The organism is Pseudomonas sp. FSL W5-0203, from assembly GCF_001896155.1.
Lineage (GTDB): Bacteria > Pseudomonadota > Gammaproteobacteria > Pseudomonadales > Pseudomonadaceae > Aquipseudomonas > Aquipseudomonas paracarnis.
Genome location: NZ_MPOR01000003.1, coordinates 288,358 through 336,752 on the forward strand (window position 1 = coordinate 288,358; position 48,395 = coordinate 336,752).

At 60.9% G+C, this 48,395-nt stretch carries 43 protein-coding genes (1 of these 43 running past the window's edge); 24 read left to right on the forward strand and 19 right to left on the reverse strand.

What is annotated here, in order from left to right:
* On the forward strand, nucleotides 1–598 hold the 3' portion of the coding sequence (locus tag BOP96_RS05085; RefSeq protein WP_020302422.1) for a phosphatase PAP2 family protein. Its footprint begins 206 nt before the window's first position; 598 of the gene's 804 nt are visible here — the last part of the coding sequence; the start codon falls outside the window, past its left edge; the stop codon is at nucleotides 596–598.
* 74 nt (nucleotides 599–672) lie between these two features.
* Here the strand turns inward: BOP96_RS05085 and BOP96_RS05090 are convergent, their stop codons facing one another.
* On the reverse strand, nucleotides 673–1,080 hold the full coding sequence (locus BOP96_RS05090; protein WP_003236026.1) for an RNA-binding S4 domain-containing protein: 408 nt from the start codon (nucleotides 1,078–1,080) through the stop codon (nucleotides 673–675).
* Between the two features lie 116 nt (nucleotides 1,081–1,196).
* Here BOP96_RS05090 and rimA point away from each other — a divergent pair, with 116 nt between their 5' ends.
* Genes rimA through rimK form a run of 3 tightly spaced genes read left to right on the forward strand, consistent with a single transcriptional unit; the run spans nucleotide 1,197 to nucleotide 3,374 of the window.
* On the forward strand, nucleotides 1,197–1,976 hold the full coding sequence (rimA, locus tag BOP96_RS05095) for a S6 modification regulatory phosphodiesterase RimA (RefSeq protein WP_020302423.1): 780 nt from the start codon (nucleotides 1,197–1,199) through the stop codon (nucleotides 1,974–1,976).
* A gap of 13 nt (nucleotides 1,977–1,989) precedes the next feature.
* Nucleotides 1,990–2,472: a retropepsin-like aspartic endopeptidase RimB gene (gene rimB / locus BOP96_RS05100; RefSeq protein ID WP_003187676.1), complete on the forward strand. Its 483-nt coding sequence runs from the start codon at nucleotides 1,990–1,992 to the stop codon at nucleotides 2,470–2,472.
* Nucleotides 2,469–3,374, forward strand: coding sequence for a 30S ribosomal protein S6--L-glutamate ligase (rimK, locus tag BOP96_RS05105; protein WP_003187674.1), 906 nt, complete (start codon nucleotides 2,469–2,471; stop codon nucleotides 3,372–3,374). Before rimB ends, rimK begins: the two co-directional genes overlap by 4 nt.
* Before the next feature lie 140 nt (nucleotides 3,375–3,514).
* Here the strand turns inward: rimK and BOP96_RS05110 are convergent, their stop codons facing one another.
* Both BOP96_RS05110 and ompR read right to left on the reverse strand, forming a co-directional pair.
* The gene (locus tag BOP96_RS05110) at nucleotides 3,515–4,828 is read right to left on the reverse strand and encodes an ATP-binding protein (protein ID WP_014716473.1); all 1,314 of its coding nucleotides are present in this window, start codon (nucleotides 4,826–4,828) and stop codon (nucleotides 3,515–3,517) included.
* Nucleotides 4,829–4,945: 117 nt separating this feature from the next.
* Entirely contained in the window at nucleotides 4,946–5,686 is a 741-nt protein-coding gene (gene ompR, locus BOP96_RS05115) for an osmolarity response regulator transcription factor OmpR (protein WP_003187669.1), read from the reverse strand.
* Between the two features lie 357 nt (nucleotides 5,687–6,043).
* Between ompR and BOP96_RS05120 the strand changes: the two genes are divergently transcribed.
* From BOP96_RS05120 to tauD, 7 genes are all read left to right on the forward strand, one after another.
* Nucleotides 6,044–8,368, forward strand: coding sequence for a Tex family protein (locus tag BOP96_RS05120; protein ID WP_014716472.1), 2,325 nt, complete (start codon nucleotides 6,044–6,046; stop codon nucleotides 8,366–8,368).
* A complete protein-coding gene (locus BOP96_RS05125; protein WP_014716471.1) occupies nucleotides 8,368–8,751 on the forward strand; it encodes a PaaI family thioesterase in 384 nt (127 codons plus the stop codon). Before BOP96_RS05120 ends, BOP96_RS05125 begins: the two co-directional genes overlap by 1 nt.
* A 214-nt stretch (nucleotides 8,752–8,965) precedes the next feature.
* Complete coding sequence (gshA, locus tag BOP96_RS05130; RefSeq protein WP_032901783.1) at nucleotides 8,966–10,549, forward strand: glutamate--cysteine ligase; 1,584 nt, start codon at nucleotides 8,966–8,968, stop codon at nucleotides 10,547–10,549.
* 260 nt (nucleotides 10,550–10,809) lie between these two features.
* On the forward strand, nucleotides 10,810–11,787 hold the full coding sequence (gene tauA / locus BOP96_RS05135) for a taurine ABC transporter substrate-binding protein (protein WP_014716469.1): 978 nt from the start codon (nucleotides 10,810–10,812) through the stop codon (nucleotides 11,785–11,787).
* A gap of 17 nt (nucleotides 11,788–11,804) precedes the next feature.
* Entirely contained in the window at nucleotides 11,805–12,584 is a 780-nt protein-coding gene (gene tauB / locus BOP96_RS05140; protein ID WP_014716468.1) for a taurine ABC transporter ATP-binding subunit, read from the forward strand.
* The gene (tauC, locus tag BOP96_RS05145) at nucleotides 12,581–13,417 is read left to right on the forward strand and encodes a taurine ABC transporter permease TauC (RefSeq protein WP_014716467.1); all 837 of its coding nucleotides are present in this window, start codon (nucleotides 12,581–12,583) and stop codon (nucleotides 13,415–13,417) included. The genes tauB and tauC overlap by 4 nt, the downstream gene beginning before the upstream one ends.
* 14 nt (nucleotides 13,418–13,431) lie before the next feature.
* Nucleotides 13,432–14,268 carry a taurine dioxygenase gene (tauD, locus tag BOP96_RS05150; RefSeq protein WP_073451988.1) on the forward strand — a complete coding sequence of 279 codons (837 nt, stop codon included), beginning with the start codon at nucleotides 13,432–13,434 and terminating at the stop codon, nucleotides 14,266–14,268.
* A 140-nt stretch (nucleotides 14,269–14,408) separates the two neighbouring features.
* Here the strand turns inward: tauD and mgrA are convergent, their stop codons facing one another.
* The 3 genes from mgrA to epsC all read right to left on the reverse strand — a co-directional run bounded on the left by mgrA (nucleotide 14,409) and on the right by epsC (nucleotide 18,861).
* A complete protein-coding gene (gene mgrA, locus BOP96_RS05155; protein WP_014716465.1) occupies nucleotides 14,409–15,446 on the reverse strand; it encodes an L-glyceraldehyde 3-phosphate reductase in 1,038 nt (345 codons plus the stop codon).
* Between the two features lie 127 nt (nucleotides 15,447–15,573).
* On the reverse strand, nucleotides 15,574–17,535 hold the full coding sequence (betT, locus tag BOP96_RS05160) for a choline transporter BetT (RefSeq protein WP_169856569.1): 1,962 nt from the start codon (nucleotides 17,533–17,535) through the stop codon (nucleotides 15,574–15,576).
* Between the two features lie 399 nt (nucleotides 17,536–17,934).
* Complete coding sequence (gene epsC, locus BOP96_RS05165) at nucleotides 17,935–18,861, reverse strand: serine O-acetyltransferase EpsC (protein WP_073451990.1); 927 nt, start codon at nucleotides 18,859–18,861, stop codon at nucleotides 17,935–17,937.
* A 166-nt stretch (nucleotides 18,862–19,027) separates the two neighbouring features.
* Here epsC and BOP96_RS05170 point away from each other — a divergent pair, with 166 nt between their 5' ends.
* The 11 genes from BOP96_RS05170 to BOP96_RS05220 all read left to right on the forward strand — a co-directional run bounded on the left by BOP96_RS05170 (nucleotide 19,028) and on the right by BOP96_RS05220 (nucleotide 30,368).
* Nucleotides 19,028–20,023, forward strand: a complete 996-nt coding sequence (locus BOP96_RS05170) for a D-cysteine desulfhydrase (RefSeq protein WP_014716463.1) — start codon at nucleotides 19,028–19,030, stop codon at nucleotides 20,021–20,023.
* Between the two features lie 272 nt (nucleotides 20,024–20,295).
* Complete coding sequence (gene tcyJ, locus BOP96_RS05175) at nucleotides 20,296–21,090, forward strand: cystine ABC transporter substrate-binding protein (RefSeq protein ID WP_014716462.1); 795 nt, start codon at nucleotides 20,296–20,298, stop codon at nucleotides 21,088–21,090.
* Nucleotides 21,090–21,755 carry a cystine ABC transporter permease gene (tcyL, locus tag BOP96_RS05180; RefSeq protein ID WP_056847221.1) on the forward strand — a complete coding sequence of 222 codons (666 nt, stop codon included), beginning with the start codon at nucleotides 21,090–21,092 and terminating at the stop codon, nucleotides 21,753–21,755. The genes tcyJ and tcyL overlap by 1 nt, the downstream gene beginning before the upstream one ends.
* A 3-nt stretch (nucleotides 21,756–21,758) precedes the next feature.
* Nucleotides 21,759–22,505: an L-cystine ABC transporter ATP-binding protein TcyN gene (gene tcyN / locus BOP96_RS05185; RefSeq protein WP_014716461.1), complete on the forward strand. Its 747-nt coding sequence runs from the start codon at nucleotides 21,759–21,761 to the stop codon at nucleotides 22,503–22,505.
* A gap of 355 nt (nucleotides 22,506–22,860) precedes the next feature.
* Nucleotides 22,861–23,649, forward strand: coding sequence for a hypothetical protein (locus tag BOP96_RS05190; protein ID WP_060767880.1), 789 nt, complete (start codon nucleotides 22,861–22,863; stop codon nucleotides 23,647–23,649).
* 185 nt (nucleotides 23,650–23,834) lie between these two features.
* Nucleotides 23,835–25,076, forward strand: a complete 1,242-nt coding sequence (locus tag BOP96_RS05195; protein ID WP_073451992.1) for an SfnB family sulfur acquisition oxidoreductase — start codon at nucleotides 23,835–23,837, stop codon at nucleotides 25,074–25,076.
* Nucleotides 25,077–25,116: 40 nt separating this feature from the next.
* The gene (locus BOP96_RS05200) at nucleotides 25,117–26,310 is read left to right on the forward strand and encodes an SfnB family sulfur acquisition oxidoreductase (protein WP_073451994.1); all 1,194 of its coding nucleotides are present in this window, start codon (nucleotides 25,117–25,119) and stop codon (nucleotides 26,308–26,310) included.
* Complete coding sequence (locus BOP96_RS05205) at nucleotides 26,310–27,668, forward strand: LLM class flavin-dependent oxidoreductase (protein ID WP_072434713.1); 1,359 nt, start codon at nucleotides 26,310–26,312, stop codon at nucleotides 27,666–27,668. Before BOP96_RS05200 ends, BOP96_RS05205 begins: the two co-directional genes overlap by 1 nt.
* A gap of 138 nt (nucleotides 27,669–27,806) precedes the next feature.
* Nucleotides 27,807–28,622: a MetQ/NlpA family ABC transporter substrate-binding protein gene (locus BOP96_RS05210; RefSeq protein ID WP_038448479.1), complete on the forward strand. Its 816-nt coding sequence runs from the start codon at nucleotides 27,807–27,809 to the stop codon at nucleotides 28,620–28,622.
* Complete coding sequence (locus BOP96_RS05215) at nucleotides 28,619–29,734, forward strand: methionine ABC transporter ATP-binding protein (RefSeq protein WP_073451996.1); 1,116 nt, start codon at nucleotides 28,619–28,621, stop codon at nucleotides 29,732–29,734. Before BOP96_RS05210 ends, BOP96_RS05215 begins: the two co-directional genes overlap by 4 nt.
* Entirely contained in the window at nucleotides 29,724–30,368 is a 645-nt protein-coding gene (locus BOP96_RS05220; protein ID WP_003187635.1) for a methionine ABC transporter permease, read from the forward strand. The genes BOP96_RS05215 and BOP96_RS05220 overlap by 11 nt, the downstream gene beginning before the upstream one ends.
* 2 nt (nucleotides 30,369–30,370) lie before the next feature.
* Here the strand turns inward: BOP96_RS05220 and BOP96_RS05225 are convergent, their stop codons facing one another.
* The gene (locus BOP96_RS05225; RefSeq protein ID WP_073451998.1) at nucleotides 30,371–31,474 is read right to left on the reverse strand and encodes a hypothetical protein; all 1,104 of its coding nucleotides are present in this window, start codon (nucleotides 31,472–31,474) and stop codon (nucleotides 30,371–30,373) included.
* 176 nt (nucleotides 31,475–31,650) lie between these two features.
* Between BOP96_RS05225 and BOP96_RS05230 the strand changes: the two genes are divergently transcribed.
* Complete coding sequence (locus BOP96_RS05230; RefSeq protein WP_073452001.1) at nucleotides 31,651–32,277, forward strand: class I SAM-dependent methyltransferase; 627 nt, start codon at nucleotides 31,651–31,653, stop codon at nucleotides 32,275–32,277.
* A gap of 202 nt (nucleotides 32,278–32,479) precedes the next feature.
* On the opposite strand, the gene BOP96_RS05235 is transcribed toward BOP96_RS05230, so the two are convergent.
* The 4 genes from BOP96_RS05235 to BOP96_RS05250 form a co-directional block, all read right to left on the reverse strand.
* Nucleotides 32,480–34,669, reverse strand: coding sequence for a glycoside hydrolase (locus BOP96_RS05235; RefSeq protein WP_032901771.1), 2,190 nt, complete (start codon nucleotides 34,667–34,669; stop codon nucleotides 32,480–32,482).
* Between the two features lie 244 nt (nucleotides 34,670–34,913).
* Entirely contained in the window at nucleotides 34,914–37,979 is a 3,066-nt protein-coding gene (locus BOP96_RS05240; protein ID WP_019819880.1) for an efflux RND transporter permease subunit, read from the reverse strand.
* Nucleotides 37,976–39,046: an efflux RND transporter periplasmic adaptor subunit gene (locus BOP96_RS05245; RefSeq protein WP_014716450.1), complete on the reverse strand. Its 1,071-nt coding sequence runs from the start codon at nucleotides 39,044–39,046 to the stop codon at nucleotides 37,976–37,978. The genes BOP96_RS05240 and BOP96_RS05245 overlap by 4 nt, the downstream gene beginning before the upstream one ends.
* On the reverse strand, nucleotides 39,043–40,125 hold the full coding sequence (locus tag BOP96_RS05250; RefSeq protein WP_014716449.1) for an efflux RND transporter periplasmic adaptor subunit: 1,083 nt from the start codon (nucleotides 40,123–40,125) through the stop codon (nucleotides 39,043–39,045). The genes BOP96_RS05245 and BOP96_RS05250 overlap by 4 nt, the downstream gene beginning before the upstream one ends.
* A gap of 121 nt (nucleotides 40,126–40,246) precedes the next feature.
* Here BOP96_RS05250 and BOP96_RS05255 point away from each other — a divergent pair, with 121 nt between their 5' ends.
* Complete coding sequence (locus tag BOP96_RS05255; RefSeq protein WP_073452003.1) at nucleotides 40,247–41,407, forward strand: AAA family ATPase; 1,161 nt, start codon at nucleotides 40,247–40,249, stop codon at nucleotides 41,405–41,407.
* Nucleotides 41,408–41,506: 99 nt separating this feature from the next.
* Here BOP96_RS05255 and BOP96_RS05260 read toward each other — a convergent pair whose 3' ends face one another.
* The 8 genes from BOP96_RS05260 to BOP96_RS05295 form a co-directional block, all read right to left on the reverse strand.
* Nucleotides 41,507–42,355, reverse strand: a complete 849-nt coding sequence (locus BOP96_RS05260) for a transporter substrate-binding domain-containing protein (protein WP_020302225.1) — start codon at nucleotides 42,353–42,355, stop codon at nucleotides 41,507–41,509.
* Nucleotides 42,352–43,128, reverse strand: a complete 777-nt coding sequence (locus BOP96_RS05265) for an amino acid ABC transporter ATP-binding protein (protein ID WP_014716446.1) — start codon at nucleotides 43,126–43,128, stop codon at nucleotides 42,352–42,354. Before BOP96_RS05265 ends, BOP96_RS05260 begins: the two co-directional genes overlap by 4 nt.
* Nucleotides 43,125–43,784, reverse strand: coding sequence for an amino acid ABC transporter permease (locus BOP96_RS05270; protein ID WP_020302224.1), 660 nt, complete (start codon nucleotides 43,782–43,784; stop codon nucleotides 43,125–43,127). Before BOP96_RS05270 ends, BOP96_RS05265 begins: the two co-directional genes overlap by 4 nt.
* On the reverse strand, nucleotides 43,765–44,430 hold the full coding sequence (locus BOP96_RS05275) for an amino acid ABC transporter permease (RefSeq protein WP_014716444.1): 666 nt from the start codon (nucleotides 44,428–44,430) through the stop codon (nucleotides 43,765–43,767). The genes BOP96_RS05270 and BOP96_RS05275 overlap by 20 nt, the downstream gene beginning before the upstream one ends.
* Before the next feature lie 368 nt (nucleotides 44,431–44,798).
* On the reverse strand, nucleotides 44,799–45,581 hold the full coding sequence (locus tag BOP96_RS05280; protein WP_003187613.1) for a MetQ/NlpA family ABC transporter substrate-binding protein: 783 nt from the start codon (nucleotides 45,579–45,581) through the stop codon (nucleotides 44,799–44,801).
* A 106-nt stretch (nucleotides 45,582–45,687) separates the two neighbouring features.
* Nucleotides 45,688–46,614 carry a sigma 54-interacting transcriptional regulator gene (locus BOP96_RS05285; protein ID WP_014716443.1) on the reverse strand — a complete coding sequence of 309 codons (927 nt, stop codon included), beginning with the start codon at nucleotides 46,612–46,614 and terminating at the stop codon, nucleotides 45,688–45,690.
* Between the two features lie 48 nt (nucleotides 46,615–46,662).
* Nucleotides 46,663–47,244 carry an alpha/beta hydrolase gene (locus tag BOP96_RS05290; RefSeq protein WP_014716442.1) on the reverse strand — a complete coding sequence of 194 codons (582 nt, stop codon included), beginning with the start codon at nucleotides 47,242–47,244 and terminating at the stop codon, nucleotides 46,663–46,665.
* 219 nt (nucleotides 47,245–47,463) lie between these two features.
* A complete protein-coding gene (locus BOP96_RS05295; protein ID WP_238346829.1) occupies nucleotides 47,464–48,327 on the reverse strand; it encodes a glycosyltransferase in 864 nt (287 codons plus the stop codon).
* Nucleotides 48,328–48,395 lie beyond the last annotated feature (68 nt).

Genomic DNA, 48,395 nt, shown 5'->3' on the forward strand with positions numbered 1-48,395 from the left:
GCGGCCGTTTGATGCAGTGGTCGGCGTGATTTTGCTGGCACTGCTGATTCGCGGCGACTGGGTGTTCAAGGCCGTGCAGGTGCGCCAGGCGTTTTTTGGCTTCCTCGGCATTCTGCTGCTGTTGCTGTTTGTCCGCATGCTGTTCTCCAAACTCGCGGCGCACATGGGCTGGCAGCACAGTAGCCCGTCGATGGTCATCAGCGGCGCGATTCAAATGAGCGACTTTTTCCCAGGGCTGGAGAAAACCTGGGAATTGAAGGACCGCTCGAGCCAGAGCTTCCCCGGCGACCATGCTTCGGTGCTATTGATCTGGGCGATGTTCATGAGCGTGTTCGCCCGGCGCATCGGCCAGGTGCTGGTGATCTGGGGCCTGGCGCTGCTGTTCATGATGCCGCGGCTGGTCGCGGGCGCGCACTGGGGACAGGACGACTACATCGGTGGCGTACTGCTGGCGCTGTTGGCGTTGGGCTGGGGGTATTACACGCCGTTCGCGGCGAAGGTGTCGGGCGCTTTGTTGCGGATGACGGCGCCGCTTTTCGGGCTACTGAGCAAGTTGCCCGTTATTGGGCGGTTGAGTGTCATGCGCACAACTCCGTAACCCCCAGGGCTAAAAGTGGGAGCGGGCAAGCCCGCTCCCACATTTGATCGAGTGTGCATGGGCGACTCGTGCAATCAATCGTCATTGCCGCTGCCGCGAAATTTGAATAGATCGCGGCGCTGCTTCTTGCTCGGCTTGCCGTCAGTGGTCAGGCCTGAAGCACCTGCTTTGCGCATGGCTGCAGCGTTTTCGCGCTTGGCGATGCTGGCTTCGGTCTCGGCATACAGTGCCTGCGCTTCAGGCGCGCCGCGGCGTACGATGGAAAGTGCCTGCACCACGATGGTTTTTTCATCAAACCCTGTACGAATCTGAAACTCGTCGCCGACGCGCGGCTCCTTGCCCGGTTTGCAGCGCTCGCCGCGATGATGCACCTTGCCGCTCTCGATAGCGGCCTTGGCCAGAGCGCGGGTCTTATAGAACCGCGCTGCCCACAACCACTTGTCCAGCCGGACCTTCTCTTCCTCTTCCTGCTTTTGAGCCACTTGAATTCCTCGCTCTGAAAAATGTCGCAACTTTACCGTTGAAACCCTTCGACGCATAAACCCCAAGGCTCACCTAAGATACGCCAGGTAGCACCCTGTTTTCGCGAGGATACGCCGTGACCGACTTTCCCCTTTCCCTCACCTCGCCCAACCAGGGGTGCGTGGGTTGCCAGCAAAGCGAGCCTCTGGGGTTCGATTTTGCGTTCGCCTACCAGCCTATCGTAGACCTGCGTGACCATTCGATCTTCGCCAACGAAGCCTTGGTGCGCGGCCCCCTGGGAGAAGGCGCGCTGTCGGTGCTGGCTCAGGTCAACGCAACCAATCGCTACCGCTTCGACCAGCGTTGCCGGACCAAGGCCATCGCCGGTGCCGCGGCCCTGGGCATGCAGACTCACCTTTCCATCAACTTCATGCCCAATGCGGTATATCGCCCGGAACTGTGTATCCGCAGCACTCTGGAGGCCGCCCGAGCGCACAATTTCCCGCTGGACCGGCTGATTTTCGAGACTCTGGAAAGCGAGCACGTAGATAACTATCGCCATTTGACGAATATTCTGCGTGAATACCGCGAATTCGGCTTCAAGACCGCCATCGACGATTTCGGCGCGGGCTATTCGGGGCTGAACCTGCTGGCCGATTTCCAACCTGACTTGATCAAGCTCGACATGGCGCTGATTCGCGATGTCGACCAGGATCGTGTCCGCCAGGTCATCGTCCGAGGGATTGTCACAATCTGTGAGCAGTTGGGGGTTACTGTCATCGCCGAAGGCATCGAAAGTGCCGGCGAGCGCGACTTCCTGTCCGACTGCGGAATATTTCTGATGCAGGGCTTCTGGTTCGCCAAGCCTGCATTCAAAGCGTTGGCTGAGGTATCTCCTCAAGCCTGGGCGAATTGACCGGTTAACCATATTGAAGACATTTGACCATTTGACCGTTGTGGGTCTGCGTGAGTGGGTGGCACTTCCCGACTTGGGAGTCGCAGGCCTGCGCGCGAAGATCGACACCGGTGCCAGTACCTCAAGCCTGCACGCCACCGATATCGAGCCCTTTGAGCGCGACGGTGAAAAGTGGGTGCGTTTTACCGCGCACCTGGGCAGCGTGGTGCAACTGCGTCACCGGCGCTGTGAAGCGCCCCTGGTGACGATGAAAACCATCAAGAGCTCCAACGGCCATGCGCAGGTGCGCTACGTGATCAGCACCACCCTGGCCCTGGGTGATCGGGTATGGCGGGTGGAGTTCACCCTCGCCTGTCGCAAAGCCATGCGTTACCGCCTGCTGCTGGGCTCCAAGGCGCTGATTGACGGCCAGCTGGTGGTCAATCCGGGCCTCAAGTACGTTCAAGACAAGCCGGTGTTCCCGGTCTCCACTATTTCTGCCCCAGGTGCTGCATGAAGATTGCTGTGCTGTCGCGAAACCCGCGTCTGTATTCTACCCGCCGCCTGGTCGAGGCCGGCACTGAACGTGGCCATGAAATGGTGGTGATCGACACGTTGCGTGCCTACATGAACATTGCCAGCCACAAGCCGCAGATCCACTACCGGGGCAAGCCCCTGGAAGGCTTTGATGCGGTGATCCCGCGTATCGGCGCTTCTGTGACGTTCTATGGCTGCGCGGTATTGCGCCAGTTTGAAATGATGGGGGTGTTTCCGCTGAATGAATCCGTGGCCATTGCACGCTCGCGGGACAAGCTGCGCTCCCTGCAACTGCTGTCGCGCCGGGGCATCGGCCTGCCGGTCACCGGTTTTGCCCACTCCCCGGATGACATTCCCGACCTGATCGAGATGGTCAATGGCGCACCGCTGGTGATCAAGGTGCTGGAAGGCACCCAGGGCATCGGCGTGGTGCTGTGTGAAACAGCAACGGCAGCGGAGTCGGTGATTGAGGCGTTCATGGGCCTCAAGCAGAACATCATGGTGCAGGAATACATCAAGGAAGCTGGCGGCGCGGACATTCGCTGCTTCGTGGTAGGCGACAAGGTGATTGCGGCGATGAAGCGCCAGGCCAAGCCCGGTGAGTTCCGCTCCAACCTTCACCGTGGTGGCAGCGCCAGCCTGATCAAGATCACCCCGGAAGAACGCATGACCGCGCTACGGGCAGCCAAGGTGATGGGGCTGAGCGTGGCGGGTGTGGACATCCTGCGCTCCAACCATGGCCCCTTGGTGATGGAAGTAAACTCATCGCCGGGCCTGGAAGGAATCGAAACTACCACCGGTAAGGATGTGGCGGGGATCATCATTCAGCATCTGGAAAAGAATGGCGGGCCGAATATGACTCGGACCAAGGGAAAGGGCTGAATACCCACATCTGCCACACGCCGCAAACCACTGTGGGAGCTGGCTTGCCTGCGATGACGCCGGTACATTCAACATCGTCGTTGAATGAACTACCGCTATCGCAGGCAAGCCAGCTCCCACATTTGCATTCATATTGCTTGTTAGACGGCGTCTCTAGGCAGCATCAACCCCAACGGCAGCCGCACCCGCGCCTCCAACCCGCCGCCTTCCCGGTTGCGCAACTCAACATTGCCGCCATGCATCGACGCAATCCGCCGCACAATCGCCAACCCCAACCCGGTGCCCTTGCCTCCTCGGGCTCGGTCGCCACGGGTGAAGGGGTTGAAGATACCTTCCAGTTCCGCCGGGTCGATTCCTGTGCCACGGTCCATCACGCTCAGCACCACGTAAGGTGCGGCACTGTCGCCAGAAACGTACGCCGCCACTTCCACATCGGAACCAGCATGGTGCAAGGCGTTGCCAATCAAGTTGTTCAGCAGGCGCTTCATCGACACCCGGCGTAATGCGAACGGCTGGATCGGCTCCAGGCGCGTGCGCACCTGCTCACCGTTCTGGTTATAGGGCGCAACCACCTCACGCACGAGCTCCGTGAGGTCGACCTCCTCGACCACCTCATCCCGCCCGTCGCGGATGAACGCCAGGAACTGGTCCAGGATGGCGTCCATGTCTTCGATGTCGCGCACCATGTCATCGGTGAGGTCGGTATGGTCACCCATCAATTCCAGGGACAAACGCAATCGCGTCAGCGGCGTGCGCAAGTCATGGGACACCCCCGCCAGCATCAACTCGCGTTCGCGCCCGGCCTGTTCGACATCTTCTGCCATCTGGTTGAAGGCGCCGTACACCTCGGTCATCTCACTGGGCGTGTCGCTGACCGGCAAGCGCACACTACGCCCCTGGCCCAGTTGGCGAGCGGCAAACACCAGGCGCTTGAGGGGTTGGTTGAGCTGGCGGACGAAGATCCACGCCGACGCCGTTGAGAGCAAGCCAATGGCCAGGAACCAACCCAACACGTTCCAGATTTTTTGCCCACGCAGCGGGTGCGGATAAAGCGGAACCTTGATCCACGCATCCCCCAGGCTTGGCGCTCGCACCCACAACGCAGGCGAAACATGCATACGAAGCCGCACCTCGGTATCGGCGCCCAATTCGGCCTGCATCTGGCGCTGGTAAATCTCGCTGTAGGGCCAATGTTGCTCGCCTTCAGGCACACCGGCGCCGTCAACTCGAGTGAGGGTCGATGCCTTGGCTACCTTTTCGCGGTTCTCAGGGTCTACCGCCCAATAACCACGCAATGTCAGGGCGACGCCATGGCTGTACTGCCGATCCACCAGCACGTCTTCGTTCATCAGCAGATAAACCAACGTGAGTGCCTTGGAAAACAGAACGACAATAAGCACCAGCCAGAGGGTGCGGGAGAAGAAACTTTGCGGGAACCACAGCGGGGTTTTCATAGATGAAAGCTGCACACCTTGCAGGAACGAGCGGTGCTCGCAGAATTGCAGACGCCGGGCATCCCGTCGACCCTCATGGGGTCAAACGCCAGGATACCCGCCCCTGCAAATCATCGGTCACTTGGTTGCGGTGCCATCCGGCACAAACACATAACCCACACCCCACACCGTCTGGATATACCGCGGCTTGGACGGGTCCGGCTCGATCATCCGGCGCAGTCGGGAAATCTGCACGTCGATGGAGCGCTCCAGTGCGTCCCATTCCCGGCCACGGGCCAGGTTCATCAGTTTGTCACGGGTCAGCGGCTGGCGAGCGTTCATGACCAAGGCCTTGAGCACTGCGAATTCACCCGTGGTGAGCATGTGCACTTCTTCACCGCGCTTGAGCTCACGGGTGGCCAGCGACAGTTCGTAGTCGCCAAAGGTGACGCTTTCGTCTTCGCTGCCCGGTGCGCCCGGTACCGCCGGTGCCTGGCGACGCAATACGGCCTTGACCCGCGCCATCAGCTCATCGGGGTTGAAAGGCTTGGCCAGGTAGTCATCAGCCCCCAGTTCCAGGCCCTTGATACGGCTCAGTTCATCGCCCTTGGCGGTGAGCATGATGATCGGGATCTGGTTGTTAGCACCGCGCAGGCGTTTACAGGCAGTAAGGCCGTCTTCGCCGGGCAGCATCAGGTCGAGGACGACCAGGTTGAAGACTTCACGCCCTAACAGACGATCCATCTGCTCGGTGTTCGGCACCGCCCGGGCACGATAGCCCTTGGAGTTGAAAAAACGCTCCAGCAGGCTGCTCAGCCCCGGATCGTCATCAACGATGAGAATTTTTTCGCCTTCAGCAGTTTGTGCGGTGCTGCTCATTGGATGCTCCTCTTATCTCGGCGCGCATTATGGCGTAGCTGCCGTTATACGCACCGTGTGCATTGTTAGCAGATTTTTCATCTACTGCCAGCGAACCCGCGCCCTACAAGCTGCGGCGCAGTAGCCCCCAAGGGCGGAACGCTGGTTATAATGCGGCGCCTCCGTGCAGGGCAACGTCAGATCGTTACCGTTTGCTGCCGGGCTTTTTTTACCCGCTTGTCGTGACTTTTTCGATTTCGAGGGTCAATAGCCAGCCTCTTGACCCAGGCAGCGGCGCCAGTCGGGCCGCTCAACCAGCCTCGCCGAGCCTTGTTTTTACGGGCCGGCGCGCTGATTTTAAGAATTTCAGGTGGTTTTATGGACAGCATCAACAGCCGCATCGCCGAGGAACTCGGTGTACGCCCACAACAGGTCGAAGCGGCCGTCGCTCTACTGGATGAAGGCTCCACCGTGCCCTTCATCGCCCGTTACCGAAAAGAAGTAACCGGCAGCCTCGACGACACCCAACTGCGTCACCTGGAAGAGCGCCTGCGCTACCTGCGAGAACTCGACGAACGGCGTATCAGCATCCTCGCCAGCATCGAGGAACAGGGCAAGTTGACTCCTCAACTGGAACGCGACATCAAACTCGCGGATACCAAGACCCGCCTCGAAGACCTTTACCTGCCATACAAACAGAAACGTCGTACAAAGGGCCAGATCGCCCTGGAAGCCGGCCTGGGTGATTTGGCCGACGGCCTGTTCAACGACCCATCGCTGACCCCGGAAACCGAAGCCGCGCGCTTCATCGACGCGGAAAAAGGCGTCGCCGACGTCAAGGCCGCCCTCGAGGGCGCCAAGTACATCCTGATGGAGCGCTTTGCCGAAAACGCCAGCCTCCTGGAAAAACTGCGTACCTACCTCAAGCAAGAAGCCATCCTCAGCGCCCGCGTTATCGCCGGCAAAGAGGAAGAAGGCGCCAAGTTCCGCGACTATTTCGAACATGACGAGCCGCTCAAAAGCATGCCGTCCCACCGCGCCCTGGCGATTTTCCGCGGCCGCAACGAAGGCATTCTCAGCTCCGCGTTGAAAGTCGGTGACGAGTTGCCGGGCACCATGCACCCGTGCGAAGGCATGATTGGTCAACAATTCGGCATCCAGAACCAGAACCGCCCGGCGGACAAGTGGCTCGGCGAAGTGGTGCGCTGGACCTGGAAGGTCAAGCTTTACACCCATCTGGAAACCGACCTGCTGGGCGAGCTGCGCGACGGCGCCGAAACCGAGGCGATCAACGTGTTCGCCCACAACCTGCACGATCTGCTGTTGGCCGCACCGGCCGGCCCGCGTGCCACCCTGGGCCTCGACCCGGGCCTGCGCACTGGTTGCAAGGTCGCGGTGGTCGACGCCACCGGCAAGCTGCTGGACCACGCCACCGTGTACCCACACGTACCGCACAACAAGTGGGACCAGACCCTCGCGATCCTGGCCGCCCTGTGCGCCAAGCATGCGGTGGACCTGATCGCCATCGGCAACGGCACCGCCAGCCGCGAAACCGACAAGCTGGCCGCCGAGCTGATCAAAAAATACCCAGCCATGAAGATGACCAAGGTCATGGTCTCCGAAGCAGGCGCTTCGGTGTACTCGGCGTCGGAGCTGGCCTCCAAGGAATTCCCGGACCTCGATGTGTCGATCCGTGGCGCGGTGTCCATCGCCCGTCGCCTGCAAGACCCGCTGGCCGAACTGGTGAAGATCGACCCTAAATCCATCGGCGTCGGCCAGTACCAGCACGACGTGTCGCAGCTGAAACTGGCACGCGGCCTGGATGCGGTGGTGGAAGACTGCGTAAACGCCGTGGGCGTGGATGTGAACACCGCGTCCGTCGCCCTGCTGGCGCGAATCTCCGGCCTCAACGCGACCCTGGCGCAGAACATCGTCAGCCATCGCGACGAAAATGGCGCGTTCAAAACCCGTGCTGCACTGAAAAAAGTCGCACGCCTGGGTGAAAAAACTTTTGAACAGGCTGCTGGTTTCTTACGCGTAATGAACGGTGACAACCCGCTGGACGCCTCTGCGGTTCACCCGGAAGCTTACCCATTGGTGCAACGCATTGCCGCCGAGACCGACCGCGATATCCGTTCGTTGATCGGTGATGCCGCGTTCCTCAAGCGCCTGGACCCCAAGAAGTACACCGACGAGACCTTCGGTGTGCCGACCATCACCGATATCCTGCAAGAACTGGAGAAACCGGGTCGCGACCCGCGCCCGGAGTTCAAGACCGCCGAGTTCCAGGACGGCGTCGAAGACCTCAAGGACCTGCAACCGGGCATGATCCTCGAAGGCGTGGTGACTAACGTGACCAACTTCGGCGCATTCGTGGACATCGGCGTGCATCAGGACGGTTTGGTACACATCTCCGCGCTTTCGGAGAAGTTCATCAAGGACCCACGTGAGGCGGTCAAAGCCGGTGACGTGGTCAAGGTCAAGGTCATGGAAGTCGACATCCCGCGCAAACGCGTCGGCCTGTCGATGCGCATGAGCGACACCCCCGGCGAAAAAATCGACGGTGCACGTGGTGCTCGCCCCGGTTCGGCGCCGCGCCAGTCGCAGAACAACGCGCCGCGCAAGGAAACCGCGACTGCCGCGCCAAGCAACAACGCCATGGCGTCGCTGTTTGCCAACGCTAAACAGCTGAAGAAGCGTTGATGGAGATTCCGGCCGGTTTGACCCAGAGCGCATTCAGCGAACTGATCGGCTGCCGCCTGCAACGCCTGGAAGAGGGCGTTGCCGAGGTGGCCCTGACCCTGGAGCCGCACCTGCGCAACCGCGCGGGCAAGCTCCATGGCGGGGCGATTTTCAGCCTAGTGGATATAACCATGGGCCTGGCGTGTTCCAGCGCCCACGGTTTCGACCAGCAGAGCGCCACCATCGAATGCAAGATCAACTATATTCGCGCCGTGGAAGACGGTGATGTGCTGTGCACCAGCCGGGTGATCCACACCGGTCGCCGCACCCTGGTGGTCGAGGCCGACGTGTACCAAGGCGAAAGACTTGTCGCAAAAGCACAGGGCACGTTCGCTGTCCTATAGCTCCCCACCCCCGATTTGAGTTAATTTCGGCGCTGCGATAACAGCGTCGGAATTTTCTCGCTGCGCTGTAGCCCAATTCATGGAGTGAAGTCGGCAAATTCAGAGCGGGTCAAATCGACTCAAAACCAGGCGATCACGCCAGTTTCCACTTCACCCTTGTAGACCGTCCTGCCCACCCCCATATTGGGGCGACTGACGCGTGAAGGAATCCAACTTGAGCGAACTTCTCAACCGCCGCCTGGCCCTGCTCGGCAAGCGCGAACACCTCTCCCTGCTAGAGCAATGCTTGCACGGCATCGAGCGCGAATGCCTGCGCGTCACCAGTGAGGGTCGCCTGGCGCAAACGCCACACCCCGAAGCCCTGGGCGCCGCGTTGACCAACGAACAGATCACCACCGACTACTCGGAATCGCTGCTGGAGTTCATCACCCCAGCCCTGCCGAACCCGGCCGATACCCTGAGCAGCCTGGACAAGATCCATCGCTTTGCCTACACCAAGCTGGGCAGCGAATACCTGTGGAGCCCCTCGATGCCGTGCCCGTTGCCGGCCGAGGAAGATATTCCGATTGCCTACTACGGCACCTCCAATATCGGCCAGCTCAAGTACGTGTACCGCAAGGGCCTGGCCCTGCGTTACGGCAAGACCATGCAGTGCATCGCGGGCATCCACTACAACTTTTCCCTGCCGGAACAGTTGTGGCCATTGCTCAAGGAAACAGAAGGATTTGTCGGCACCGACCGTGACTATCAGTCCACGGCCTACATCGCGCTGATCCGTAATTTCCGTCGCTACAGCTGGCTGTTGATGTACCTGTTCGGCGCCTCGCCAGCCCTGGACGCCGGCTTCCTGCGGGGGCGCTCGCATCAGCTTGAAGTCCTGGATGCCGACACCCTGTACCTGCCCTACGCCACCAGCCTGCGCATGAGCGACCTGGGTTACCAGAGCAACGCCCAGGCCGGTCTGACGCCGTGCTACAACGACTTGGCCAGCTACACCGACAGCCTGCGCGAAGCGGTGGCAACACCCTACGCGCCGTACGTTGAAGTCGGCACGCACAAGGATGGCGAGTGGGTGCAGCTCAATACCAACATCCTGCAGATCGAAAACGAGTACTACTCCAACATCCGTCCCAAGCGCGTGACCTACACCGGGGAGCGGCCGATCCAGGCGTTGATGGCCCGCGGCATCCAGTACATCGAAGTACGCTGCCTGGACATCAACCCGTTCTTGCCGATGGGTATCGATCTGCCGGAATCACGGTTCCTCGACGCATTCCTGCTGTACTGCGCACTGAACGACAGCCCACTGTTCGCCAACAACGAGTGCGGCAACGCCACCTCCAACTTCCTCAGCGTGGTCAAGGAAGGTCGCCGTCCTGGCCTGCAATTGCAGCGTGACGGCCAGCCGGTGGACATGAAGGAGTGGGCGGCCGAGTTGCTGGAGAAGATTGCCCCGCTGGCCGCCCTGCTCGATCAGAGCCACGGCATCACCGAACACAGCGAGGCACTGGACGCCCAGTTGGCCAAGGTCAAGGACCCGTCCCTGACACCGTCGGCTCAGGTGTTGGCAGCCATGGCTGAGCGCAAGGAAAGCTTTGCGCAGTTCTCTCTGCATCAAAGCGAAGTGCATGCCGAGTACTTCCGCAAGGAGCCTTTGGCGCCTGAGGAACAAGCGCACTTTGAAGAACTGGCCCGTGCCTCGCTGGCGCAGCAGGCGGAGCTGGAACAGAACGAAGTGGGCGATTTCGATGTGTTTGTCGGCTCGTACCAGGCAAGCATCCTGGCCATCAGCAACTAACCTCAGGCTCGCTCCCCTGTGGGAGCTGGCTTGTGTGGGAGCTGGCTTGCCTGGGATATCGGTGGGTCAGCAACCCACCTGTTGACAGATACACCGCTATCGCAGGCAAGCCAGCGCCCACATTATTTTTGCCAGCCTGAAAACAGGCTTCGCCATTTCCCCTCATAAGCTAATTCGAAAAAGTTATTTATTTTCGAATTCTTAGATCATTTAGTCTCCTCTCACGCCGACCCTCGGCCGCCTGATTGAGGAGCTTCCCCTTGAAACTGTTGACCCCTCTGCGCCTGTTGGCCGCATTGTCCCTGGCCGGTGCCAGCCTGTTTGCCCAGGCGGCGGATGTGACCATTGCGTACCAGACCACCGTGGACCCGGCCAAAGTCGCCCAAGCCGACGGCGCCTATGAAAAAGCCACCAACGCCAAGATCGACTGGCGCAAATTCGACAATGGCGCCGACATCATCGCCGCCATCGCTTCGGGCGACGTGCAAATCGGCTACCTCGGTTCCAGCCCGCTGACCGCCGCAATAACCCGCAAAGTCCCGGTGCAAACCTTCCTCGTCGCCACCCAGATCGGCGGCGCCGAAGCCTTGGTGGCGCGTAACGGCTCGGGGATCAACAGCCCGCAGGACCTGGTCGGCAAAAAAATCGCTGTGCCCTTCGTTTCCACCGGCCACTACAGCCTGCTCGCTGCCCTGAAGCACTGGAACATCGACCCGGCCAAAGTCACCATCCTCAACCTGGCCCCGCCCGCCATCATCGCCGCCTGGAAGCGCGGTGATATCGACGCCACCTACGTGTGGGACCCGGCCCTGGGCGTGGCCAAAGAAACCGGCAAGGTGCTGATCACCTCCGGCGAACTGGCCAAGTTCGGCGCGCCGACGTTCGATGCCTGGATCGTGCGCAAGGATTTTGCCGAGAAGCACCCAGAGATCGTCACCGCCTTTGCCAAGGTCACTCTGGATGCCTACGCCGCCTACCGCAAAGACCCACAAGCCTGGCTTGCCGATACCGGCAACGTCGACAAACTGGTGAAACTCTCCGGCGCCAAGGCCAGCGATATCCCGTTGCTGCTGCAAGGCAACGTCTACCCGTTGGCCGCCGACCAGGTAACCCTGTTGGGAGCGCCAACCACCAAGGCCGTCACCGACACCGCTGCGTTCCTCAAGGAACAAGGCAAGGTCGAGGCCGTGCTGCCCGACTACGCCCCTTACGTCAGCGCCAAGTTCATTACCAACTGACCCAGGAGTTCACTGCGATGGCCTTGCTACAACTGGAGCGCATCAGCGCACAGTACCCAGGCGCCCCGGAACCGGTACTGTCCGATATTTCACTGGAGCTTGGGCCCCAGCAACTGCTGGTTGCCCTGGGCCCGTCCGGCAGTGGCAAGACGTCGTTGTTGAACCTGATTGCCGGCTTTGTCGAACCGTCTGCCGGGCGTATCACCCTCGATGGCGTGCCGGTCAAGGGTCCCAGCGCCGAGCGCGGCGTGGTCTTCCAGGACGACGCCCTGCTGCCCTGGCAGGACGTGCTGGCCAACGTCGCCTTTGGCCTGGAACTTGCCGGCGTGCCCAAGGCTCAGCGCGAAGTGCGCGCCCGCGAAATGCTCGCGCTGGTGGACCTGGCCGGTTTCGACAGCCGGCGCATCTGGCAGCTCTCGGGCGGCCAGAAACAGCGCGTCGGCCTGGCCCGCGCCTTGGCGGCCGACCCTCGCGTATTGCTGATGGACGAACCCTTCGGCGCGCTGGATGCCTTTACCCGCGAACAAATGCAGGAGTTGCTGCTGCAAGTGTGGCGGCGCACGGCCAAGCCGGTATTCCTGATTACCCATGACATTGAAGAGGCGGTGTTTCTGGCCACGGACCTGATCCTGCTGGCGCCCAACCCCGGCCAGATCGTCGAACGCCTGCAGCTGGATTTCGGCCAACGTTACGCCGCCGGTGAATCAGCCCGCGCAATCAAGTCCGACCCGCGCTTTATCGAAACCCGTGAACATGTGCTGGGCAAAGTGTTCTCCCAACGGCAGGTGTACGCATGAGCAGCTACGAACTTCCCGCCACGGCCAGCAAGGCGGTGGCACCTGTCGTTATTCCGGTACGCCGCAGCCTGAGCACGCGCTGGATCAGCGTGCTGACCCTGGTGGCCTTGCTCGCCCTCTGGTGGGCCGTCACCGCCACCGGTTTGATCGAACCTCTGTTCCTGCCGCCACCATCGGCAGTGTTGCAAAAAGGCTGGCTGCTGGCGACCACCGGCTACATGGATTCCACCTTGTGGCAGCACCTGGGCGCGAGCTTGAGCCGCATCGGCCTGGGCCTGGGCTTTGCGGTGCTGACCGCCGTGCCGGTGGGGATTGCCATCGGAGCCAACCGCATTGCCCGAGGCATTTTCGATCCGTTGATCGAGTTCTACCGGCCAATTCCGCCGCTGGCCTACCTGCCGCTGATCGTAATCTGGTGCGGCATTGGCGAGCTGTCCAAGGTGCTGCTGATTTACCTGGCGATTTTCGCCCCGATTGCCATCGCGACCGCAACCGGGGTGCGCACCGTCGACCCTGCCAAGCTGAGGGCCGCGCAGTCGCTGGGCGCAACCCGCGCACAACTGATTCGCCATGTGATCCTGCCCAGCGCCCTGCCCGACATCCTCACCGGTGTGCGTATCGGCCTGGGTGTGGGCTGGTCGACCCTGGTCGCCGCCGAGCTGATTGCCGCCACCAGCGGCCTGGGCTTCATGGTGCAGTCGGCGGCGCAGTTTCTGGTCACCGATGTGGTGGTTCTGGGCATCCTGGTCATCGCCCTGATCGCCTTCGCCATGGAAATGGGCCTGCGCGCCCTGCAGCGTAAATTAGTGCCCTGGCATGGCCAGGCACACTGAGTGAAGAATCCACAATGAGCAGCCTGACCGTTACCCCATTAAGCACCGCCCTGGGCGCCCAGATCAGTGGCGTCGACATCACCCAGCCGCTGAACCCTGAACAGCGCGACGCCATTGAACAGGCGTTGCTCGACTATTCGGTGCTGTTCTTCCGTGACCAGCCGATCATCCCTGCGCAACAGGCACGGTTCGCGGCAAACTTTGGCGACCTGCACATCCATCCGATCTACCCCAACGTGCCGGAACAGCCCGAAGTGCTGATCCTCGACACCGCCGTCACGGATGTGCGTGATAACGCAGTGTGGCATACCGACGTGACCTTCCTGCCCACGCCGGCCCTGGGCGCTGTGCTCAGCGCCAAGCTGCTGCCAGCCTTCGGCGGCGATACCTTGTGGGCCAGTGGGATTGCGGCGTATGAGGCATTGTCCGAGCCGTTAAAGCGCATGCTCGATGGCCTCACCGCCACACACGATTTCACCAAGTCGTTCCCGCTGGAGCGCTTTAGCAACACCGCCGAAGACCTTGCGCGCTGGGAAGCAACCCGCAAGAAAAACCCGCCGCTATCGCACCCAGTCGTGCGCACACATCCGGTGAGTGGGCGTAAATCGCTGTTCGTCAGCGACGGATTCACCACCCGAATCAATGAACTGGAACCGGCCGAAAGCGAGGCCATTCTCAAGCTGCTGTTCGCCCACGCCACCCGCCCGGAATTCACCATTCGCTGGCGCTGGCAGGAGAATGACGTGGCGTTCTGGGATAACCGCGTCACCCAGCATTACGCCGTGGATGACTACCGGCCGCAGCGGCGGGTGATGCACCGGGCGACGATTCTTGGGGATGTGCCGTTCTAACGCTTGGCGACAGATCGTTCCCACGCTCTGCGTGGGAACGCCTCCTGTGACGCTCTGCGTCACGACTTTAAAGCGGACGCCGAGCGTCCGGGGCTGCATTCCCACGCAGAGCGTGGGAACGATCAACCAGTGGTGTAAGGTTATTCAGCAGTGGACGGTTTTTCCCACAGGTTGATCCCACCTTCCTGCGCAAACCGATCAATCTCCGCCAGTTCTTGCGCACTGAAGCTCAAGTTCTTCAACGCCCCGACGTTCTCGATAATCTGCTCCGGCCGGCTTGCGCCGATCAGCGCACTGGTTACCCGTGGATCACGTAATGTCCACGCCAACGCCAACTGGGCCAGGCTCTGGCCACGGCGCTTGGCGATTTCATTCAGGCCGCGTACATGGGCGATGTTGGCTTCGGACAGGTGTTGGGCCTGCAACGAGCCACCACCCGGACGATTGACCCGCGCATCGGCTGGCACCCCGTTAAGGTATTTATCGGTCAACAAACCCTGGGCCAGCGGCGTGAAAGCGATCACCCCGGCGCCGAGTTCTTCAGTGGTCTCCAGCAGGTCTTTTTCCACCCAACGGTTGAGCAGGTTATAGGCCGGCTGGTGGATCAACAGCGGCACTTTCCACTCTTTGAGCAGCGCCGCCATTTCGCGGGTTTTTACTCCGGAGTAAGACGAGATACCGATGTACAACGCCTTGCCTTGCTGCACGGCGGTGGCAAGGGCGCTGGCGGTCTCTTCCAGAGGCGTGTCGGGGTCGAAACGGTGCGAATAGAAGATATCCACATAATCGACGCCAAGGCGTTGCAGGCTCTGGTCCAGGCTCGCCAATACGTATTTACGCGAACCGCCACCCTGGCCGTAAGGGCCGGGCCACATGTCCCAACCGGCTTTGCTGGAAATGATTAATTCGTCGCGGTAGTGCTTGAAGTCTTCGCGCAGCAAACGGCCGAAGTTGATCTCGGCGCTGCCATAGGGCGGGCCGTAGTTGTTAGCCAGGTCGAAGTGGTTGATGCCCAGGTCGAACGCCGTGCGCAGCAACGCGCGCTGGGTGTCGATCGGGGTGCTGTCGCCAAAGTTGTGCCACAACCCCAGGGACAGGGCTGGTAGCACCAATCCACTGCGGCCTACGCGGCGATAGGGAATAGATTCATAGCGGTTTTCGGCAGCAATGTACGTCATCGAATCCTCTCTTGATCTAGGGCAAATAAGGCCCGGGAATAAGCATATTCCCGGGCCTTTTAAGCAGCTGAATCGCTTAAGTCTGCCTCTTCCTTTTACAGCAAAGACCTACTTGAGAGGAACGCTATCAGCGCACCATGTGCAAGAACTGCAGATGGCGCTCGTACTGGTCGAGGATGTCATTGATGATCTGCTCCTTGGTGTAGCCCACCAGGTCATAGTCCTGGCTGCCCTCACTCAAGTGCACTTCGGCCCGATAGTAGCGGCGGTTGTTGATCTCTTTCTTGCCGATGCCGCCCAAGGCGAACGACGGCGTGAAGTAGCCACGCATCTGCACCTGGTAGATGAACGGACGTTCTTCGCCATGGCCGATTTCGAGGCTGACACTGTCGTTGGACGGGTCGGGCTGGGTCACCACCGTAAGGCCCTTCTCGACAAACACGGCGGTCACTTCTTCAATCGCGGGGCGCACCGTGGTGTCGAGGAAACGGTACACCTCGTCACGCGACGGAAAATGCACGGCCTGGCTCAAGCGCTGGCGCCAGCCGCCTCGACCTTTGCGTGAAGCCGATATCGGCGCCAGGGAATGCAACTGCGCAATCTGCTTTTGCGACTCCAGGTAGAACGCCTTGTGCAGCCCCCACATCATCAGCAGCAGGATCAGCGAGAACGGCAGCGAGGTCAGTACCACCGCAGACTTGAGCGAGTCGATACTGCCAGCGAACAGCAACGCACTGGTGACCAGGGCGGTCATCGCGCCCCAGAACACACGCAGCCACTTCGGCCCGTCTTCATCCGCGTTGCCGCCTTTGGACGAGAGGGTGGAGAGCACCACAGTGCCGGAGTCAGCCGAGGTCACGAAGAATACAAAGCTGATGAACACCGTGACCGCGATCACGGTCTTGCTCCACGGGTAGGTTTCCAGCAGCAGGTAGAGGCTCATCGATGGGTCATCGATAGCCGACTGGCCCAGTGCAGCCATGCCATGGTTGAGCACCTGGTCGATGGCGCTATTACCGAAGATCGACATCCACGCCAGGGTGAAGCCCAGTGGAATCAGCAGCACGCCAAACACGAATTCGCGGATGGTACGACCACGGGAAATGCGCGCGATAAACAGGCCCACGAACGGCGACCATGCGATCCACCAGGCCCAGTAGAACACCGTCCAGCCGCCCAGCCAGTCGCTCGGCTCGTTGTAGGCATACACATCAAAACTCTTGGTGGGCAACGCGCCCAAATAGTCACCGATGTTCTGGATCAGGGTGTTGAGCAGGTGCTGGGTAGGCCCGGCGAACAACACGAACAGCAGCAGCGCACAGGCCAGCAGCATGTTGATGTCGGACATCACCCGCACGCCTTTGTCGACGCCGGCCACGGCCACGATGATCGCCGCGCCCATCATCAGGGTGATCAGGCCCACCTGGATCCACTGGGTATGGGCAATGCCAAACAGGTAGTCCAGGCCAGAGTTGAGGTGCAGTACGCCAAAGCCCATGTCGGCGCCCAGGCCGAACACCGTGGCAATGATGCCAAAGCCATCCACCGCATAACCGATAGGGCCATTGATGCGCTTGCCGATCAGCGGGTACAGCGCCGAGCGCAATGCCAGCGGCAGGTTATGCCGGTAGGCGAAATAGGCCAGGGCCATGCCGACAAACGCGAACACGCCCCAGCCATGCAGGCCCCAGTGCAGGAACAACACCTGCATGGCCTGGCGCGCCGCATCGGCGTTCATTGCTTCGCCCTGGGGCGGCTGCACCAGGTGCGTCAGCGGCTCCGAGACACAGAAGAAAAACAGCGTGATGCTGATCCCGGCGGCGAACAACATGCCGGCCCAGGACAGGTAACTGAATTCGGGCTCGTCGTGGTCGGCACCGAGTTTTATCTTGCCGTAGCCCGATAGCGCGGTGACCACCACGAAGACCAGATACAGGGTCATCGCCAGCATGTAGTACCAGCCGACCGTGTTGGCCGCCCAGTTTTGCGCCGCCAGCAGCCAGGCACCGGCCTGTTGCGGGATAGCGATGACCGTGATGCCAAACAGCAGGATGACGGTAGCGGCAAAATAGAAAACGGGCGCATTCATGCGCACCATGCCGCTGGAAGGGGTGGACGATGCACTCATGAACGATGCACCTCAAGGTTGCGGGATATGGCTGTAAAAAACGGACTCAGCAAAGGTAAGCCTCCTGTTGTGAGCGGGCAGCGAACCACCGGTTTAACTTGAACGAACGTTCAAGTTAAACATGAATAGGCGGTCTGGGACTAATCGCAAGGCTGAATGGTAGGTGTTTCCTACACTAGCTCAGGGATTGGTATGACGGATGAAGAAGGCAAATCGTTCAGCGACCCCACGTTGAAATACATTCGAAATGTGGGAGCTGGCTTGCCTGCGATAGCGCTGAGTCAGCCACCCATCTGTTGACTGATACACCGCTATCGCAGGCAAGCCAGCTCCCACACTGACCGGCGTTTGGCTCAGGTATTACTTCTGCGCCCCATCATCATGCTGCAAATTCGCCTGGGTGATATTCGCCCCGGCCGGCACGCTGCGGGTCAGCCACACATTGCCGCCAATGGTCGAACCCTGGCCAATGGTGATCCGCCCCAGGATCGTCGCCCCGGCGTAAATCACCACATCATCTTCAACAATAGGGTGACGCGGGTGGCCTTTCTGCAATTGCCCATCTTCATCCGCCGGAAAGCGTTTGGCGCCCAGTGTCACGGCCTGGTAGATGCGCACGCGCTCGCCGATGATCGCCGTCTCGCCAATCACCACGCCTGTGCCGTGATCGATAAAGAAACTCGGGCCGATCTGTGCGCCGGGGTGGATATCAATGCCGGTGGCCGAGTGGGCGATTTCTGCACTGATCCGCGCCAACAGCGGCAGGCCGGCACGGTACAGGTGATGGGCCAGGCGATGGTGGATCACCGCCAGGATGCCCGGGTAGCACAACAGCACCTCATCCACACTGCGTGCGGCCGGGTCGCCGTGGTAGGCGGCCAGTACGTCGGTGTCCAGCAGGCTGCGCAAGGATGGCAACGCCAGGGCGAAATCTTGGATCAGGCGAATGGCGTGGGCGTTGACTTCGCTGTCGTCCTCACCGCTCTGGCGCGCGGCATAGCGTAACTCCAGGCGCGCCTGGGCGAGCAAGGCGTTGAGCGCGACGTCGAGGGTGTGGCCCACGTAGAAGTCTTCGCTTTCTTCGCGCAGGTCCGCCGGGCCCAGGCGCATCGGAAACATGGCGCCGCACAAGGCCTCAAGAATCTGCGCCACCGCCTCGCGGGACGGCAACTCGCGGCCACCATGCTCGCCACTCAAACGCCCATTGCGCGTTCGCCACTGGTCGCGGGCGCCGCGCAGCTGGCTGACGATGGTCTGCAATTGCCAATGACTGGAACGCTCACTCACGGTATTCACTCCTGACGAAATGGCCATCACTTTACGGTATGCACCCAGGCAGCTCTTAAGAACCAATGGTGTGAACATAAGAACCTTTCGTCATAAGCGATTGACGGTTGCCCGATGAAAAGTGCCTGCCTATAGTCCCCCCATCACTCAGCCACCGTGCGTACCCATGATCAAACAACAGCTCGACCGTTTTAACCGTCTGGAACTACTGGGCAGTGCCACGGCCCTGGAAAAACTCGAGCGGCTGTCGGCTTGGCTGGGCAGGGACATCTACGTCAAACGCGATGACACCACGCCGCTGGCCATGGGCGGCAACAAGCTGCGCAAACTCGAATACTTGGCCGCCGACGCCATCGCCCAGGGCGCCGATACCTTGGTCACCGCCGGCGCGATCCAGTCCAACCATGTGCGCCAGACCGCCGCGCTGGCTGCCAAGCTCGGCCTCGGCTGTGTTGCCCTGCTGGAGAATCCTACCGGCACCGACGACCCCAACTACCTGGGCAACGGCAATCGCCTGCTGCTGGAGTTGTTCGACGCCAAAGTGGAGTTGGTGGAAAACCTCGACAACGCCGACGACCAACTCAACGCCCTCGCCGACCGCCTGCGCAGTAACGGCAAGAAGCCGTACCTGGTGCCTATCGGCGGTTCCAATGCACTCGGCGCGCTGGGCTACGTGCGCGCCGGGCTGGAGTTGGCCGCGCAGATTGAAGACAGCGGCATTGAATTTGCCGCCGTGGTGCTTGCCTCTGGCAGTGCCGGCACCCACAGCGGCCTGGCCCTGGCCTTGAGCGAAGCACTGCCGCAATTGCCGGTGATCGGCATCACGGTGTCGCGTACCGAGCAAGCGCAATTGCCCAAGGTGCAGGGCTTGGCCGAGCGCACTGCCGAGTTGCTCGGCGTGGCTATTCCGCAAGCCTTCAAGGTCACCCTGTGGGACGAGTATTTCGGGCCGCGTTATGGCGAGCCAAACGCTGGCACCCTCTCGGCGATCAAACTTTTGGCCAGCCAGGAAGGTCTGTTGCTGGACCCGGTGTATACCGGCAAGGCCATGGCCGGTTTGCTGGACGGCATCGGGCGCCAGCGCTTTGAAGAGGGGCCGATCATTTTCCTGCATACCGGTGGCGCGCCGGCATTGTTTGCTTATGACTCAGTTTTCAACTGATTGAATACGGTCGATGTGGGAGCTGGCTTGCCTGCGATTGCGGTGGGTCAGCCAGAAACTTGGCACTGACACACTGCAATCGCAGGCAAGCCAGCTCCCACACAAGCCGCACATATTTCCAAAAAGAATATGAAATTGTATTTTTATTATTTTCAAGACTTAAAAACCCGCTTTATCATCGCGCCGAAGGCGAAGACGCGCTTCGCACTTTAGGGCAGGATACGACTACCGCGTCACCTGCTTCGCTCACCATAAAAACACAGGGGCTCTCCATGACTATTTCCGCATTTCGTCGCACGCTGTTGGTTGGCACTTTGGGCCTGGCGCTTGGCGCTGGCTGGCTGGGCCAGGCGGTTGCCGGCGAGCAGTTGAACACCATCAAAAAGGCCGGCGAGATCAAGATCGGCCTGGAAGGCACCTACCCACCGTTCAGCTTTGTCGATGAAAGCGGCAAGCTCAGCGGTTTCGAAGTGGAATTGTCCGAGGCACTGGCCAAGGAGCTGGGCGTCAAGGTCAAGCTGCAAGCCACGCCATGGGACGGCATCCTTGCCGCGCTGGAATCCAAGCGCCTGGACGCCGTGGTCAACCAGGTGACCATCTCCGAAGAGCGTAAGAAAAAATACGATTTCTCCAAGCCTTACACCGTGTCCGGCATCCAGGCGCTGGTGCTGAAAAAGAACGTCGACTCGATCAAGAAAGCCGACGACCTGGCCGGCAAGAAAGTGGGTGTGGGCCTGGGCACCAACTACGAACAATGGCTCAAGGACAACCAGCCTAAAGCTATTATCAAGACCTACAACGACGACCCGACCAAGTTCCAGGACCTGCGCATCGGCCGCATCGACGCCATCCTGATCGACCGCCTCGCCGCCCTGGAATACGCCAAGAAAGCCCCCGACACCGCCGCTGCCGGCGACGCCTTCTCCCGCCAGGAATCCGGTATCGCCCTGCGCAAAGGTGAGCCCGAGCTGCTCGATGCGGTGAACAAGGCTCTGGACAAGCTGCGCGCCGACGGCACCTTGAAGACGCTGTCCGAGAAGTACTTCAACGCTGACGTCACTCAATAATGGAAGCAGGTTTCCAACTCGCGCTGGACTCCGCGCCCTTTCTGCTCAAGGGCGCGTACTACACGGTAATCCTCAGCCTCGGCGGGATGTTTTTCGGCCTGATGCTGGGCTTCGGCCTGGCCTTGATGCGCCTCTCGCGCTTCAAGTTGCTGAGTTGGACGGCTCGGGTCTACGTGTCGTTCTTTCGTGGCACGCCGTTGCTGGTGCAGCTGTTCCTGATCTACTACGGCTTGCCGCAAGTGGGCATCGAGCTGGACCCTATCCCTGCTGCCATGATCGGCTTTTCGCTGAACATGGCTGCCTATGCGTGTGAAATCCTGCGGGCCGCCATCGCTTCCATCGAGCGTGGCCAGTGGGAAGCTGCTGCCAGTATCGGCATGACCCGTGCGCAGACGTTGCGCCGGGCCATCCTGCCCCAGGCGATGCGCACGGCGTTGCCGCCTTTGGGCAACAGCTTTATTTCACTGGTCAAGGACACGGCGCTGGCCGCCACCATCCAGGTGCCCGAGCTGTTCCGCCAGGCCCAACTGGTGTCGGCGCGTACCTTCGAAATTTTCACCATGTATCTGTCCGCGGCCCTGATCTACTGGATCCTGGCGAGCATCCTGGCGCATCTGCAAAATCGTCTGGAAGACCGGGTCAACCGGCATGACCTGGAGTCTTGAAGCATGATCGTGGTTGAAAAACTGACCAAACAATTCAATGGTCAGGTGGTGCTCAACGGCATCGACCTGGAGGTCAAGGAAGGCGAAGTGGTCGCCATCATCGGCCCCAGTGGTTCCGGCAAGACCACCTTCCTGCGCTGCCTGAACTTCCTCGAAGAACCCACCAGCGGCCGTATCAAGGTGGGTGACATCGAGATCGACAGCAGCAGGCCGCTCAACCAGCAACAGGGCCTGGTGCGACGCCTGCGCCAGCATGTGGGCTTTGTGTTCCAGAACTTCAACCTGTTCCCCCACCGCACCGCACTGGAAAACGTCATCGAAGGCCCCATCGTGGTCAAGAAGATGCCACGGGAAGCGGCGGCTGAACTGGGGCGCAAGCTGTTGGCCAGGGTCGGCCTGGCAGGCAAAGAAGCGTCCTACCCAAGGCGGCTGTCCGGCGGCCAGCAACAGCGTGTGGCGATTGCCCGCGCATTGGCCATGGAGCCGGAGGTGATCCTGTTCGACGAACCCACCTCGGCCCTCGACCCGGAACTGGTGGGTGAAGTATTGGCGACCATTCGCAGCCTGGCCGAAGAAAACCGCACCATGGTCATCGTCACGCACGAGATGAGCTTTGCCCGTGATGTGGCCAACCGGGTGATCTTTTTCGACAAGGGCGTGATCGTCGAACAGGGCGAAGCCAAGGCGCTGTTTGCCAACCCCAGGGAAGAACGTACCAAGCAGTTCCTGAGCAAATTCCTCGCCCACTGATGTTCTGTGTGGGAGCTGGCTTGCCTGCGATGCAAGCGCCTCGGTGTAGCAGTCCAACCGGGGTGATCCTATCGCAGGCACGCCAGCTCCCACATAAGCGAGGCCCTACAGGGAGTCGCCATTCCAACCCGTAAAAGACCCCGCCGCCTGCCTCTTGAAATCCCCCTCCCCGTCAGACCCGTCTGAATCTCGCCAAACCCACCGTTTAGCCCTTTGCCTCCATTGACGCTCCCTGGCCAACCCTCTTATCTAGCGCCTTGAGGATTGGATCCTATCCCGGCTACTTCGACCCCCCTTGCGCCTGTTCGTCGAGGTTTCGGAACGATTGCTGCTGGCTGCACCAAGGAGATTACTTATGACACACGCTCAAACCTCGGCCACGCTCCGTGCCCCAAGGCTGCCCCAGGCTATTGGAAACGGCATCAGCGCCCTGGCCTCCGCCCACTTGCAAGTCGACATTTCACCCTACCCGAGCATGGAAGAAGGCGACCTGATCGAACTGTTCTGGAACAACTGCTTCGCCGCCTCGCGCAAGGTGACGGCGTGCAAGATCGGCACGTGCACCCACCTGTGCGTACCGCAGAGTTTTGTGCAGGACGGACCGGCACGCGTCCACTACCAGGTCTTGCAGATCGGCCATGGCCCGATGCGCTCGGCGGTGACCCTGGTGCGGGTCAAGACCAACTACCCCGGCGGTCAGCCTTCGCCGCGCCTGAACCCTGAAGGCGGCGATGAAAACCAGAACCTGGCGCCCGTGAACCTGCCCGAGACGATCCGCCGCCATGGCGTCAACAGCAGCCAGGTAAGGCGCGGTATTCCGCTGACCATCGAGCCTTACCTGAACATGAGCACGGGCGATGCCATCACCTTGCGCTGGGGCGATGTACGCCTGGACCTGCCCCGCATTCAGGCTCAAAGCGTCGGCCTGGCGGTGCAGGTGTGGGTGCCGCCCCACGTGATTGTCGAAGCCGGCGACGACTGCCGGTTGGAGGTCACCTACTGCATTCTCGATCGCGTGGGTAACAACTCCCGCTGGGCGCCCGCCCGCACGCTGCGCATCGCCGCCTGCACACCGCCCCGCCCAGCCTCGCCCGCGCCAGGCTATCAACCGCGTCGCTTCGGTTCACCCTGTGAACCGGGGTGACAGCCCTTCTATGCATATTCCTAAAAGTTAGTTTATTTAAATAATTAACACGCTTAGGGTATATGCACCGGACCACCGGACATTCCTGATTTTTCTGTTTATTTCATTGAATGCGAGGTCGGTATGGTCAGAATTACCCCGGTGCGCAACGCCAGGGCATTGCGTGCAGCCAAGGAGCGGCGCTGATGTCTAACTTGGCTCTAACATCCCCCCAGAGTGATGTGGACGTAGCTCCCCTGCTGTTGCCCGCCACGGTGCTGCGCAACGACGCCCAGGCGCTGAGCGCCGCCCACGAGCTGGCCCAGGCTGCGCGTGCGCAGGCCGCCCAGCGCGACCAGCAACGCAAACTGCCCTGGGCGCAGCTCGAACAGTTCACCCGCAGCGGCTTGGGCAGTATTTCCATTCCCCGCGAATACGGCGGCCCCCAGGTGTCGTTTGTGACCCTGGCCGAAGTCTTCGCGATCATCAGCGCGGCCGACCCGGCACTCGGGCAGATCCCGCAGAACCATTTCGGCATCTTGCACGTATTGCAGGGCACCGCCACCGAGCGTCAGAAAAAGCAGCTGTTCCAGAGCGTGCTCGACGGCTGGCGCATCGGCAACGGCGGCCCGGAACGCGGCACCAAAAATACTCTGGAGCTCAAGGCGCGCCTCACGGCCGAAGGCGACGGTTACGTGCTCAGCGGCCAGAAGTTCTACTCCACAGGCGCCCTGTTCGCTCACTGGGTGGCAATCAAGGCCCTGAACGATGACGGCAAGCAGGTCATGGCTTTTGTACGTCGCGGCAGCGAAGGGCTGCGCATCGTTGATGACTGGTCCGGCTTTGGCCAACGTACCACCGCCAGCGGCACCGTGCTGCTTGATCGCGTAGCGGTGGACCCGGACCTGGTCATCGACAACTGGCGCCTGGGCGAAAGCCCGAATATCCAAGGGGCCGTGTCGCAACTGATCCAGGCCGCCATCGACGCCGGCATCGCCCGGGGCGCCCTCGACGATGCCATCGCCTTCGTGCGTGAGCGTTCGCGCCCGTGGATCGACGCCAAGGTCGAGCGAGCCAGCGACGACCTGTATGTGATCGCCGATATCGGCAAGCTGAAGATCGAACTGCACGCCGCCGAAGCCCTGCTGCGCAAGGCAGGCCAGGTGCTTGACCAGGTCAGCGCCGCGCCGGTCACCGCGCAATCCGCCGCCCACGCCTCGATTGCCGTGGCCGAAGCCAAGGTGCTGACCACCGAAGTGGCGTTACAAGTCACCGAGAAGCTCTTTGAGCTGGCGGGCAGCCGCGCCACCCTGGCCGAATTCAACCTTGACCGTCACTGGCGCAACGCCCGGGTTCACACCCTGCACGACCCGGTGCGCTGGAAGTACCACGCCATCGGCGCCTATCGGCTCAACGGCACCTTGCCGGCTCGTCATTCGTGGATTTAACCAACCAGAACACTTTTTCCACGAGCTTCTGGAGAAACTCATGACCCTTTCTCACCCCGTCGCGGTCATTACCAGCGACGAACAAGCGCTTATTGTCGCCAGCGATCTTGCTGAAGACTTGCGCCGCGACAGCGCCCAACGCGACCGCGAACGCCGCCTGCCGCTGCCCGAGCTGGACGGGTTTTCCCGCTCTGGCCTGTGGGGCATCAGCGTGCCCAAGGCCTACGGTGGCGCGGGCGTGTCCAACGTCACCCTGGCCAAGGTCATCGCACTGATCGCCCAGGCCGATGGCTCGTTGGGCCAGATTCCGCAAAACCATTTCTATGCCCTCGAAGTACTGCGGGTGAACGGCAGCCCCGAACAGCAGCAACGCCTGTACGCCGAGGTATTGGCTGGCCAACGCTTTGGCAACGCCTTGGCGGAGCTGGGCACCAAGACCGCACACGACCGCATTACCAGCCTCACCCGCGACGGCGATGGTTTTCGCATCAACGGGCGCAAGTTCTACGCCACCGGCGCGATCTACGCCCAGCGCATCCCCACCTCGGTGGTGGATGAAAACGGCGTCCAGCACCTGGCCTTCGTACCGCGTGACAGCGAGGGGCTGACGGTGATCGATGACTGGAGCGGCTTCGGCCAGCGCACCACCGGCAGCGGCTCGGTAGTGTTCGACAACGTGTGGGTCGCGGCGCAAGACGTGGTGCCGTTCCAGAGCGCCTTCGAACGCCCGACCACTGTCGGCCCGCTGGCGCAGATCCTTCACGCAGCCATCGACACCGGCATCGCCCGCGCAGCCTTTGAGGATGCCTTGCATTTTGTGCGCACCAAGACCCGCCCGTGGATCGACGCCGGCAACGACAAGGCCACCGAAGACCCGCTGACACTCAAGAGCTTCGGCCACCTGAGCAGCCGCCTGCACGCCGCCGAAGCCTTGCTGGAACGCTCGGGTGAATTCCTCGACCGCGCCCAGGCCGACAGCAATGCCCAGACCGTCGCCGCAGCCTCCATCGCCGTCGCCGAAGTGCGCGCCCTGAGCACCGAGATCTCACTGGCGGCCGGCAGCACCCTGTTCGAACTGGCCGGCAGCCAGGCGACCCTGGCCGAACACGGCCTGGACCGCCACTGGCGCAACGCCCGGGTGCACACCCTGCACGACCCGGTGCGCTGGAAATACCATGCGGTTGGCAACTACTACCTCAACGATGAAAACCCGCCGCTGCGGGGGACCATCTGATGAGCAAAAAAAAGATCCTGCTCAATGCTTTCAACATGAACTGCATCGGGCACATCAATCACGGTTTGTGGACTCATCCACGGGACAACTCGACCGAGTACAAGACCCTCGAATACTGGACTGAACTGGCGAAGATCCTGGAGCGCGGGTTGTTCGACGGTTTGTTCATCGCTGATATCGTCGGCGTGTATGACGTGTATCAGGACTCCATCGACGTGCCGCTCCAGGAGTCGATCCAGTTACCGGTCAACGACCCGTTGCTGCTGGTGTCGGCCATGGCCGCCGTCACCCAGCACCTTGGCTTCGGCCTTACCGCCAACCTCACCTATGAGCCGCCGTACCTGTTCGCCCGGCGCATGTCGACGCTGGATCACCTGAGCCGTGGCCGGGTGGGTTGGAACATTGTCACCGGCTACCTCGACAGCGCCGCCAAGGCCATGGGCCTTACCGAACAGGTCGAGCATGACCGGCGCTACGACCAGGCCGATGAATACCTGCAGGTGTTGTACAAGCTCTGGGAAGGCAGCTGGGAAGACGACGCGGTGCACAACGATCGCCAAGCGCGGGTGTATGCGCAACCGGGCAAGGTGCACAAGGTAGAGCACCACGGCGAGTTCTATCAGGTGGAGGGTTACCACCTGTGCGAGCCCTCGCCGCAGCGCACGCCGGTGCTGTTCCAGGCCGGAAGTTCCGAGCGCGGCTTGCTGTTCGCCGGGCGGCATGCCGAGTGCGTGTTTATCAGCGGGCAGAACAAGGCCGCGACCAAGCGCCAGGTGGACAAGGTGCGCGCCAGCGCAGTGGAGGCTGGGCGCAACCCGGACGACATCAAGGTGTTCATGGGCCTGAACGTCATTGTGGGCGCCACTGAAGCGTTGGCCTGGAACAAGCACGCCGAGTACCTCAGCTACGCCAGCGCGGAAGCTGGCGTGGCGCACTTCTCGGCCTCGACCGGGATTGATTTTGCCCAGTACGCGTTGGACGAACCGATCCAGTACGTCAAGAGCAACGCGATCCAGTCGGCCACCCAGAACCTGCAGAACAACGACTGGACCCGGCGCAAATTGCTCGACCAGCACGCCTTGGGCGGGCGCTATATCACCCTGGTGGGCTCGCCTGAACAGGTGGCCGATGAGCTGGAATCCTGGATCAGCGAAACCGGGCTGGATGGTTTCAACCTGACGCGCATTGTGACGCCGGAGAGCTATGTGGATTTCATTGAGCTGGTGATACCGGAACTACAACGACGGGGCTCGTACAAGACGGAATATGCGCAGGGAACGCTGCGGGAAAAAGTCTTCCACGACACGGCTCGCTTACCCAAACAACACACCGGCTCTACCTACCGCCACGTTGTTTGATCGTTCCCACGCTCCGCGTGGGAATGCCTCTTGGACGCTCTGCGTTCGCTTTTGGGACGCGGAGCGTCCCTGGCTGCATTACCACGCGGAGCGTGGGAACGATCTCGCTACCTAAGACCTTATGACTGGAAAACCACTATGAAAAAGACATTCTTAAACAACCCAGTCAAAGCACTGGCCCTGGCCTTCGGCTTATTCAGCTCGGCGGTATTCGCCGCCGACGCCCCGCTGAAAATCGGCACCACCGCCGCCTTCGCCATTCCGCTGGAAGCCGCCGTAGAAGAGGCCGGCAAGCAGGGCCTGAAGGTCGAACTGGTGGAGTTCACCGACTGGATCGCGCCCAACGTCAGCCTCGCCGCCGGCGATATCGACGTGAACTACTTTCAGCACATCCCCTTCCTGGAAAACGCCAAGGCCGCCGCCGGGTTTGACCTGGTGCCGTACGCGCCGGGCATCATCAACAACGTCGGGCTGTATTCGAAAAAATACAAAAGCTTCAACGAGCTGCCCGCAGGCGCCAGCGTGGCGATTGCCAACGACCCGATCAACAGCGGGCGCGGCCTGCAACTGCTGGCCAAGGCCGGGCTGATCACCCTCAAACCGGGTGTGGGCTACAAGGCCACCGAAGAAGACATCGTCGCCAACCCGAAAAACATCAAGATCCTGCAAGTGGAAGCGGTGCAACTGGTGCGCGCCTATGACGACGCCGATCTGGTGCAGGGCTACCCGGCGTACATCCGCCTGTCCAAGACCTTCGATGCCGAGTCGGCACTGCTGTTCGACGGCCTCGATCATCCGGAATACGTGATTCAGTTCGTCATCCAGCCCAAGAGCAAAACCGACCCACGGGTGATCAAGTTCGTCGATATCTACCAGCACTCGCCGGTGGTGCGTGCGGCCTTGGACAAGTCCCTCGGCAAGCTCTATCAGGTTGGCTGGGAAGCTAAACCATGAGTGCCGCCAACGCCCGATTGCACGATCTGGCCCCTGCGCCCAGCCACGCCGAGCAGACTGAACTGCACCCGGACTTGAACCACGCCCATGTGCGGTTCATCAACCTGGGCAAAACCTATGACGGCACGGTGCATGCGCTGCAAGGCATTGACCTGGCGATCCAGCGGGGCGAAGTGTTCGGCATCATCGGCCGCAGCGGCGCCGGCAAGTCATCGCTGATCCGCACCATCAATCGCCTGGAACAACCCAGCAGCGGACGGGTGCTGATCGACCAGGTGGACATCGGCAGCTTCGATGAAGACCATCTGGTGGCGCTGCGGCGACGCATCGGCATGATCTTCCAGCACTTCAACCTGATGTCGGCCAAGACCGTGTGGCAGAACGTCGAGTTGCCGCTCAAGGTCGCCGGTGTGCCCCAGGCACAACGCGCGCGAAAGGTGCATGAACTGCTGGAGCTGGTAGGCCTGCAAGACAAACACAAGGCGTACCCGGCGCAGCTGTCCGGCGGGCAGAAGCAGCGCGTCGGCATCGCCCGCGCGCTGGTGCACGACCCCGAGATTCTGCTGTGCGACGAAGCCACCTCGGCCCTCGACCCGGAAACCACCCAGTCGATCCTCGGCCTGCTGCGCGAGATCAACCAGCGCCTGGGCCTGACCATCGTGCTGATCACCCATGAGATGGCGGTGATCCGCGACATCTGCCACCGCGTAGTGGTGCTGGAGCACGGGCGTATCGTCGAGCAAGGCCCGGTGTGGCAGGTGTTTGGCGATCCGCAACATGAGGTCAGCAAGACCCTGCTCGCACCGCTGCAACACGGCTTGCCGCCAGAGTTGCAACGCCGCCTGCAACCCACGCCAGCCTCGGCCGACGCCGCACTGGTGCTGCGCCTGCAGTTCACCGGCAGCGACACCCTGGAGCCAGACCTCGCGGCGCTGTTCAGTGCCCTCGGCGGCCGTGTGCGTTTACTACAAGGGGGCGTGGAACGCATCCAGGGGCATGCCTTGGGGCAACTGCTGCTGGCGGTGAATGGATCGCCGCACAACGCCGAAGAACTGCGCAAACGCGCGGCCAACTGGGCACAACAGGTGGAGGTGCTGGGCTATGTGGTTTGATCGTTTAGTGCAGGGCGCCATCGACACCTTGTTGATGGTGGGGGTGTCATCGCTGATCGCGCTGCTGGTGGGCATTCCGCTGGCAGTATTCCTAGTCACCAGTGACAAGGGCGGCATCTACCAGGCACCGGCGCTTAACCGCGTGCTGGGAGCGTTCGTGAATCTGTTCCGCTCCATTCCGTTTCTGATCCTGATGGTGGCGCTCATCCCGTTCACGCGCCTGATCGTCGGCACCACCTATGGCGTCTGGGCGGCAGTGGTACCGCTGACCATCGCCGCCACGCCGTTCTTTGCACGCATCGCTGAAGTGAGCCTGCGCGAGGTCGACCATGGCCTGATCGAAGCCGCGCAGGCCATGGGTTGCCGCCGTTGGCACATCATCTGGCATGTGCTGTTGCCAGAGGCGTTGCCCGGCATCGTCGGCGGCTTCACGATCACCCTGGTGACCATGATCAATTCATCGGCCATGGCCGGAGCAATCGGCGCCGGTGGCCTGGGCGATATTGCCTACCGCTATGGCTACCAGCGCTTCGATACGCAGATCATGCTCACCGTGATTGTGTTGCTGGTGGTGCTGGTGGCGGTGATCCAACTGAGTGGGGATAGGTTGGCGCGGGTATTGAACAAGCGCTGACGTCACGGGCACTCATCCAGTTGGGCAACGCTGGCACGGGGCACGAAGGTGATGGTTTTTTCCTTGGCCTGCCAGGGCCGCACGATATAGCTGCCATCCGAGTCGGCCATCACTCGCAGTTTTACGCTGCGCTTGGGGTTGTCGGCGTCTACCAGCGCGCCGGGAACCTGGGCCTGCGCCGTCCAGGTCATCAACGTACAAACGCGCCCTCCCGAGGCGGATCCTTGCAGCGGCAGGCCGCCCAACTTGGCCCCACTCGCCGGGATCAGCCCGAGTAAAACGATGAGCGCAAAGGCCACCAATGAGGCGAACGCCACCGGGTTTTTCTGGACGCGCATACGCACCACCAGGCAGGCGGCGCTTCCCTGGATCAGGAACAACACGGCCATTTCGGCAGCCATGAACGGCGCAAAGAACACGGCGCTGTCGGAGTACTCGCTGAAGGCGCGGGAGACCGGCACCGTCACCATCAGAATGACCACCATTTGAACCACCCCGGCGCCAGCACTGGCCAGCCAGAACTCGCCGGACAACTCACGCAGGGCAACATGGGCGGGGCGCGAACGAATGATGATGCCGACATAGGCCACTACCGCCGCCATGATCGCCACGATCCAACTGAGCGTCAGCAAAAACCCACTTTCGGCGTTCACGGACAGGTATACGGCGGACATCCAGAACACAAACATCACCAACAGGCTGGCCGCCCAATGTCCCAGTAACCTCCTGTGCTGGGCCGTCTCTTGCGGCGACTGCGGGCTGAGATTGAGTTGATCACTCAGACGCACACCTGTGCCGTTCAGGCGTGTGAACAAGATGAACGTGGGCACCAGGATCGATGCGCCCATCATGCCGATCACAAATACCAACATGGCGAACATCGCTGGCAATGCGGTGAACGCCGACGCCGACAAGATACTCAGCGGCACCTTTTCCATCTGGATGTACTGGTACAGGTACAAGCCTGCCACCGAGAGAACCCCCACCGTCAGCGGCCAGGCACGCTCATTGAGCCAGAACAGCCCATTACTCAATCTAGTGGCGTATTGGTCGACCTTGTTCGGCGCGGTGTCGTTGCCAACGGTGGGACGTTTTTCCTCTTCCATGGATGTATAACCCTCTGCAAATGAGGGCCGAATCTTACCCATAATTTCCCATGGCGGTCTGTCGGATGCGCACACTGCGACCGCCGCGAAGTGCCCTACAGCGGATACACGGTTTTCAACTCATGAATGGGCCGGGGTATAGTCCCTCTACCTCAGCCGCAGCCGTGCGCCATGCCATGAAACTTGCTCCCGACGACCTCAACCAGATCACCTCCACCACCCTGGGCCATTACAACAAGGTGGCCGAAGACTTCCGTGAAGGCACCCGCGATCACGATGTGAGCCAGAACATCGACGCGCTGCTGCGGCATATCCAGGGCACGCCGCCGTTCACTGTGCTGGATTTCGGCTGTGGGCCAGGGCGGGATTTGCAGACGTTTACGCGCATGGGGCATATCGCCGTGGGCCTGGATGGCTCCGAACGTTTTGCGCAGATGGCCCGCGAAGACAGCGGCCGTGAGGTGCTGCAGCAGGACTTTCTCAAGCTGGACCTGCCCGCCGACCGCTTCGATGGCGTGTTTGCCAATGCTGTGCTGTTTCATATTCCCAAGCAGGAGTTGCCCCGAGTGCTCAAAGAGCTGCACGGCGCGTTGAAGCCTGGGGGCGTGCTGTTCAGCTCGAACCCTCGGGGCGAGAACCAGGAGGGCTGGAATGGGCCGAGGTATGGCTCTTATCACGATCTGCAGGCCTGGCGGGCCTTGCTGACCGCAGCCGGGTTTGAAGAGTTGGAGCACTACTACCGGCCGGCCGGCTTGCCGCGGGAACAGCAGCCTTGGTTGGCGAGTGTGTGGCGTAAGATTTAGTGCTGCATCGCCTGTACCTGCCTCATCGCAGGCAAGCCAGCTCCCACCTTTGGAATGCATTCCCTTGTGGGAGCCGGGCTTGCCCGCGATGACGCCGTAACGGGCAGCGTTATTTCACCTGATACACCACCGGCTCCCACCTTTGGAATGCATTCCCTTGTGGGAGCCGGGCTTGCCCGCGATGGCGCCGTAACGGGCAGCGTTATTTCACCTGATACACCACCGGCTCCTCCCCCTCCACAAGCACCGTCACACTGCGCCCGGCATACCCCTGTTTATCCACCGCCGAGAAATTCGCCACCAACCGCGTCCCGTCTGCGAAGGTGGTTTGCTGCAGCTGCTTGTCCACCGTCAGCCAGCGGAAATCCGTCATTTCCTGGGTTGCCAGGCGCTGGTGCAACGGCCGGAAAAAGCGGTCCTGGCGCTGAATAATCGGCAGCCGCGCCTTGAGCGTCGCCGCACTGAGGTGGTACAGCGGCGGCACGTTGTAGAGCAGTTGGGTCAGCTCATTGTCGCCCTGCACATTGCTCAGTTTGAGGCTGTCGAACAGCCAATGATGGGTGGTGATCACCGAGCCGTGGAACACCGCCTGATACAACGGCACGCGCATCGTCGGTTCGAAATACAGCGTGCGAAACGGCTCCTTCAACGGCACCGATTTGAAGAACACCGCCGGTTGCTCCGTGGGGTACCAGTTGCCTACGAAGTACGGCGACTGCGGGTCCTGGGTCATCTCGCGGTCCCCCCAGCCGATCACCGGGGTCTGCATGCCGTGGGCAAACAGGATGCCTTGGGCAGTGATCGCGTTGCCGTCTTCGGAGCCTGTGACCAGCTTCGGCACGGTGTTGATCCAGCGGGAAGCATCGATATTGCCTTCGGCGTTTTGTGCCTGAGTCATGCTGGCGTTGCTGCGATAGCTGTCGAACAACATGCTGGTGGCGTAGGCATCGAGAAACCAGGCATTGAAGCCAGCCTTGGCGTGTACTGCCTTCACCCGTGCCTCCAGCAGCGGCCGCACACAACGTGGATCCGTGTAGTGGCCGGACTTCTGGAAACCGGTTTTCAGCTTGCCGTCTTTCAACACGATCGCGCAGTCGCGGTAGGCCTTGGCGCCCAGGTGGGCAGTGGTCCAATCGGGGTTTTCCGTGGCGGACAGGGCCGTTTCGTAGGAGTCGTAAGGCGCCATCAGAAAACCGGCTTCCACCCCCGCGCGAATCGCTTCGGGATGCCAGAGGCCACCCTCCCAACCTTCGCCCAAGGTCAGCAGCAGACGCTGCAGCCCGGCGTCGCGCAGGGTTTGAATGGTGCTACTGCCCCAGGTCTGCGGGCTGTCACTCAAGGCTCCCGCAAAGTCCACGGCCAGTTCACTGCGCAGCTCACCATAACGGGCGGCAAGGCGGGTCATGTCTGGCTCTTGCACTTGCCAGGCCTGCCGGGCCTTGGTGTTGATCGCCGCGTTGAGGCCGCGCAGGAGCACGGTTTGTTCATAGCGATTCAGTGCAGCGGACTGCGCCAGCAGCTGTGCGCTCTCTTTGTCCATCAGGCTCTTGAGTTCATGGCTGCGCAGCCGTTGGATCAGTCTTGGCCAATCACGCACATCGCCCAAAGCCAGCAGGCCATTGTCCCAGAGGTACACATGGCTGGCGCCCAGCAGTTTCTGGGCTTCGGGTGTTTGCCGCAGTTTGTCCGCCAACGGCTCATAGCGGCCCTGCTCCAGCAGCCACTGGCGGTAGCGCTTGGCACCAGCCAATGGGTCGGCATCGCCCAGGTACAGCCGCAGCGTCATCGGCGCATCAGGCGCCAGCGAGGTGAATTCATGGGCCGCGGAGAGCGCCAGGCCGTTGCCGTCGGCTTGCCATTGCAGGCGGTTGTTGTAGGGGTTGGTCAACAGCCAGCTCAAGGTGAAGCCACCGTGATCCACGCCCCACAGCGGCAGGCTCAGGTCTTGGGTGGTATTGAACTCGCCCCGCTCCAGCAGAAACGTCTTCCAGATGGCATTGCCGGCAGGCACGTAATGCCCCTCGGCCAAGGGCCAGATCAACCCTCGCCCCATGGCCTCGGCAGGCTGACGCAGCAGGGCCAGCTCACCGGGCTCGCGGGCGTTGATGGTCAAGGCCAGGTCGCGCTGTTGCAGGCGGGCGGTCAGGCGATAGGCGCCGTTGTCCCATTGCCAAGTGGCTTGATCAGGCGTGTTCTGCAATTGGCTGACGGCATGCGAGGCCACACCACTGGATGCCTGCACTGAAGCCTGGCCTGCGGGTGTCACGCGCAGCGCCAGGGTGGCGGGGTCGAGTTCGACGCGCCACAAGGCATTTTCCAGTACGGTGGCGGCGAAGGCAGACGGTGCAAGGAGCAACGCGCAAAACAGCAAGGTGAAACGCAGGCACTGCATGAGGATCGACCTGGGTTTGGAATGAGGACCAGAGGGTACAACATGCAGTAGCGAGCCAGGACGACATGGGGATTTTTCAGAAACTTCACACAGTCTCAACCAGAATGAAGATCCAAATGTGGGAGCTGGCTTGCCTGCGAAAGCGACAGTTGAGTCACAGATGCAGCGACTGATACACCGCCTTCGCGGGCAAGCCCGCTCCCACAGGGGGTTTGCGCTTAACCGGCAGCCCCCTCTCTCAGTGTTAATCCTGTTGTGGCTGATGTTCGTGTTTCGGCTCGCGGATCTTGTACCAGGCCACATACAGCGCCGGCAGAAACAGCAACGTCAGTAACGTCGCAATGATGATCCCGCCAATCATCGCGTAGGCCATCGGCCCCCAGAACACTTCCCGCGCAATCGGGATCATGCCCAGGCTCGCGGCGGCGGCCGTCAGCAGAATCGGCCGACGCCGGTGTTCGGTCGCTTCCACCACCGCGTCCCACGGCGTGTAGCCGGCCTCTTCGTACTCGTGGATCTGTGTGACCAGAATCACCGAGTTGCGGATGATGATGCCGATCAGCGCCAGGATCCCCAGGATCGCCACAAAGCCCATGGGCGTGCCCGTGGGGATCAACGCCAGCACCACGCCGATCAGCCCCAGTGGCGCAACGCTGGCCACCAGGAACATCTTCTGCACGCTGTGCAACTGAATCATCAGGAACGTGGCCATCAGGAACAACATCAACGGCACCACGCTGGCAATCGGGCCCTGGGCCTTGCCACTTTCTTCCACGGTACCGCCGGTGGCGACTTTGTAGCCCACCGGCAAGCCTTCGCTGAATTTCTCGATGGTCGGCGCCAACTGCTTGACCAGGTCGGTCGGCTGCATCTCATCGCGCACCGCGGCCTTGATGGTAATCGTCGGCTTGCGGTCACGACGCCACACCAGCGGCTGCTCCAGTTCGTAACGCACCGTGGCAAAGGCCAGCAATGGAATCGAGGTGCCATTGGGCGTAACGATCTGCAGGTTCTGCAAGGTTTCCGGCGTACCGCGCTCGGCGTCCTCGGCGCGGCCGACCACGTTGATCAGGTAGATATCGTCGTGCACCTGGGTCACCGCCGCGCCGCTGACCACGCTGTTCATCAACTGCGCCACGTCTTCCGACGAAAGCCCCAGTTGCCGCGCCTTGTCCTGGGCGATGTCGACGCGCAGCACTTTGCCCGGCTCGTTCCAGTCGTAGATGATCTCGCCCAGGTGGGTGTTCTGATCCAGCAAGGTCGCCAGTTCAATGGCGTGCTTGCGCACCTGATCGGTGTCTTTACCAGAGACGCGGTACTGGATCGGCCGCCCGACCGGCGGGCCCATTTCCAGCGGCTGCACGTAGCTGCCGATACCGACAAAATCATCGCGCAAGCGTTTCTGCAATCGAGCGATCAGAGCGCCACGCTCTTCCAGGCCCTTGCTCACAATCACCAGCTGCGCGTAGTAGGGGTTTTCCAACTGCTGGTCCAGCGGCAGGTAGAAACGAATCGCGCCCTGGCCGATGTAGGTGCTCCAACGGGCGATATCCGGGTCGTCCTTGATGATCGCTTCGAGGCGGTCTACCGCCTTGCGCGTCTCGTTGATCGAGGCGTTTTGCGGCAGGTTCAGGTCGACGAGAATTTCCGGACGGTCCGACGACGGGAAGAACTGGTTCTGCACAAATTGCATGGAAAATACCGAGGCCACGAACAGCGCCACGGTGATGCCAATCGCCCACCAGCGGTTGCGCATGGCCCACAGCATGCCGCCATTGAAGGCACGGCCAATGCGCCCTGGCTCGGCGTTGTGCGGTTTCACATTGGCGCTGAGGATATGCACGCCGATCACCGGCGCAAACAGCACCGCCACCACCCACGACACCAGCATCGCCACGGCAATCACCGCGAACAGGGTAAAGGTGTACTCGCCTGCCGAACTGGCGTTGAGGCCAATCGGTACGAAACCGGCCACGGTCACCAGCGTGCCGGTGAGCATCGGGAACGCCGTGGAGGTATAGGCGTAAGTCGCCGCCTGTTCCTTGGTTTCGCCTTTTTCCAGGCGCGTGATCATCATCTCCACCGTGATCATCGCGTCATCCACCAGCAGGCCGAGGGCGATGATCAACGCGCCCAGCGACACGCGCTGCATGGTGATGCCGCTGTATTCCATGAACACGAATACCAGCGCCAGCACCAACGGAATCGAGCACGCCACCACCAACCCGGCGCGCATGCCGAGGCTGATAAAGCTCACCACCAGCACGATGATCACCGCCTCGAACAATGCGCTGGTGAAGCCGCCGACCGCCTCTTCCACCACTTCGGCCTGGTCGGACACCTTGTGCACGCCGACGCCCACCGGCAGGTCGGCGGTCAGCTCGTCCATGCGCCCGTGCAGGGCCTTACCGAACGACTGGATATTGCCGCCCTTCTGCATGGCGATGGCCAAGCCAATCGCCGGTTTGCCGTTGAAGCGAAACATCGGCCGCGCCGGGTCCACATAACCACGGCTGATGTCGGCAATATCCGCCAGCCGGTAGAAACGGTCATTGAGGCGCAGGTTGACGTTGGCCAGGTCTTTCTCCGAGGCGAACTGCCCGGAGGTGCGCACGGAGATGCGTTCCGGCCCGGCCTCGATCACCCCGGCGGGGGTCACGGCGTTTTGCGATTGCAGGCTTTGCACGACCTGGCGCTGATCAATCCCCAGGGCCGCGAGTTTGCGCGTGGAGAAATTCAGGTAAATCACTTCGTCCTGCTGGCCGATCATCTCGACCTTGCCCAGCCCTGGCACCGAGCGGATTTCGGCGCGCACCTGTTCCACGTAGTCACGCAACTGGCGCATCGACAGGCCATCGCCGGTAAAGGCATACACCGAGCCGAACACGTCACCGAACTCATCGTTGAACGATGGCCCCTGCAAGCCCTGGGGGAAGGTCCCACGAATGTCATCGATCTTTTTGCGGACCTGGTACCAGATCTCCGGGATGGCCTTGGCACTGGTGGTGTCCTTGAGGAACACGAACACCGTGGACTCGCCGGGCCGGGTGTAGCTTTTCACATAGTCGAGAGAGTCGAGTTCCTCGAGTTTTTTCTCGATACGGTCGGTGACCTGCTTGAGGGTTTCTTCCTGGGTCGCGCCCGGCCAGCGGGTCTGGATCACCATGGTCTTGATGGTGAACGACGGGTCTTCTTCACGGCCCAGGTTCATGTACGAGAACACGCCCATCAGCAGCGCGACGAACATCAGGTACCAGACGAAGGACTGATGCTTGAGGGCCCAGTCGGATAAGTTGAAGCTCCCTTTCATCGCGGGCTGTCCTCGTCGATTTTGACTTTTTGCCCAGGTTTCAGGCTGTTCACGCCGGCGGTGACAATGCGCTCGCCGGGTTTGACGCTGCCATTGAGCAAGGCGCTGCGGGCATCACGGCTGATAACCGTGACCTCGCGGGGTTGCACGGTCTGGCTCTGGGTGTCGAGCAGCCAGATACGGGTCTTGCCGTCCACTTCCTGCAAGGCGCTCAGGGGCAGTTCGATACGCGGGGCGATGGCGGTGCTCAACGTCACGCTGATTGCCGTGCCCAGGCGGAACGCGGGCGGGGTTTCGGCCAGGCTCAGGCGTGCGCGACGGGTGCGCGTGGCGCTTTGGGCCTGAGGCTCGATCTCACGCACCACGGCGGTGGTGTGCACGCTGGGGTCCAGTTGCCCGGCGACCAGGAACACCACATCGGCAGGCAAGCGTTCAGCCAGGCCGGCGGGCAGGTCGATCACCGCTTCCTTGATGTCCGGACGGGCCAGGGTCACCACCTGCTGGCCGGCGCTGACCACTTGGCCGGCCTCAGCGTTCCAGGCAGTGACGATGCCGGCATGGTCGGTGCGCAGTTCGGCGTAGTTGAGTTGGTCCTTGGCCTGGTTGACCGAGGCACGGGCCTGGTCAAGGGTCGCCTGGGTGGTTTTCAGGTCGGTCTGGGCCACATCCAGCTGAGCCTGGGCGCCGACGCCACGGTTGAACAGTTCCTGTTGCCGCCGAGCGTTGGCCTGGGCGTTGATGAACTGCGCCTGTACGCGCGCCAGGTCGCCCTGGGCAGCGCGTAATTGGTTCTGCTGGTCGGTGGGGTCAAGCACGGCGAGCAAGGCGCCCTTCTCCACCTCGGCGCCGACATCCACGGCGCGACGGGCGATGCGGCCGGGCACACGGAAACCCAGGTTGCTTTCATATCGGGCCTGGATGGTGCCGGCGAAACGACCGAGGTTTTCCTGGTCTTCGGCCCTCACTTCCATGGACAGCACCGGGCGTAAGGGTTCGGGCGGCGCCTCTTCCTTGGAGCAGGCCATCAGCAACAGGCTGGCGGCGACAATGAGCGTCAATTGCTTCATGGCTGCGCTCCGGGTTGGGCGATCTCGACGACCATGCCGGGGTGCAGCAATTGCCCACCGGCTATCACGACTTTTTCACCGCCTTTGAGGCCCTCGCCGATGATCACTTTGCCGGTGAGGTAGCGCGCCACGGTGACCTTGTGCAACTGCACCTTGCCTTCACCGTCCACCAGCCACACGGCCGGCTCGCTGAGGTCTTTGGTCAGGGCCGACCAAGGCAGCTCGATGCTCGCCTTGGCCGGGCCATTGGCGGTGGCACTCACCACCGACCCCAGCTCCATACCCTTGGGCAGGCTTTGCAGGGCGATCTTCACTTGGACGGTGCCGGTATTGGCGGCCACGGCGGGCGTGACTTCGCGGACTTTGCCCACGGCCTTGATGCTCGGGTTGTCCAGCAGGCTCACCGTAATCGGCGCGTCGGGGGGCGGCTCCACCAGCAGGGACTCATACACGTTGAACACGGCGTCACGCTCGCCATCGCGGGCCAGGCTGAAGATCGGCACGGTGGCTTGTACCACTTGGCCGACTTCGGCCTGGCGCGCCGTGATGATCCCAGGGGCATCGGCGATCAACGCGGTGTAGCCCAACTGTTCGCGTGCATTGGCCAACTGCGCCTGGGCAGCGGCCAGGGCACTTTGACTGCTGCGCAGCGCGGCCTGGGCGGCGTCGTATTCGCTGCGGCTGGTATAGCCTTTGGGCAAGAGTTTTTCCTGGCGCACGAAGGCGGCGGCGGTCTGCTTGACCCGCGCCTGCTCGGCCACAACCTGGGCCTGGGCCGAATCGACGTTGGTTTGCAGGTCCTTGGGGTCGAGCTTGGCCAAGACTTGCCTGGCCGTGACGCGGTCGCCTACGTCAACCATGCGCTGGATGATCTTGCCACCCACGCGAAAGGACAGATCGGTTTGCACGCGCGCCTGGATATCGCCGGTCAGCGTGACCGCCGCGGCAAAATCCGCTGACTGCACGGTTTGCACGAACACCCGCGAATGCTGCTTGGGCTCGGCTTTGTCCTGGCCACAGCCGCTGAGCAGCGCCAGGAGGCCAAGGCTGAAAATAAATGTCGAGGTGCGACCGCCCATGCAGGCTCCTTTTGCGTGATGCCGACGTTCAAGTGTGTATGCGACTGTGAGCTTAGATCAGGGTTCCTTATCTGCATGGAGGATCCCATACTCCAATGGTTCCCATGCTGACTAATTACACATGCTTAAAACCCTCGCGGTGGCCAATTACCGCTCGATCAACAAATTGGTGGTGCCCCTGGACCGGCTGAACCTGGTGACCGGGCCCAATGGCAGCGGCAAATCCAACCTGTATCGCGCCCTGCGCCTATTGGCCGAAACCGCCCAGGGCGGGGTGATCAATGCGCTGGCCCGCGAAGGCGGGCTGGATTCGACCTTCTGGGCCGAGCCGGAAACCATCAGCCGGCGCATGCGCAATGGCGAAGTACCGGTCGAATCCACTGTGCGCCAGGGCGTCAAACGCCTGCGCCTGGGGTTTGCCGCAGAGGATTTCAGCTACGCGATCTCTTTGGGCTTACCCGAAAAAACCCTCTCGGCCTTCAAACTGGACCCCGAAGTAAAAAAGGAGTGCATCTGGGCCGGCCACGTCTACCGTCCGGCCAGCCTGCTGGTGCAGCGCTCAGGGCCGATGGTGCGTGCCCGCGAAGGCCGTGCGTGGGATGTGCTGGCGCATCACACACCGAACTACCACAGCCTGTTCGATCAGGTCGGCAGCCTGCGTGGCTCGCCGGAAGTGCTGCTGTTGCGTGAAAGCATTCGTGGCTGGCGCTTTTACGATCACTTTCGCAGCGACGTGGACGCGCCAGTGCGCCAGCCACAGTTGGGCACGCGCACGCCGGTGTTGCACCACGACGGCCGCGATCTGGCGGCCGCGTTGCAGACCATCCGCGAGATTGGCGATCCCGAGGCGCTGCAACGCGCCGTGAGCGATGCATTCCCGGGCGCGCGTCTGCACATTGAACCGTTGCAGGGCGGACGCTTTGCCATCGAGTTCTATCAGGAAGGCTTGCTGCGACCGTTGTCGGCGGCGGAGCTGTCGGACGGCACCCTGCGCTACCTGCTGCTGATCGCCGCGCTGCTGACCCCTCGGCCACCGACCATGATGGTGCTGAACGAGCCGGAGACCAGCTTGCATCCGGACCTGTTGCCGGCACTGGCCCGCTTGATTATCCAGGCGTCGAAGCAGTGCCAGGTATGGGTGGTGAGCCATGCCAGCCGCTTGATTGCGGCGTTGCAGCAGGATGAGGGGTGTAACTCGATTGTGTTGGAGAAGGTGTTGGGGGAAACACGGATTGTGGGGCAAGGGATGCTGGATGCGCCGGCCTGGCACTGGCCGGAGTAGGCGGTGACTGCACTGGCCTCATCGGGGGCAAGCCCCCTCCCACATTTTGATGTGTGAATACATTCAAAGGTGGGAGCTGGCTTGCCTGCGATAGCTATCTCAGCCCTGCCACTTACCGCCCTCAACAATCACACTCTCAGGCTTGGTGTCATCGCTCAGCTCTTTACGCACATATTGGTCATAAAGCTTGAGCAGGAATTTCTCCTCGCCCAGCTTCGCAAGCTCAGCGTTCACCCAGTCACGCAGCTCGATATTGCCCTTCTTCACCGCCGGGGCAATGGGTGCTTCATCACCGAGCTTCTCTTCCAGCACGCGGTAGCCAGGGTTCTGCTTGGCCCAACTGAACAGCACCAGGTTGTCTTGCGCATAGGCATCCCCACGGCCAGCCGACAGCGCCTGCAGCGACTCGGAGTTCTTCTCGAACTTGAGCAGCTTCCAGTCCGGATGGTTCTTGGTCAGCCAGATATCCGCCGTGGTGCCGGTGGTGACGATGGTCGTGCGGGTTGCCAGGTCATCCAGGCTTTTGACGGCGCTGTCATTCGGCACCAGAGCCTGCACCGCCACTTTCAGGTTGGGGTTGGTGAAGTCCACTGCTTCCTTGCGTTCAGGCGTCACGGTCATGTTGGCGAGAATCAGGTCGACCTTGTCGCTTTGCAGGAAGGGAATGCGGCTGGCCGGTTCCACGGCGACAAACTCCACCTTGTTTTCATCGCCCAGCAGGTCCTTGGCGAATTGCCGGCCGATGTCGGTATCGAAGCCGACATAACGACCCGCTTCGTCCACAAAGCCGAATGGCGGTTTATCGGTAAACACGCCGACAATCAGCTTGTCCCGCGCTTTGATTTTGTCGATGTAGCTCACAGCCGCAGGTTTTACCGGCTCTTCGGCCTTTTTATCGCAGCCGGCCAGCAAGGCGACGGCAAACAGTGGCAGCAGTAACTTTTTCATATCAGCTCCAGTTCCTTGATCTTTTTGGGCAGTGTTGAAACAAAGGAGAACTTCTCCAGGAACTGCTGCGCGCGTGCGGTCTGCGGGTTCGTAAAGAATGCCTCGGGGGTGTTGTGTTCGAGGATGCGACCGGCCTCCATGAACACCACGCGGTCGGCGACGGCGCGGGCGAAGGCCATTTCGTGGGTGACGATCAGCAGGGTCATGCCATCGCGGGCCAAGTCCTGGATCACTTCCAGCACTTCCTTGACCATCTCCGGGTCGAGGGCCGCGGTGACTTCGTCAAACAGCATGACCTGAGGGTTCATGCACAACGAGCGGACGATGGCGATGCGTTGTTGCTGGCCACCGGAAAGCTGGCGTGGGAAGGCGTCGCGCTTGTCGGCAAGGCCCACGCGCTCCAGCAATTTTTCCGCCTGCTCACGGGCTTCACGCGGGTCGCGCTTTTGCACTTTCAGCGGGCCGAGCAGGATGTTGTCGAGCACGCTCATGTGCGGGAACAGGTGGTAGCTCTGGAACACCATGCCAATGTCCTGGCGTACCTGGCGCCAGTCGGTGGTTTTATCCAGCAGCTCTTTGCCGGCAAAGCGCAGGCTGCCGCTGTGCGCGATTTCCAGCCCATTGAGGCAGCGCAACAAGGTGCTTTTGCCACAGCCGCTGGGGCCTAAGATCACCACCACTTCGCCGCGCTGCACGCTCAGGTCGATGCCCTTGAGCACCTGCGCCTCGCCGAAGAATTTGTTGAAACCCTGGAACTCGATCAATGCGCTCATGCTTGGGCCCAGCGCCGTTCCAGCAGCTTGGAGGCGGCCGACAACGGGTAGCAGATAAAGAAGAAAAACAGGAACAGCGCACCGTAGATCAATACCGACTCGTAGGTGCGCTCTATGATTTGCTGGCCGACCTTGATCACATCCACCACGCCGATCAGCACCGCCAGGGAGCTGGTCTTGATGATGCGCGTGTACACGTTGATGGTCGGCGGCGTCATGCGCCTGAGGGCCTGGGGCAGCAGTACGTAGCCGTACAACTGCGGGTCGGACAGGCCAATCGACAAGCCTGCTTCGCGTTGGCCACGGGGCAGCGAATGCAGCGCGCCACGCACCACTTCGCCCACCTCGCTGGCGCCCCACAACGACAGCACCAGCACCGCGCACCAGAAACTCGGGATGCTCAGGCCGAAGAAGATCGGCACGCCAAAAAACAGCAGGTACAACCACACCAGCACCGGAATGGCGCGGAACAGTTCCAGGTAGACCCGCAACACGCCGTTGATCGCCTTGTTATTCAAAGTGCGCAGCACGCCGTAGAGCACGCCGCCAACCGTGCTGAAGCCGATGCTCAAAAACGAAATTGACAGGGTTTGCGCAGCGCCCTTGCCCAGTTGCGGCAACGACACCCAGAGCAACTCAAGACCCGAACTGGCCATGCTGGAGCCTCCTTTCCAGGCGGCTGAGCAGCAGCGACAACGGCAAGAACAACAGCACGCAAATCAGCGTCAGCACGGCGAGCATTTCGTAGGTTTTATAGTAGAGGGCGATATAGCTCTTGGTGGTATAGAGAATCTCCGGCACCGCCACCGCCGACACCACGGTGGTTTCCTTGAGTAGAAAAATGAAGTTGGCGAACAGCGCCGGCAGGCTGAGGATGCCGGCCTGGGGCAGGATCACATGGCGCAACAGTTGCCAGTCGGACAGGCCAATGGACTTGCCCGACTCGATTTGCGCTTGCGGCACCGCTTCCACGCCGGCGCGCAGCACCTCGGTGAGGTAGGCGCCGCCCAGAAAGGTCATGGTGATGATCGCCGCCCAGAACCCGGAAATATTGAAACCCAGGGCCGGCAGCGCGAAGTAGACGAAGAACAGTTGGATCAACAGCGGCGTGTTACGCGCCAGCTCCACATAGAGCGCCACCAGGCGCGACAGGTAAGGCGTACGAAACACCAGCAGCGCAGCGTTGATCAGCGCCACCAGCAAGGACGTGGCAATGGCGATCAGGCCGACTTGCAGCGTCACACCCACGGCCTTGAGAAACGCCGGCAGGGTGCTGAGGATAAAAGCGAAATCGAAGGTCATGTGCAGTCCATATCGCCGCATGGGTAATGCCGCGAGCGCAGTCCGTGCCGACGTGGATAACGTCAGCTAGCGCGAACTTTAAAGGTATAAAAATCAAAGTTTAAATACCGAAATAGCATATTGATATCACCCAAAAACCTAACCTCTGTGGGAGCTGTCGATCGTTCCCACGCTCTGCGTGGGAATGCAGCCCAGGACGCTCTGCGTCCGCTCTAAGTCGTGACGCAGAGCGTCACAGGAGACGTTCCCACGCGGAGCGTGGGAACGAGCAAGCCAGCTCCCACAGTTTTGACTGTATTTCAGATAAAAAAACGCCGACGCTGTAGGAGCCGTCGGCGTTGAAACCTTGAAGGGGGTTTTGGCTTACATCAGAACGCTGGCACCACCGCGCCGTTGTACTTCTTCTCGATGAAAGCTTTGACTTCCGGGCTGGTCAGGGCCTTGGCCAACTTCTGGATAGCATCGCTGTCCTTGTTGTCCGGGCGCGCCACCAGGAAATTCACGTACGGCGACTTGGCGTCTTCGATGATCAGCGCGTCCTTGGCCGGGTTCAGGCCAGCTTCCAGGGCGTAGTTGGTGTTGATCAGGTCGAGGTCAACCTGGTCCAGCACCCGTGGCAGCAGGGCCGATTCCAGCTCTTTGAACTTCAGGTTCTTCGGGTTGCTGGCGATGTCTTTCGGCGTGGCCAGGGCGTTTGTCGGGTCTTTGAGGGTGATCACACCAGCCTTTTGCAGCAACAACAAAGCGCGGCCGCTGTTGGAGCCTTCGTTCGGGATAGCCACGGTGGCGCCGTCTTTCAGATCTTCGATTTTCTTGATCTTTTTCGAGTAGCCGCCGAAGGGTTCAACGTGCACGCCCACCACGGTAATCAAGTTGGTGCCCTTGCCCTTGTTGAAGTTTTCCAGGTACGGCAGGGTCTGGAAATAGTTGGCGTCCAGGCGTTTCTCAGCGACCTGCACGTTCGGCTGTACGTAGTCGGTAAAGACTTTGATCTGCAGGTCCACACCTTCCTTGGCCAGGGTCGGCTTGATCAGCTCGAGGATTTCGGCGTGCGGGATCGGCGTAGCGGCCACCACCAGTTTCTCGTTGGCCTGGGCAAAGCCAGCAGTCAGGGCAGCCGCCAGAGCGGTAAACAACAGAACCTTTTTCATGCAATGTCCTTCTAACGACCGTTTTTATGTGAGGTGCCAGCGAAGTGCTATCGCGGCGTGGAAGGGACAATACCTAGATTTTTTATTCCCGAACAATATCTTTTATTCACGTTGATATTCCATTTTGTTCATACAGGAATTTACGCACCGATTCCGTCTCGGCCGGGCTGGCGCTGGCCAAAATTCGTCGTACTTGCTCCAGCGGTGAGCCTGCCGTCGGTAGGTTCAAATGCTCGGGCAAGATTTCATCGCCGCTGCTCACCAGCAAGGCAAAGTGAATAACGTTTTCCAATTCTCGCGTATTGCCCGGCCACGTGTGGTGTTCCAGCACCTGCTGGGCGGCGTCGCTGATCAGTGGCACCGGAAGGTCCAGGCGCTGGCTGTAGATGCCGAGGAAATATTCGGCCAGAGACAAGATATCCCCCACCCGCTCGCGCAACGCCGGCAGGTCCAACCGGCCCTCACTCAAATAATGGAACAGACGCTCATGAAACTTGCCCACGGCCACGGCCTGGGCCAGGTCGATGCTGGTCGCGGCCACCAGGCGCACATCCACCGGGCTGGGCTGGTGGGCACCGACGCGGGTGACTTCGTGGTTTTCCAGGGCCGCGAGCAATTTCACCTGGATCGGCAGCGGCAAATCACCAATTTCATCCAGGTACAAGGTGCCGCCATTGGCCGAGCCAAACCAGCCCGCGCGGCTGCTCGCCGCGCCACTGTGACTGCCGGCGGCATAGCCAAACAACTCGGCATCCGCATAGGTGGGGCTGATGGCACCACAGTTGACCGAGACAAACAGGCCTGTACGGTCACTGCCACGGTGGATGTGCCGCGCCAGCAACTCTTTACCGCTGCCGGTTTCTCCTCGAATCAATACGGGTAAGGCGCGCGGCGCAAGGCTTTCCAACTCTTCACGCAGTTGGCGTGAGCGTGGGTCGACGAACACCAGCGCCTTGGCGCGGATGCTCAACGGGCTTTTTTCAGCATCTGGAAAGGTCAGCAGCGGCTGGCCGAAGGTTTCATGCAGACTCATGGCAGGCTCCCGCCCCAATCCACACAGGGACGGGGCGTTGAAAAAATATTAGGCGCTGCGCCGAGCATGGTGCTCGAGGCGATGTTGCAGGCGGTAGAGGTAAGCAAACCCTTGCTCCCAGCGGCGGTGGCCGGACTTCACATTGATATGCCCGGCGCCCGCCAAGATGCCGGCTTCGGCGCCCCACTGACGCGCCAGTTCCAGAGCCCTGGGGGCGCTCACGGCACTGTCGTTGTCGGAGCTGACCACCTGGCTGGGAAATGGCAGCAGGTCAGTTGGAATAGGTGCGAAATTGCGCAGTGCAGGGGCACACGCAGGGCGCTCGACATCCGCCGGTGCCACCAGCAACGCGCCGCGTACCTGCCGCAAGAAGTGCACGGGGGCAGTGGCGGCCCAGTGGGCCACGGTGATGCAACCCAAGCTATGAGCGATCAGGATGACCGGCGTGCTGTCGGCAGCGATGGCCTCGGCCAGTGCGGCGACCCAATCCTCGCGACGCGGTGTCAGCCAATCGGCCTGTTCCACGCGGGCGCTGTTGGGCAGGCTGTTCTGCCAATGGGTTTGCCAATGATCTTCTGGCGATCCTTGCCAGCCCGGCACGATCAGATAACGAATCGACTCGCTGTGCATGGGTGTGCCCTCCTGCAGCGTTTAACGTTGCTGACCAGTATAGGGGCGACCTAACAATCAAATAAGGAATAAAAAGGAATTTATTAATAACCAAATTGCATTTTCGACATCAGGTCACGTTATCCTCATCCGAGGCGATCGCCGTCACTGAAGCCAGTCGCTGAGGCGGATAAACCCGCTCCTCAGCGACTGCAATCGACACCAGGTTTGTTTTACCAATCAGCGGGAATGATGCATAGACTGCTCTGAGCCAATGGAGACCCCGAACTTATGATTCATCGGCATGTAATAATCTCGCGCGCTCATATAGTTGGCACCATAGTCCTTGGGAAGTAAAAGACAAGCGTTCAACAGTTCTGTCACCTCTTCAACTACCGCGAAAAACCCATACTCCTTTTTTGCCAATACATCCCCAAACATTTTCGGCCCGGTGATTTCAAAAATTTTCTTCTCGTATTCTTTATAAGCGTGCTGTTCGGCGGCTGTCGAACTGTCACTCAGGAAAGCACGATTACTTTTCAACCACTCCTCATTGGCCTTATAGCGCTCATAGGCCTCTTCCAGGATCTCATCCCGCAAAGGATTATCGGCATGACTGGCGAAATTACTGGTATTGAAACCACTGAAGTCTGCTGGTTCATAAGTCACTGGCGAATTCATCAGGATATCGTTCGGTGTGGCTTTCAACGTAACGTTTCCCACATTGAAAGTAAGTGTATCGTCCGCATCCAGATATATTCCACCGTACTTCTTAAGCAATGCAACGCGCATCACATCCGATGAGGCCGCTAGATTTTGCCCTTGGCCGGCACGAAAGTACTGATACATTTCCCCATACTTGCCAGCCTTCAGCTCCCTGAAAGCCTCATCTGCCTGCAAATCATGCACTTCCAGACCGCCTACTTTGTGATCCAATGCAGACTTTATCTTTTGAAAAACACTCGCATTATTGGCATCTACATGAACGATCGACTTATAGCCCGGACTTTTCCTGGAGTTCTCAACAATATTGTTGAGCAAGTTCTCTGGCATCTCATTGCCAGCCCAAAAATAGTGGGCGGCGGCAAAAACTGAGTGCAACACCTGACCTTTCCGGTACGGTGCTGCCCCTATGTCTTATACCGAACTCAGCGTTGAAGAGCGCGCCACCA

Excerpts from the sequence above, each read along its gene's own strand:
- BOP96_RS05125 (WP_014716471.1), top strand. The coding sequence starts at position 8,368 with ATGGAGATTCCGGCCGGTTTGACCCAGAGCGCATTCAGCGAACTGATC.
- BOP96_RS05270 (WP_020302224.1), bottom strand. The coding sequence starts at position 43,784 with ATGGCCAGTTCGGGTCTTGAGTTGCTCTGGGTGTCGTTGCCGCAACTG.
- ompR (WP_003187669.1), bottom strand. The coding sequence starts at position 5,686 with ATGAGCAGCACCGCACAAACTGCTGAAGGCGAAAAAATTCTCATCGTT.
- tcyL (WP_056847221.1), top strand. The coding sequence starts at position 21,090 with ATGGAAGCAGGTTTCCAACTCGCGCTGGACTCCGCGCCCTTTCTGCTC.
- betT (WP_169856569.1), bottom strand. The coding sequence starts at position 17,535 with ATGAATGCGCCCGTTTTCTATTTTGCCGCTACCGTCATCCTGCTGTTT.
- BOP96_RS05245 (WP_014716450.1), bottom strand. The coding sequence starts at position 39,046 with ATGAAGCAATTGACGCTCATTGTCGCCGCCAGCCTGTTGCTGATGGCC.
- BOP96_RS05210 (WP_038448479.1), top strand. The coding sequence starts at position 27,807 with ATGAAAAAGACATTCTTAAACAACCCAGTCAAAGCACTGGCCCTGGCC.
- BOP96_RS05285 (WP_014716443.1), bottom strand. The coding sequence starts at position 46,614 with ATGAGTCTGCATGAAACCTTCGGCCAGCCGCTGCTGACCTTTCCAGAT.
- BOP96_RS05260 (WP_020302225.1), bottom strand. The coding sequence starts at position 42,355 with ATGAAAAAGTTACTGCTGCCACTGTTTGCCGTCGCCTTGCTGGCCGGC.
- tcyN (WP_014716461.1), top strand. The coding sequence starts at position 21,759 with ATGATCGTGGTTGAAAAACTGACCAAACAATTCAATGGTCAGGTGGTG.
- BOP96_RS05110 (WP_014716473.1), bottom strand. The coding sequence starts at position 4,828 with ATGAAAACCCCGCTGTGGTTCCCGCAAAGTTTCTTCTCCCGCACCCTC.
- tauB (WP_014716468.1), top strand. The coding sequence starts at position 11,805 with ATGGCCTTGCTACAACTGGAGCGCATCAGCGCACAGTACCCAGGCGCC.
- mgrA (WP_014716465.1), bottom strand. The coding sequence starts at position 15,446 with ATGACGTACATTGCTGCCGAAAACCGCTATGAATCTATTCCCTATCGC.
- tauC (WP_014716467.1), top strand. The coding sequence starts at position 12,581 with ATGAGCAGCTACGAACTTCCCGCCACGGCCAGCAAGGCGGTGGCACCT.
- BOP96_RS05255 (WP_073452003.1), top strand. The coding sequence starts at position 40,247 with ATGCTTAAAACCCTCGCGGTGGCCAATTACCGCTCGATCAACAAATTG.
- BOP96_RS05195 (WP_073451992.1), top strand. The coding sequence starts at position 23,835 with ATGTCTAACTTGGCTCTAACATCCCCCCAGAGTGATGTGGACGTAGCT.
- BOP96_RS05235 (WP_032901771.1), bottom strand. The coding sequence starts at position 34,669 with ATGCAGTGCCTGCGTTTCACCTTGCTGTTTTGCGCGTTGCTCCTTGCA.
- BOP96_RS05240 (WP_019819880.1), bottom strand. The coding sequence starts at position 37,979 with ATGAAAGGGAGCTTCAACTTATCCGACTGGGCCCTCAAGCATCAGTCC.
- BOP96_RS05190 (WP_060767880.1), top strand. The coding sequence starts at position 22,861 with ATGACACACGCTCAAACCTCGGCCACGCTCCGTGCCCCAAGGCTGCCC.
- BOP96_RS05275 (WP_014716444.1), bottom strand. The coding sequence starts at position 44,430 with ATGACCTTCGATTTCGCTTTTATCCTCAGCACCCTGCCGGCGTTTCTC.
- BOP96_RS05265 (WP_014716446.1), bottom strand. The coding sequence starts at position 43,128 with ATGAGCGCATTGATCGAGTTCCAGGGTTTCAACAAATTCTTCGGCGAG.
- BOP96_RS05250 (WP_014716449.1), bottom strand. The coding sequence starts at position 40,125 with ATGGGCGGTCGCACCTCGACATTTATTTTCAGCCTTGGCCTCCTGGCG.
- BOP96_RS05290 (WP_014716442.1), bottom strand. The coding sequence starts at position 47,244 with ATGCACAGCGAGTCGATTCGTTATCTGATCGTGCCGGGCTGGCAAGGA.
- BOP96_RS05200 (WP_073451994.1), top strand. The coding sequence starts at position 25,117 with ATGACCCTTTCTCACCCCGTCGCGGTCATTACCAGCGACGAACAAGCG.
- BOP96_RS05120 (WP_014716472.1), top strand. The coding sequence starts at position 6,044 with ATGGACAGCATCAACAGCCGCATCGCCGAGGAACTCGGTGTACGCCCA.
- tauD (WP_073451988.1), top strand. The coding sequence starts at position 13,432 with ATGAGCAGCCTGACCGTTACCCCATTAAGCACCGCCCTGGGCGCCCAG.
- BOP96_RS05230 (WP_073452001.1), top strand. The coding sequence starts at position 31,651 with ATGAAACTTGCTCCCGACGACCTCAACCAGATCACCTCCACCACCCTG.
- BOP96_RS05280 (WP_003187613.1), bottom strand. The coding sequence starts at position 45,581 with ATGAAAAAGGTTCTGTTGTTTACCGCTCTGGCGGCTGCCCTGACTGCT.
- BOP96_RS05215 (WP_073451996.1), top strand. The coding sequence starts at position 28,619 with ATGAGTGCCGCCAACGCCCGATTGCACGATCTGGCCCCTGCGCCCAGC.
- BOP96_RS05205 (WP_072434713.1), top strand. The coding sequence starts at position 26,310 with ATGAGCAAAAAAAAGATCCTGCTCAATGCTTTCAACATGAACTGCATC.
- rimK (WP_003187674.1), top strand. The coding sequence starts at position 2,469 with ATGAAGATTGCTGTGCTGTCGCGAAACCCGCGTCTGTATTCTACCCGC.
- BOP96_RS05225 (WP_073451998.1), bottom strand. The coding sequence starts at position 31,474 with ATGGAAGAGGAAAAACGTCCCACCGTTGGCAACGACACCGCGCCGAAC.
- BOP96_RS05220 (WP_003187635.1), top strand. The coding sequence starts at position 29,724 with ATGTGGTTTGATCGTTTAGTGCAGGGCGCCATCGACACCTTGTTGATG.
- tcyJ (WP_014716462.1), top strand. The coding sequence starts at position 20,296 with ATGACTATTTCCGCATTTCGTCGCACGCTGTTGGTTGGCACTTTGGGC.
- BOP96_RS05170 (WP_014716463.1), top strand. The coding sequence starts at position 19,028 with ATGATCAAACAACAGCTCGACCGTTTTAACCGTCTGGAACTACTGGGC.